Raw genomic sequence first — 56,491 nt, 5'->3', positions numbered from 1 at the left:
ATGCACTGCGTGACGAGTGCTCGCACGCATCCATCCCACTGTCAGAGGGAGACGTCGAGGGCTGCGAGATCGAATGCTGGTTGCACGGCTCGCGCTTCGATGTACGTACTGGCAAGCCCGTCAACCTTCCGGCCACAGAGGCCGTACCCACTTACCCCACTCAGATCGAGGGAGACGCCGTTCTGGTCGATCTCTCCGGCACGAACACAGCACAGGAGCTGAACGCACATGGCAACGCTTGAGATCAAGGACCTTCACGTCTCGGTCAACACCGAAGAAGGCGAAAAGGAGATCCTCAAAGGTGTCGATCTCACCGTCAAGTCCGGAGAGGTCCACGCAATCATGGGCCCCAACGGTTCGGGCAAGTCGACTCTTGCCTACTCGATCGCGGGTCACCCCAAGTACACCGTCACCAAGGGCAGCGTCACGCTCGATGGCGTCGACATCCTCTCGATGAAGGTCGATGAGCGCGCTCGCGCGGGTCTCTTCCTCGCGATGCAGTACCCCGTAGAGGTTCCCGGAGTCTCCGTCGCCAACTTCCTTCGTACGGCGAAGACTGCGATCGACGGCGAGGCTCCCAAGCTCCGCACGTGGATCAAGGACGTCAACGAGGCGCTCGAGCGGGTCACGCTCGACAAGGAGTTCGCTCAGCGCAACGTCAACGAGGGATTCTCCGGCGGCGAGAAGAAGCGCCACGAGATCGCTCAGCTCGAGCTGCTCAACCCGAAGTTCGCCGTCCTCGACGAGACCGACTCAGGCCTCGACATCGACGCGCTGAGGGTCGTCTCCGACGGAGTCAACCGTTACAGCTCGCAGGGCGACCGCGGCGTACTGCTGATCACGCACTACACGCGCATCCTGCAGTACATCAAGCCTGACTTCGTTCACGTTTTCGTCGCCGGCAAGGTTGCCGAGCAGGGTGGGCGCGAGCTCGCTGACCAGCTCGAGGCCAACGGCTACGACAAGTACGTCAAGGCGGCTGCTTCAGCGTGACCGTCGTCGAGAGCTCGACCTACGACATCGCCAGGATCAGGGCGGACTTCCCGATCCTGGAGCGTCGCCTGGCCGGCGACCTGCCGTTGGTCTATCTCGACAGCGCCAACTCGTCGCAGAAGCCCGAGAGCGTCATCCGCGCGATCGACGATCACTATCGGCTGCACAACGCCAACGTTGCGCGCGCGATGCACCAACTGGGTGCTGAGGCAAGCGCGGCGTTCGAGCTGGGTCGCGACAAGGTGGCAGCGTTCATCGGCGCACCGAGCCGTGACGAAGTCATCTTCACGAAGAACGCTTCAGAGGCACTCAACCTCGTTGCCCGCGTGCTGGGCGACTCCGGTCGCATCGGCCAGGACCATGAAATTGTCATCAGCGAGATGGAGCACCACTCCAACATCGTTCCGTGGCAGCAGCTGTCGCAGCGCACAGGTTCATCGCTGCGCTGGTTCGGCGTGACGGACGAGGGTCGCCTGGACCTGGACAACATCGATCAGCTCATCACCGAGCAGACCGCCGTTGTTTCGGTCACCTGGGTGTCCAACATGCTCGGCACGATCAACCCGCTCGATGTGATCATCGCCAAGGCGCATTCGGTTGGCGCACTCGTTGTAGTCGATGCCTCGCAGGCAGTGCCGCAGCTTCCGGTTGACGTCGCAGCCTTGGGCGCCGACTTCGTGGCGTTCACTGGTCACAAGATGGTCGGTCCGACCGGCATCGGTGTCCTCTGGGGTCGCTATGACCTCCTCGCCGAGCTCCCTCCGTTCCTCGGTGGTGGCGAGATGATCGAGACCGTGACGATGGCGTCCTCGACGTACGCTCCGCCGCCCGCTCGCTTCGAGGCCGGCACGCCGCCGATTGCTGAAGCGGTTGGCCTTGGCGCCGCTGCTGACTACCTGACGTCGATCGGCATGGAGAACGTCGCCGCACACGAGCAGGAGATCACCGCGTACGCACTCGGTGCGCTGCAGGAGATCGACGGGCTGAAGGTCGTTGGGCCCAAGACCGCGGAGCAGCGCGGGGGAGCGATCAGTTTCACGCTCGGTGAGATCCACCCGCACGACGTCTCACAGCTTCTGGACTCGAAGGGCGTTGCCGTACGCGCTGGTCACCACTGCGCCAAGCCGGCTCACCTGCGCTTCGGTGTGCAGTCCACAACTCGTGCATCGTTCTACCTCTACACAACGACGCAGGAAATTGATGCGCTGGTTGAGGCGTTGCACCATACGAAGAAGTACTTCTCATGACTGAGGCTATGAACGTCGATTCGCTGTACCAGGAGATCATCCTGGACCACTACAAGCACCCGCATGGCAAAGGACTCCGTGAGCCCTTTGAAGCCGAGGTGCACCACGTCAACCCCACGTGCGGCGACGAGATCACTCTGCGTGTGCACCTCGAGGGCGAGACCGTCGCCGACGTCTCGTACGACTCGGTCGGCTGCTCGATCAGCCAGGCGTCGGCCTCGGTGCTCAACGAACTGATCATCGGCAAGACCGTCACCGAAGGCATGGCCGTACTCGACACCTTCACCGAGCTCATGCAGGGCAAAGGCAAGGTCGAGCCGGACGAAGACGTTCTCGAAGACGGCATCGCCTTTGCCGGAGTCGCGCAGTTCCCGGCACGCGTGAAGTGCGCGCTGCTGTCATGGATGGCCTGGAAAGACGCCGTCGCCCAAGCTCTTGTCACAACCTCAACCCCGGGAGATCCCGCATGACTACCGACCACAGCGACCTGCCCGTCGTCGACACCCAGCCCACTGGCGGAACGACGACCGTCGAGGACGTACTTGAGGCGATGAAGGATGTCGTCGACCCGGAGCTCGGCATCAACGTCGTCGATCTCGGCCTCGTCTACGGTGCCGATGTCGACGAGCACTCCAACACAGTGCTGTCGATGACGCTGACTTCGGCGGCCTGCCCGCTGACTGACGTGATCGAGGACCAGACACGTGCTGCGCTTGACGGTCTCGTGAACGATTTCCGGATCGAATGGGTCTGGATGCCGCCGTGGGGCCCGGACAAGATCACCGACGACGGCCGCGAAATGCTCCGCGCCCTCGGCTTCAACATTGGTTGAGCCGAAGGCGCTCCGCGCCTGAGCGCGAAACCAGGTTGAGTGGAACGCGGCGCAGCCGCCAGGACTATCGAAACCACGTGGGTGGAGCTCTCAGCGTGAGCATCTCGGCGTACGTGGTTTCGATACGGTCCTCGTCCCTCGGACCTACTCAACCACCAAGTTGGTGCGTGTCGAGGGGCACACCCTCGAATGGTCAAGGAGTCACAGCAACGCCCGTAGAATGGATACGTGAATTCAGTTCAGCGGGAATGACGACGGCGCATGACGCCGCCCATTCGCACACCCTGATCCGAAAGTCTCACCATGCTCACCGTCTCCAATGTGGAGCTGCGCTTCGGCGCGCGTGTCCTGATGTCGGACGTCTCGTTCCGCGTCGACAAGGGCGACAAGATCGGCCTCGTCGGACGTAACGGCGCCGGCAAGACCACCCTCACCCGCATGCTGTCCGGCGATGGCCAGCCCGCCGAAGGCTCGATCACGTCGACCGGCAAGGTCGGCTACCTGCCGCAGGATCCCAAGTCAGGCGACCTCGAGACAACCGCACGTGATCGCATCCTCGGCGCTCGCGGTCTGGACACCGCGCTGATCGCCATGCGCAAGGCCGAGCTCGACATGGGCTCGCCCGACCCCGAGATCGCCGAGAAGGCCATGAAGGCCTACACGCGCGCTGACACGGCGTTCGGGGCTGGCGGCGGCTACGCAGCCGAGTCGGAAGCCGCGACGATCGCCCACAACCTCGGGTTGCCTGATCGTGTTCTCGAGCAGCCGCTGTCGACCCTCTCGGGTGGACAGCGTCGACGTATCGAGCTGGCGCGCATCTTGTTCTCCGATGCAGACACCCTGCTCCTCGATGAGCCCACCAACCACCTGGACGCCGACTCCGTCGTCTGGTTGCGCGGATTCCTCAAGACCTTCAGCGGCGGCATCGTGGTCATTAGCCACGACGTCGACCTGATCGAGGAGACCGTCAACAAGGTCCTCTACCTCGACGCCAACCGCGCCACGATCGACATCTACAACATGGGTTGGAAGTCGTACGTCAAGCAGCGCGAGGCAGACGAGCACCGCCGCAAACGTGAGCGGGCCATCGCGGTCAAGAAGGCTGGCGAGCTGACCAGTCAGGCCAACAAGTTCCGCGCCAAGGCGTCAAAGGCTGCGACGGCACAGCAGATGCTCCGTCGCGCTGAGCAGATGGTCGCTGGACTCGAGACCGAGCGCGCCCACGACAAGGTCGCGAACATCAAGTTCCCGAAGCCAGCACCGTGCGGCAAGACACCACTCATGGCGGAGGGTCTCTCGAAGTCGTACGGCTCGCTCGAGATCTTCACCGATGTTGATCTGGCGATCGACAAGGGCAGCCGTGTCGTCATCCTTGGACTCAACGGTGCAGGCAAGACGACGTTGTTGCGCATGCTGGCGGGCACGCTCGAGGCCGACACCGGCGAGATCATGCCGGGTCATGGCCTCAAGATCGGCTACTTCGCCCAGGAGCACGAGACTCTCGACACCTCTCGCACCGTCCTCGAGAACATGCAGTCAGCCGCACCCCAGCTGACTGACACCGAGGCACGCAGCGTCCTGGGTTCATTCCTCTTCAGTGGTGACGACACCTCGAAGCCGGCAGCCGTGCTGTCCGGTGGCGAGAAGACGCGTCTCGCGCTGGCAAGCCTGATCGTCTCAAGCGCCAACGTCCTGTTGCTCGATGAGCCGACCAACAACCTGGATCCGGCGTCACGTGAAGAGGTGCTGCGCGCCATTCGTACGTACGAGGGCGCCATTGTGCTTGTCTCGCACGACGAGGGCGCTGTGATGGCTCTCGAGCCCGACCGCGTGCTGCTGCTGCCTGACGGCGACGAGGACCTGTGGTCCGACGACTACGCCGATCTCGTCAGCTTGGCGTAGCGAACCCGTCGATGCGTGTCGGGTTGCGACGTTCCTTGGCCTCGGCCCAGGCAAACCAGAAGTAGCCGACCGTCGCGAGCAGTGCGAAGAACCACCACTGCAGCGCGTAGAAGAAATGCGGGCCCTGTCCGAGTTCCGGTTTGGGCTCAAGTTCCAGCGCTTGTGTCGCCTTGGGATCCTGCGTGCGCAGGTTGAGGTAGCCGTTGCTGAGCTCGTACGGCACTGACTTCGCCATACCGATGCTGGAGATGGCTCGTACCTGACCATCGACCGGTTCTGTTGCTTGGCCGCCGGCGCCGTTGTTCTGGCGCATCCAGCCCATCACCGTGACCGTCCCAGTCGGTGGCGCGGGTACGTCGGGGTTTGCGACGGTGTTGTCGGTCTCTATCCAGCCGCGATCGACCAGAACTGCGCTGTCGTCGGCAAGCACCAGAGGAGTGACAACGTCGACTCCGGGTGCCCCATCGCGGGTCGTGAACTTCACAGTGACTTGATGGTCAAGGTCGTATGTTCCGGTGGCTGTGACCCGCGTCCACTCCGTCGAGTCATCGACCTTGAAGCCCGGAGGAAGCTCAATCGGCGCAGCTTTGAAGTGCGCGGAGATGACCTTGTTCTGGGCGAGGCGGTGATCAAGACGATCGAACTGCCACAAACCGAGACGTACGCAGATCGCCGAGAGTAGGACGACGAATAGTGCGAAGCCGATCCAGCGACTGCTCAGCAGGAAGCGGAACACACCACGACGGTAGTTGAGCCGCCCCAACTCACCGCCGCTGGGTCACGGCTGAATCGCGACGTTCTCTTTCCAGAACCCACGAGCGTCGAGGAATTTGCGCAGTGTCTGGGAATGCTCGTCACAGGCAAGCCATATCTTGCGGCGGTCAGGCGTATGGAGCTTGGGGTTGTTCCACAGCACTTGGTATGTCGCATCGGCACCGCAACCTTTGGCCGAGCAGACCAGATCTTCAGTCATCGAGCTGAGTGGGCCTTGGGGCTTCGATTGCATTCTCAGGGCCGAACACGGATGGTCCGGCACCGCGCTTGCGTACACCAGCGTTGGCCAGGATCACGGATGTGTAGGGCAACAGCAGCGCACCGGCGAGCAAAACCCAACGGAGCCAGCCGTCAGCGATGATCGCACCGATGAAGCAGGCCGTACGGATGCCCATGGAGATCGCGTAGCGCTTCTCGCGTGCGCCGATGTCGTCGCTGTGCGAAGTGGCTGCGGACGTGATCGAGTAGACCTGCTGCTTGCGAGGCTCGACTGGTTCACGTGTCACACCTCCAGAGTACGTCGCGGCGCGAACGTGCATGATGTCCGTATGAGCAACCGCACCTATCGCATCAGTGAAATCGTCGGCACGTCCACCGAAGGCGTCAGCGAGGCTGTCGACAACGGGATCAAGCGGGCAGGCACCACGCTGCGCCATCTCGACTGGTTCGAGGTCACCAACATCCGTGGACAGATCACCGACACCGAGGTCTCGCACTACCAAGTGACGATGAAGATCGGCTTCCGCCTCGAAGACGACGAGTAACTAGTCGGCTGCGTCCGCGGCTTCCACTTCCTCGCGCGTGATGCCGAGGAGGTAGACGATCGCATCGAGGTACGGCACGTTGACCGACGTACGTGCCTGGTCACGTACGACCGGCTTGGCGTTGAACGCAATGCCAAGTCCTGACGCCGCAAGCATGTCCAGATCGTTCGCACCGTCACCAATCGCGACTGTGTTGCGGACCGGGATGCGGGCCTCGTCAGCAAACCGGCGCAATGCCTCGGCCTTGCCTGCGCGATCGACGACGTCGCCGAGGATGCGGCCCGTGAGCTTCCCGTCGACGACCTCGAGCTCGTTCGCTGCGAAATAGTCGACGCCAAGTTCCTCGGCGATCCGCTCGATGATCTGCGTGAAACCACCGCTGACGAGGGCGAATCGGTAGCCGAGTCGCTTGAGCGTACGGATCATGGTGCGTGCACCCGGTGCGTAGACGAGGGCGTCATAGACCTCGCCGAGCGCAGCCTCATCGACGCCTTCGAGCAGCTTGACCCGTGCCGTGAGCGATTCGCGGAAGTCGATCTCGCCATTCATCGCCGATTCGGTGATCGCGGCGACCTCAGCCTCGAACCCAGCGTGAGCGGCGATCATCTCGATCACTTCGCCCTGGATCAGGGTCGAGTCGACGTCCATCACGACCAGACGCTGTGCGTGGCGCTGGATGCCGTTTTCCTGCACAGCGATGTCGACGCCCTGCTCGAATGCGACGGCGGCGAGGTGGGCCTGCAGTTCGTCGGGGTCCGCTCCCGAGACCTCCATACGAATTGCCGTCACGGGGTAGCGCGCCATACGGACGATGCGGTCGATGTTGCCGCCGTCGTCCTTGATCTGCGCCGCAAGCGCGGCCATCGCTGCGGGCTTGAGCGGTGCGCCAAGAATGACGACCTGCGCACGACCCACGCGACGAGGGCGGTTGTCACCGGTGCCGTACTCGACCGACACGTCGAGTCCGAAGGCGTCACCGACGGCGTGAACCGTGGTTTCGAGACCTTCGCGGTCGTCCGGAATCGTCAGGAGGGCACTGAGAATCAGGCGACCTCGTACGACGAGCTGCTCGATGTCGATGACCTCGACAGCGAACGCGGAGAGGTCTTCAAACAGGCGCGTCGTCACACCGCTCTGGTCTGCACCGATGAGGGTGACCAGAACGGTCGGATCTGTCAGGTGGAGTGCTGGAACATGCTCGGTCATCGAGACCGAGGCTATCGCTCGTAGCCCCGGTGCTCGCGATAGGTTGACTGCACGGCGATCCATGGCGACCAGGAGTGTGCATGCCGGCTGCGTTCGAGCTGTCGAAGGTGACTGTGACGCGCCCGGGCAAGACTCTCCTCGACAAGGTCAGCTGGACCGTCAACGAAGGTGAGCGCTGGGTCATTCTCGGCCCGAACGGCGCAGGCAAGACGACGCTCATGCAGGTCGTCGGCACGACGCTTCACCCAACCTCGGGCAAGGTGCGAGTCCTCGGCCAGAAGCTCGGCCGGGTCGACGTGTTTGAGCTGCGTACGCGCATCGGTCACACCAGCACGACAGTCGCTGACCAGATTCCGCCCGTCGAATCGGTCCGCAACGTCGTGCTCTCGGCCGCGCACGCCGTCACAGGCCGCTGGAACGAGAAGTACGACGAGATCGACATCCGGCGAGCCATACAGATCATGGGGGAGTTGGGTATCTCGGCTCTCGCCACCAGAACGTTCGGCACGCTGTCAGAGGGCGAGAAGAAGCGCGTACTGATCGCCCGCGCGCTGATGACTGACCCCGAGTTGCTGTTGCTCGATGAGCCTGCCGCTGGTCTCGATCTCGGTGCACGTGAAGACCTGATCGCCAGCCTCGAAGTGCTGTCCGTGGCGGAGGATGCTCCTGTCCTCGTGATGGTGTCCCACCACGTCGAGGAGATCCCTGTCGGCTTCACCCACGTTCTGATGCTGCGTGACGGATTGGTCGTGGCTCAGGGGCCAATTGCTTCGACCCTCACGGCTGAGGCACTGGGGAGTACGTTCGGACTACGACTCGAGCTTCAAAATGATGCTGGACGCTACACAGCGCGTCGGGCAGCATACGGACATCGAGCGGACCGCGGAGGAGACACATCATGATCGACTGGATCAGGGACCATGCCGCAGCATCGTGGATCGGAGTGGCCGTTGTCCTGGCGCTCGTCGAGATGATGAGCCTTGATCTCGTGTTGTTGATGTTCGCACTGGGTGCGCTCGCTGCCGCTGTCGCGGCGGGGCTAGGAGCTCCACTCTGGGCAGCCATTTTGGTGTTTGCCCTCGTATCCCTCGGCCTGCTCTTCTTCGTACGCCCGCCAATGGTGGCCCGGCTTCACGCTGGTCCCACGCTGACCACGGGACACGAGTCACTCGTCGGCAAGACGGCCGTCGTAGCGGAGCCTGTCGACAAGCACGGCGGACGGGTGAAGCTGTCCGGAGAGATCTGGTCAGCACGCGCTGATTCTGAGAGCGACTCGTACGAGACCGGTACCGAAGTCCAAGTCACCCGGATCGACGGCGCAACTGCCGTCGTGACAACCAAGGAGTCCTGATGTCTGCAGCACTAGCTGTCCTCGTCGCCCTCGCCGTCCTGGCGATCGCGGTCGTCTCCATGACGGTCAAGATCGTTCCTCAGGCGCGCGCCGGCATCGTCGAGCGGTTCGGCAAGTACCGCACGACCCTTCCCGCGGGCCTCAACATCGTGATGCCGTTCGTCGACAAGGTGCGCTACATGATCGACCTGCGCGAGCAGGTTGTGTCGTTCCCACCGCAGCCGGTCATCACCGAGGACAACCTCGTGGTCTCGATCGACACGGTCATCTACTTCCAGGTCACCGACCCGGTCGCCGCAACGTACGAGATCGCCAACTACATCCAGGCCATTGAGCAGCTCACGATGACCACGCTCCGCAACATCACGGGTGGCATGACGCTCGAGCACGCGCTGACCAGCCGTGACCAGATCAACGCAGGCCTGCGCGGCGAGCTCGACAGCGCGACCGGCAAATGGGGCATTCGCGTCAACCGCGTTGAGCTCAAGGGCATCGACCCACCGCCCACGATCATCGACGCCATGGAGAAGCAGATGCGCGCCGAGCGTGACAAGCGCGCCATGATTCTCACCGCCGAGGGTGACCGCCAGTCCGCGATTCTGATGGCCGAGGGTCAGAAGCAGTCCGCGATCCTGACGGCTGAGGGCAACCGGCAGGCAGCGATCCTGACGGCTCAGGCAGACCGTCAGGCGCAGATCCTGCGCGCTCAGGGTGAGGCACAGGCCATCCAGACCGTCTTCCAGGCAATTCACGACGGCAACCCAGACCAGAAACTGCTGTCGTACCAGTACCTCCAGATGCTGCCGAAGATCGCCGAAGGCGACAACGCGACGACTTGGATCATCCCGGCAGAGCTGACGAAGGCGCTGGGCACGCTCGGCGGCACGTTCGGCAAGATTCCGGTCGATGGCGGCGGCAACAAGACGCGCATCGACTTTGACGCGCCGATCGTCGACGACGCTCCCGTTGAGGGTGCGACGGCTGAGGCAGTCCAGCAGGCACTCGACGCGGCCAAGGCGGCCGAGAGTGCAGCTCCGGTTGCACCGGCCACACCGGTTGCTGAAACCCCGCCTGAGGCCCCACCAGCGGCGCCGAAGAAGTAGCCCGGCGACAATACGACGGTGACTTCGCTGGAACGACTGCGCTTTTGGGGTCCCATCGCGGCAATGCTGTGTGTGGTGGGCTTGATCATTGGCGTCGCCGTGTCGTTCGCCACGGCTGATCCTGAGGTCTTTGAGGACTTCCTGCCGACGGCAGGACCCGAGGATCCAGCTCCGCTTGTCACGTCGGAGCCCGGTCGCGCTGACTCCGAGTGGGTTCTCACGGTGTCAGTCCGTGCCGGCATCCCGGCAATCGCGCTGCAGGCGTACGGCGACGCCACCCTTCAGATCGAGCAAGAGCAGCCCAACTGCAATCTCGGCTGGACCACCATCGCCGCCATTGGCTACATCGAGACGGCTCACGGCACGCACGACGGTGCACAACTGCTGGCCGATGGGCGTACATCGCAGCGGATTCTTGGCCCGGCGCTCAACGGCACCAACGGAACCGACAAGGTTCCCGCCACCGCCGAGACGACGGAGTGGCATGGAGATCCGAAGTGGGATCACGCCGTCGGCCCCATGCAGTTCATCCCGTCGTCGTGGCACACCTGGGGCGCCGATGGCGACGGGGATGGCATCGCTGATCCCAACGACATCGACGATGCTGCACTGACGACGGCGCGCTACCTGTGCGCATCGGGTGCAGACCTGCGAACTCCCGGTGGTTGGTCGCGCGCGGTCTTCTCCTACAACCACTCCGACGACTACGTGCGCAGCATTCTGACTACGGCCAACGCGTACGCCACTCGCGCCGCTGGCTGAGTCAGTGCTGGAACGTGCCGTGGATGATGGCGCGTCCGAGAGTCTTGAACGCCAGGTTGAACCCGACGACGGCGGGGGAGACATTGCCGTTGACGCCGAGGGTTTCCTCGCCAACAGCGTGAACGACGAAGTAGTAGCGGTGGACTTGATCACCCTCCGGGGGAGCAGCGCCCATGAAGTTCTTGCCGCCACCGTCATTCCGTACGTGGAACGCTGCGCCCGGAAGCGAGTCATCCGATGCGCCGGCGCCGGCTGCAAGCTCGGTGACGTCGGCCGGGATGTCGACGGCGACCCAGTGCCAGAATCCCGACACGATCGGTGCGTCAGGATCAAAGCAGGTGACGACATACGACTTAGTGCCCTCGGGAGCGCCGCTCCATGAGAGCTGAGGCGACGTGTCACCGAACTTGTTCACCTGGTCGTCCTTGAGCGGTTGACCGTCGGTGATGTCTGAGCTGGACACGCTGAATGCCGCAGCGGCCGGGAGTAGTGGGTAGGGATCGGGAGTGATGGGTCGATCAAGGCTCATGCTCGTTAGGCTAGCCCGGTGGCCGAGATCGTACGACTGGACGATCTGGACGATCCACGTCTCCGCGACTACGTCGACCTTCGCGATGTCCAGCTTCGACTGCAGTTGGAGTCCGAGCGCGGCCTGTTCCTCGCTGAGGGCGAGAAGGTCGTCCGGCGAGCGATCGAATCTGGTCATCACGCCCGGTCGTTCCTCATGTCTCCGAAGTGGATCGATGCACTCGAAGACGTCCTCGACCAGACGAAAGCGCCGTGCTTTGTCCTCGATGACGTGTCGATCGAGAAGTTGACTGGCTTCCACGTCCATCGCGGTGCCCTCGCTGCATTGGAGCGCCCCGAGCTCCCTGCACCCCAAGACGTACTGGCCAAGGCCCGTCGGGTTGTCGTGGTCGAGGACCTGGCCGACCACACCAACGTCGGTGCGATCTTCCGCAGCGTGGCTGCACTCGGCTTCGACGCCGTCCTGCTGTCGCCTCGATGTGCCGATCCGCTCTACCGACGAGCCATCAAGGTCTCAATGGGCTCAGTGTTCTGGCTGCCGTACGCACGCGTCGACGACTGGTACGGCGCCCCCGACCTCCTGCGCGAAGCTGGCTTCACGACGTACGCCATGACACTCGCGGATGACTCCGTGCCGCTGGATTCGGTGCCACACGACGTCGAACGGCTCGCGTTGATCGTCGGATCCGAGGGTCACGGTCTCAGCACCCGATGGGAGCAAGCCGCTGATCATCGGGTGACGATCCCGATGTCGGCTGACATCGACTCACTCAACGTGGCGTCATCCGTGGCAGTTGCCTGCTGGGAGCTGCGTGAGCGCTAGCGCTCAATCACTGCTTCATCGACCAGGATCGTGACCGGCCAGTCGTCGGGGTAGTTCTCAGCCAGCTCGTTGTGCTGCTTGTGCAGCTTCTTCCGTGCACGATCCGGCACTCGGTCACCAAACACCGTGCCGAACAGGTGGTCGGTCTCGTGCTGCAGGCAGCGAGCCAACAGACCCGTACCGATGAACTCGACTGGTGCTCCGTGCTCGTCGACGCCGGTGACTCGTGCCTGGTCGGGGCGAGCGCAGGACGTGAACGCGCCAGGCAGCGATAGACAGCCCTCGTCCTCGTCTTCAAGATTGCGGTCTTTGCCCTCCGGGAGCATCAAGACCGGATTGCAGACCACGCCGGTGACCGACGCGTGTTCATCGTCCGGGCAGTCGAACACGAACACCTTGAGGTCGACGCCGACCTGGTTGGCAGCAAGACCAACGCCCCTGGCCGCGCGCATCGTCGCCACCATGTCCTTGACCAGTACGGCGAGCTCCTCGTCGAATACGGTCACCTCGGCAAGCTCGCGGTGCATGACAGGTGTGCCCCATCGGGTGATGGGCCGCACGCTGCCGCCGTCGGGCAGAGGTCGAGATTGAGACATGCGCACAAGGTTATCGACAGGGTTCGGTGGCTGCTTGCTGGTCCGGCAATGTGAGTTCGGATACCATGGGTATGCGAAGGTGCAACTCGCAGTTACAGTTTGACTCAGGTGGACAACAGACCGTGTCCAACCATCTCGCTCAAGGAGTACCCGTGGCTAATCGCAGAGATCCCATGGGCATCGGCCTCGCCGTGCTCAACCGGATCGCCAGCTCGCCGATCGTCGACAAGCTCAAGCTTCGTGCGTCGACCGAAAAGGCCGTCTATCGCGGCGCAAAGGGCGGTTTTCGGGTTGCCGGCGCAGCCGGCCGCACCTTCAAGCGCGTCAAGGGCTCAGGCAAGCCGACCCGTCTTTCCAAGACCGGCGACAGCGGCGTATTCGACCTGACTCCCACCGAAGACCAGCAAATGATCGTTGGCGTCATCAAGGAGTTCGCAGCCGAGGTGCTCCGCCCAGGCGCACTCGTCGCCGAGACCTCCAATGACACTCCCAAGGAAGTTCTCGCGCAGACCAGCGAGTTCGGCCTCACGCTGCTCAACATCCCTGAAGCCCTTGGTGGCCTCTCAGAGGACCGTTCAGCCGTCACAGGCGTACTTGTCGCTGAAGCCCTTGCAGAAGGCGATATGGGACAGGCAGTGGCTTGTCTCGCTCCGGCCGCCGTTGCCACAGCGATCTCGCTCTGGGGATCAGATGAGCAGCAGCAGACCTACCTCCCGGCATTCGCCGGAGACGACATCCCGACGTCGGCACTTGCCGTGTCGGAGCCTCGGGTTCTGTTCGATCCCTTCGAGCTTCAGACCAAGGCAGAACGGACCGCCAACGGCCTGCGCATCAACGGCGTGAAGTCAGCAGTCGTACGCGGCGCTGAAGCCGAGCTGTTCGTGGTCGCGGTCGACCTCGATGGATCCCCGACTCTCGTGCTGATCGAGTCCAGCACCAAGGGCGTCTCGATCGAGGCCGACCCGAGCATGGGCCTCCGCGCAGCGGGACTCAGCCGCCTGGTTCTCGAGGACGTCGACGTCGAAGCAGGAGCCGTCCTGGGTGACGGATCCGCTGACGACTACCGCGAGTGCATTCGCCTCTCGCGTCTCGCCTGGTCGGGCCTCGCGCTGGGCACCTCACGCGCAGTCCTCGACTACGTGTCCGACTATGTCAAGACTCGCGAAGCGTTTGGCGAGCCCATTTCTCACCGCCAGGCGGTCGCGTTCATGGTCGCTGACATCGCCATTGAACTCGAAGGCATGCGTCTCACCACCCTGAAGGCCGCATCGCGCGCCGAGCAGGGCATGGACTTCTCCCGTGAGGTTGCGCTGGCGCGGCGACTCACGGCTGAGTACGGCATGAAGATCGGCACCGATGGCGTACAGCTGCTCGGTGGACATGGCTTCGTCAAGGAGCACCCAGTCGAACGCTGGTATCGCGATCTGCGTGCTGTCGGCCTGATGGAAGGAGCAGTCCTCGTCTGAGGGCGGACCACACCATGATCAATCTCGAAACTCCTCGCAAATTCCGCGCATTCGTCCAGCAGGCCAATCAGGTCGCTGACAACTTCCTGCGCTCCAACTCCCGCAAGTACGACCTTGCCGAACACGCGTACCCCAAGGAGCTCGACCTCCTTGCCTCGCTGATCGACGGCATGGGCGACTCGGGCGAAGGCCAGGGTGCTGGTGCCGCAGGCGTACGCCGCGACGACACCGACAGCGACAAGGGCAAGATCAAGAACGGCGCCAACATGTCGTCGGTCCTCTCCGTCATCGAGATGTGCTGGGGCGACGTCGGCCTCCTGCTCTCGATGCCCCGTCAAGGCCTCGGCAACTCCGCGATCGCGTCGGTGGCCGACGACGAGCAGCTGGAGCGCTTCAAGGGCACTTGGGCCGCCATGGCCATCACCGAGCCGAGCTTTGGTTCGGACTCTGCCGCCATTACGACGACAGCGGTCAAGGACGGCGACGCCTACATCCTCAACGGCGAGAAGATCTTCGTCACGTCGGGGGAGCGGGCCGACTCTGTCGTCGTCTGGGCAACTCTCGACAAGAGCCTCGGACGTGCCGCGATCAAGTCGTTCCTCGTGCCGAAGAGCCTGCCGGGTATCCGGGTCGAGCGTCTCGAGCACAAGCTCGGCATTCGCTCGTCTGACACGGCAGTCATCGTGCTCGACAACTGCCGCGTACCGGCGGAGAACCTTCTGGGCAACCCGGAGATCGACACCAAGGGCGGCTTTGCAGGCGCCATGGCGACGTTCGACAACACGCGTCCGCTGGTGGCCGGTATGGCTGTTGGCTGTGCGCGTGCGGCCCTCGAGGACACTCGCAAGCTGCTCGAAGGCGCTGGCGTTGTCATCGACTACGACCGCCCAGTGCAGTCGCAGTCGTACGCCGCCGCAACGTTCATCTCGATGGAGGCTGACTACGAGGCAGCGCTGCTCCTGACACTCGAAGCGGCGTGGCTGGCGGACAACCGCAAGCCCAACTCGATGGAAGCGTCCATGGCGAAGGCCAAGGCGGGCCGTGCTGGTAACCAGATCACGCTGCGTTGCGTCGAGCTGGCCAGCACGCTCGGCTACAGCGAGAACGAACTCGTCGAGAAGTGGGCACGCGACTCCAAGATCCTCGACATCTTCGAAGGCACCCAGCAGATCCAGCAGCTCATCGTGGCTCGCCGTCTGCTCGGCCTGACATCGTCGGAGCTCCGCTAGCCTGCGGGCATGCCACTGATTCATCACCTCGCGCTTGAAGGCGCGTGGACCGAGGCCCGACGTGCCGGCACCTACACGGTGTCGACGTTGGGCCTCGACCTTTCTGACGTCGGGTTCATCCACTGCTCGCGTCCCGAGCAGGTCGATGACGTGTACGACCGCTACTACGCCGACTTCGCCGAACCCGTACTACTGCTCACGATCGACACCGACCTGCTGGTGTCTCCGTGGCAGTACGACGACGTACCGGGGCAGCCGTTGAGCTTCCCGCACATCTACGGTCCGCTCGACCTCGATGCCGTGGTGAAGGTAGAGCCGTTCAGACCGTCAGCATCGACTTGATCGCCGTGCGCTCGTCCATCGCCTGATAGGCCTGCGCGACCTGGTCGAGCGGGACGGTCAGGTCGAAGACCTTGCCCGGCAGGACGGTGCCGTTGAGGACGTCCGGGAGGATGTCGTCGATATAGGCGCGAACGGGAGCGACTCCGCCGGCAATACCAACGTTGCGACTGAACATCGCGGGGATGTTGAGCTGGACATCGTGCGGGACGCCGACATAGCCAACGCGGCCGCCAGGACGTACTGACTGGATCGCCTGCTTCATGCTGTCGGAAGTGCCCACGCACTCGAGTACGTAGTCAGCACCGATGCCATCGAAGATCTCGCGCACAGCCGCTGCGCCCTCCTTGCCGCGTTCGGCGACAACTTCGTCGGCCCCGAACTCGGTGGCCAGGCGCTGGCGGTCCTTATGACGTGACATCGCAATGACCTTGCCAGCGCCGAGGCGCTTGGCCGCGAGGATCGCGCTGAGGCCGACCGCGCCGTCGCCGACTACCGCAACCGTGCTGCCCGCAGTGACTCCCGCAGAGACTGCCGCGTGGTGACCAGTCGGGAACACGTCCGAGAGCGTCAGCAGATGCGGAATGAGCTCCTGGCTCGGCTGGGACGGGGTTGCCACGAGCGTGCCGTCAGCGACAGGTACGCGTACGACCTCGCCCTGCCCGCCATCGACGGGATGACCCTTGTGGTCGGCATATCCCCAGAACCCGCCCTGGACGCACGACGTATGGACTCCACGTACGCATAGCGCGCAGGTGTTGTCGGAGAACATGAACGGGGCGATGACGAAGTCACCAACCTTCACGGTCTGCACACTGGCGCCGACCTGCTCAACGATGCCGACGAACTCGTGGCCGATGCGCTGCGGTTCGTTGACTTCGTTGATGCCGCGATAGGGCCACAGATCAGAGCCGCAGACACAGGAAGCAACCACGCGGACAATGGCGTCACCGTCGTCGTGAAGTTGAGGATCGGAGACATCGTCGAGGCGGATGTCGCGGGCTGCATGGAGGATCGTTGCGCGCATCTGGCCATTGTTACAGCGCACCCATATGAAAGGATCGACGCATGACTGACAAGCCTGAAATTGACTTCATCGAGGGACCCGCGCCCACCGAACTGCAGATCACGGATCTCATCGAAGGTGACGGTGCTGAGGCCGTTCCCGGTGGCATGGTTGACGTCCACTACGTCGGCGTCGAGTTCGACTCCGGTGAGCAGTTCGACGCTTCCTGGGATCGTGGCCAGTCCGCGAACTTCCCGCTGCCGCAGCTGATCCAGGCTTGGCAGATCGGCATCCCGGGCATGAAGGTTGGCGGTCGCCGCCAGCTCGTGTGCCCGCCGGAGCTCGCATACGGCCCCGCAGGTGGCGGACACCGCCTCTCGGGCAAGACGCTCGTCTTCGTGATCGATCTGCTCGGCGTCTAAAGCGCGTCGACCAGCACAGTCACGCGTTTCACCGACACCGGGAACGCGGTTCGTAGGTCCTGAGCGAACAGGCTGACGCGCAGTTCCTCGAGTGCCCAACGGACGTGCTGGACATCTGGCGCGAGCCTGGCCCACACGGACAGATCGTCCGTACGTTCGTGGAACAGCGCTTCAAGCTCCTGTGTGGCAGCCAAGTCGGCTGACGTCTTGCCGGACGTCAGCCGACGACGTGCTGCCTCCAGATAGAGCGGCAACCGTCGAAGCTGGACAACTCCGGTGTCGCGAATGAAGCCCTTGTATATGAGCCACGAGAGCTGCACTCGTACGTCTTCGCCGGCTTCCGACTCGTCTATCTCAACCTCGCCGAGAGCCTTGAGGGCGGCGATCACGCTGTGGACGGCTCGTTCGGTCTCGTCGTAGACATCCGCCCGTATGACTTCGCGCAGTGCGTTGAATGACTCCTCGTCCCAGACGGGCCCTCCATGGCGGGGGATGAGCGACTCGATCGCAGCCAGCCAGCACTCCTCGATCACGGCCGCCGCGTCTGCGTACGGGCCTGTCGAGAGCAGCAGTTTGGAGTGCAAATCAAGCGATCGACCAATCTGGGGGACTGGGGCTGCCAGATGGAACGAGAGCAGCGTGGCCTGTCCTCGGACCATTGCTGCAGCCTGCTCAGCTTCGGAGTCGAGCACTCGAAGGCCGACAGACTTGCCCTCGTCGACGAGAGCGGGGTAGCCCGTGACCTGGCCGGCCGTGATCGAGCGATCGATGTCGCCCACCGTCCAGTCGAGCAGGCCGGCCCGCTCCTCCTGTCGAGCCGCTTTCGTAAGATCCGCACGTACGTAGCTCGAGAGCTCGGTTCGCAGATCGCCGAGATCCTTGCTGCGAGAGAGCTCCTTGCCGTTCTCGAGTACCCGGAACGTCACCCGCAGGTGTCCGGGCAGAGCAGCGAAGTCAAAGTCCTCAGGCTGAACGACAGTCCCGTTGAGTAGCCGCATCTGACGCGCGAGCTCGCTGCTGAGATCGCTGGCGCTGGCATCCATGGCCTCGACCAGCCGCGGAGCAAACTGTCCGGCCGGTACGAATTCGCGTCGCAGTCGCTTGGGCAGTGAGCGGATCAGTTCGGTGACGAGCTCAACCCGGTGACCAGGCACATGCCAGTCGAAGGCGCGGTCATCAACCGTCAGCAGTCGCTCGATCGGGAGGTCGACGGTGACACCGTCGGCCTCCATGCCGGGCTCAAACGCGTAGGAGAGCGGGAATGCCTCGCCGTCGGAGTGCCATTCGCGCGGGTACTCATCGTCGGCGCCGTCAGCGCCGTGGCTGAGCATCGCCGGATCGAAGGTCAGAAGATCCGGATGCTCGACGCGCGTCTTCTTCCACCAGGTGTCGAAGTGCCGGGTCGAAACGACGTCGGTGGGCACCCGTTGGTCGTAGAACGTGTAGAGCGTCTCGTCATCCACCCGGAGGTCACGTCGACGCAGCCGGTCTTCTAGCTCCTCGACCTGGCCCACCATTGCCTGGTTCTTCGCAAAGAAGCGGTGATGCGTACGCCACTCGCCCTGCACCAAGGCATGGCGGATGAACAGGTCGCGGGACACCACGGGGTCGACGCGTCCGTATTGGACGAGCCGGTCGACGATGATTGGGATGCCGTAGAGCAACACCTTCTCGCGAGCCATGACCGATCCACGCTTGGTCGACCAGTGCGGCTCGCTGTATGACCGGTTGACCAGGTGCTCGCCGGCTTCTTCGACCCACTCGGGCTGGATCTTGGCGGCGGTACGACCCCACAGCCGGCTGGTCTCAACCAGCTCGCCGACCATCGCCATACGTGGCGGCTTCTTCGCCAGACCGGAGCCCGGGAAGATCATGAACTTCGCCTGCCGCGCACCGAGGAACTCACGACCGTCCGGCTCGCGGAGTCCCACGTGCGACAGCAGACCGCTAAGCAGTGCCTGGTGAACGAGATCGGGATCGGCATTCGGACTTCCCGCCTTCATGCCCAGGTCCTTGGCGGTGCGTCGCAGCTGGGAGTGAACGTCCTGCCACTCGCGGATGCGCAAGTAGTGCAGGTACTCGTCACGGCACATACGACGGAACGCCGAGCTTGAGAGGTTGTCACGCTGCTCTCGGATGTACTTCCACAGCGTGAGCCACGACAGGAAGTCCGAATCTGGCTCCACGAAGCGCTTGTGCTTCTCGTCGGCAGCCTGTTGGTGCTCGAGCGGGCGTTCACGTGGGTCTTGGATCGACATGGCCGACACGATCACGAGCACGTCAGCCAGGCAGCCGAGCTTGTCGGCTGCGAGCAGCATGCGACCCAGTCGCGGATCGGTTGGCAGAGTCGACATCTTCCGGCCGACCTTGGTGAGACGTTCGGCATGCATCGCACCGAGTTCGTACAGAAGGTTCAGGCCGTCCGTGACGGCGCGCGAGTCCGGCGGATCGAGGAACGGGAAGTCTTTGATGGCACCGAGGTCGAGCGACGCCATCTGCAAGAGCACCGAAGCAAGGTTGGTCCGCTGAATCTCTGGATCGGTGAATTCGGGTCGGCCGTCGAAGTCCTCTTCCGAGTAGAGCCTGATGCAGATGCCGTCCGCGACACGACCGCAGCGACCGGATCGTTGTGCGGCACTGGCCTGAGAGATGGGCTCGATCGGCAGCCGCTGGACCTTGAGGCGCTGACTGAATCGGGAGATGCGAGCAAAGCCGGGATCGATGACATGTCGGATGCCCGGCACGGTCAGCGATGTCTCCGCGACGTTGGTCGCCAGGACGATACGGCGGCCGGGGTGTGAGCTGAAGATCTTCTGCTGGTCGGCAGCGGCGAGTCGACCGAACAGCGGCAGGATCTCGGTACGCGGGTATTTCTTGCCCAGCAGGTAGTCGGCGGCATCGCGGATCTCGCGCTCACCGGACATAAACACGAGGATGTCGCCGTCTCGGGGCAGCTCGGAGATGGCGGCAGCGATGGCATCAAGCTGATCGTCGGCGCCGGTCTCGGCGAGTGGCCTGTAGCGAACTTCGACGGGGTACGTACGACCACTGACCTCGATCACTGGTGCATTGAACATCGCCGCGAACCGGTCGACATCGATGGTCGCCGAGGTGATGACGACCTTCAGATCCGGACGCCGGGGGAGTAGCTGCTTGAGATAGCCGAGCAGGAAGTCGATCGACAGCGACCTCTCGTGCGCCTCATCGATGATGATCGTGTCGTAACGCTTGAGGCTGCGATCGGAATGCACCTCAGCTAGGAGCAGACCGTCAGTGACGAGCCGGATCGCTGTGCCGGCGGATGTCTTGTCGTCGAACCGCACGGCATAACCAACCTCCGCACCGAGCTCGACGTCGCATTCTTCGGCGATGCGCTTGGCAACGGCTCGAGCCGCAATCCGGCGCGGCTGAGTGTGGGCAATGCTGCGTTGTCCCAGCTCGTACGCGATCTTCGGCAGCTGGGTCGTCTTGCCGGAGCCGGTCTCGCCGGCAACCACGATGACCTGGTGGTCGCGCATGGCAGCCGCGATGTCGTCGTGACGAGCGGTGATCGGCAGCGCTTCGTCGTACCGAATCTTCACAGCCAGTCCACGTGTTCCTTGAGGACTGCGTATCCAACGAACACGACGACGTCGAGGATCGTGTGGGCAACGATCAGCGGCAGCACTCGCTTCGTGCGGGTGAACCAGTAGCCAAAGACCAGGCCCATGACGACGTTGCCCAGCGCCTGCCCGAAGCCCTGGTAGAGGTGATAGCTACCGCGGATCAAGGCACTCGTGACGATCGTCGCCCACATGCTCCAGCCGATCTGACGCAGCCGAGTCATGACGAATCCGACCACGACAACCTCTTCGAGGATCGCGTTCTGCAGGGCCGCCAGGATCAGGATCGGGATCGTCCACCAGTACTGGTCAACCGGCGCTGGGATGACCTCCGCCGTAACGCCGAGTTCGCGCCCGGCGGCGTACAGGCCGATACCGGGGAGTCCGATGGCGGCGGCAAGACCCATGCCCCACAGCACGTCGCGCCCCCGACGCGTACCGGTGATGCCGAGGCGACGCAGTGGCGATGGCTTGTCGGGATCGAGGCTCAGCAGGTAGAGCGCGAGTACGACAGGGACGAGCGCAAAGCCGATCCCCAGCACCTGCAGAGTGAAGTCGAGCCACTCACGGTCACTGCGCGACCCGTTGAGAGTCGCCGTTGAATTGCGTACGCCTTTTCCAGTCAGCTGGATGATGAGGCTCAGCAGGGCATAGACGGCCGACTGGCCGAGCGAGAGCCCTAGGACGATCCAGAGTTCAGCGCGGAACCGTGACGTGGTGGGCCGAGTCCCATCCACCGATCAGAGGTCGTTCGTGGCGAACGTGTCGCACGTATTGACGTTGCCGCTCTTGTAGCCCGTGAGGAACCACTTCTGACGCGACTCGCTTGAGCCATGTGTCCAGGACTCTTGGTTGATGTTGCCGCCGCCGAGAGTGCCCTGGATGTGGTCATCGCCGACCGCCGCAGCAGCAGACAGGGCCGATTTGATGTCGTCCTCTGTCAGCGGCTTCAGCAGCGTCACGCCGTTGTCGTCCTTGGTGTTGGCAGCGTGGTTGGCCCACACGCCAGCCATGCAGTCAGCCATCAGCTCAATACGTACGCCGCCGCTCAGCGGGCCGGACTTGCCGTCCTGACCCTTGGCGAGGATGCCGAGGATGTTCTCGACGTGGTGTCCGTACTCGTGTGCCACGACGTACTCCTGCGCGAGCGCGCCATCGTCGGCTCCGAATTTGGAGGTGAGCTCATCAAAGAAGGACGCGTCGATGTAGACCCTCTGGTCGGCCGGGCAGTAGAACGGCCCAGTCGCGCCGGAGGCGGTGCCACATGCGGACTGAGTCTGACCGGAGAAGATCACGGTCTTGGCCTCTTGGTACTGCCGCTGAACGTCGGCCGGCAGCGCGTCGGTCCAGTAAGCCTGGACGCTGTTCACGGTGCCGATGATACGGCAGACATCGTCGCGGTTGGCATCCGCGCCGGTCTTGCACTGATCGAATGTCGCGGTCGACTCTGTGCCTCCGCCAGTCACCTGGCCGGTGTCGAACGGGTTGGACGAACCAGTGAGGTTCTGTCCGAAGATAAGGCCGAGGATCAAGAGGATGATGCCGCCAGCACCGCCGCCAATCGCAGCTCCACTGCGCCCTCCGCCACCGCCGGTGACCTGACTTGTGTCCAGCGAGGCGCCTTCGTTGAAACTCATGGCTGAAAGTGTACGCAGCGCAACCCTCGATCGTCGCCGATAGTCTTCGGCGTGTGACGTCGCCAGAAAGCACCGCGAGCTTCCAGATGCCGGAGGGTTTGTCGGAGGGCGACGCGGTACGTCTCAAGGGTTTGCGCAAGATGCGTGCCCTGGCTCTGTCCCTTTTAGTCCTTGCCGCCGTCATCTACGTCTTCACTCGCAACGAGGACGGATTCGTCGGATATGTGAACGCCGGCGCCGAAGCCGCGATGGTCGGTGCGATCGCCGACTGGTTCGCCGTGACGGCGTTGTTCCGTCACCCGTTGGGTCTACCGATTCCACACACCGCGATCATTCCGAAGCGGAAGGAGTCGCTGGGGGAGAGCCTCCAGGAGTTCGTGGCTGACAACTTCCTACGCGAAGAAGTCATCCGCGAGCGCATCCAGTCGGCCGAAGTCAGTCGTCGCATCGGTGACTGGCTGGTGACGGGGGAGCACAGCCAACGTGTCGTCACTGAAGCATCGCGGATCCTTTCTGATGCGCTGTCGCACATCAAGGAGACCGATGTTGCGGCCATCATCGAAGAGGCGCTCATTCCCCGTATGAAGGAAGAGCACCTCAGCCCGGTAATAGGGCAGTTGCTCGAGGAGGTGCTGCGAGACGACGCGCATCGCGGGCTCGTGGATCTGGTGCTCGACGAGCTCGGCCGTTGGCTCCTGCACAACGACGACGAAGTCTCAGCCTTGATCGAGAACCGAGCGCCCGCGTGGACGCCCCAATGGCTCGACAAGCGCGTTGCCGGCTGGGTGCATGAGCAGGTCGTCGAATGGGTCGCCGAGATCAGCCGTACGCCCGGTCATCCGGCACGCGTAACGCTCGACCGCTGGCTCGTCCAGCTCGCGCACGACCTGCAGCACGATGAAGCGACCATGGAGCGCGCCGAGAACCTCAAGGAACGCATGCTGTCGCAGCCCAGGGTGATCGCCACATCGATCCAGCTGTGGGACGCCCTGCGCCGAGCGTTGATCGGTTCATTGGGAGACGAGAACGGGCTGCTCCGCCGTCGAGCTCGCGAGGAGGTCGACGCCTTTGGGCAGAAACTGATCGACGATCCCGACCTGAGTCGCCGTCTCGACGCGACCATCTCCGACATCGCGGCATACGCAGTCAACAACTACGGGCACGAAGTCGCGACGATCATCTCCGCGACCGTCAATCGATGGGACGGCAAGGAGACTGCTGAGCGCATCGAGCTCCATGTTGGACGCGATCTTCAGTTCATTCGGATCAACGGAACCGTGGTCGGTGGACTCGCCGGCGTCGTGATTCACGCAATTTCTACAATTCTCTGACCTACTTTTGGAGCTCAAAGTGTGGAAAAGATGTGCACAACTGGCGCCATCCTGTGGGTGACATACCGAGGTCTGTGGGCAACCCTGTGTATCGGGAAAAATACCCAAAAAACTTCTAGAAAAGGTATTGCGCACCCTTGGGCCAGGGCATACAAATGACCTACGCACTCCTTCGGGAGAGCAGGAAAGAATCAAAGTTTGAACCCATGGCCAGCGACGCAAGTCAAAGGCAGCAAGCCAGTGATGTGGCAGGCGGGTGATGATCGAGATTCCGGATAGTTCGAGAGCATCACACTCGTACAAGGCGAGGCCCCGGGAACTCATACTTCCCGGGGCCTCAACTAATTTGTGCAGCGCTATTCTGCCAAACTTCCACTTATGACGCACCCACCGGGCCTCGCCTTCTCCACCGTTCGTTGGATTGAGGGCTACGACATCGACGAGGTCAATGCGTTCATCATGAAGATCGAGCCCCTGGTCCTCGAACGCGCACCCGACCGTGACCTTGCTCAGCGGATCACCCGATCACGATTCACACCCGTACGGATTCGGCGCGGCTACGACATGGACGAAGTCGACGCCTACCTCGACAGGCTTCTGGACCTCGCCATCTACGGTCAGCGGTCGACCTAGACCGGATTCGGTTGTCCGCTGGAGGTTTGCTAAAGTTCAGTGCTGCACCGCGCTCCTGGGAGCGAATGTCCGGGTGGCGGAATGGTAGACGCGCTAGCTTGAGGTGCTAGTGCCCTGTAAGGGGCGTGGGGGTTCAAGTCCCCCCTCGGACACGCATGACCCTCACACTCTCGCCGGTGTGGGGGTTTTGTACTTCCCGTGGTCTGGACGCTGGTGTTCATGACCCTCACACGCTGTGTCGGAGTGGGGGTTTTGTACTTCTCACCAAGTCCGCCACGATGAACATCGCGTGCGCCGCACTGGGTGGCGACCTTTGAGAGTGAGAGTTCATGGGCACCAACCAGCGATCGCAGGTCGCCATGACCGACGAGGAAATCCTCGCCTTCCTCCCCACGCAGCGGACCGCGAGCCTCGTCACCCTCGGCGGCACAGGGCACCCGCACGCCGTTGCCATGTGGTTCGCGTTCATTGACGGCGTCATCTGGTTCGAGACAAAGGCCAAGGCCCAGAAGACGGTCAACCTTCTTCGCGATCCGCGAGCAACTGTCCTGATAGACGATGGACTGACGTACGACACTCTCCGCGGCGTCTCGCTCGAGGGCCGATGCGAGGTCATCGAAGATCCTGGAGCACTCTGGGCGGTCGGGGTGAACGTCTGGGAGCGATACACCGGGCCCTACACCGACGAAATGAAGCCGTTCGTCGAGATGATGCTCAACAAGCGGGTCGCGATTCGCTTCGATGTCGAGCGCACGCGTTCGTGGGATCACCGCAAGCTCGGCCTTGACCCCATTCCGCTCGGCGGGACCACCGCCTAGCGCGTGAGTGACAGTTTCGTACGCCTCGCTTCGGACGCGTGGCTACGATCCCTTCCATGGACGTGACGGGCGACGGACTGCCGTGGCCCTCATGGCAGCAAGCGGGGATTGCCTGCCTCGTGAGTGCGGTCATCTGGCTGCTGCTTCGCCGGGCGAAGCCAACCCGCGTTGGAACCGAGCTCCTGCCGGCGTTTTTCGAGTTCGGCTTGATCTCGGGCCTCTACACAATCTGGCGCCTCGCACGGCAGCTGCCGTTCACGCACGAGGCCGGCGCACTCGATCGCGCTCGCCAGATCGATGACCTGCAGCAGTTCCTGCACCTGCCCACTGAGATCTCGATGCAGCACTTCGTGATCGACCACGACTGGCTGGCTCGACTCACCAATGGCTACTACGCGACCCTTCACGTTCCGGGCCTTCTCCTGTTCCTGGTGTGGCTGTTCGTACGACACCGCGACAAGTTCCCGCACTGGCGCAACGGACTGGCACTGGTCACCTTGGGCTGCCTGATCATCCGATTCGTACGCGTCGCGCCACCCCGGTTCATCGAGGAGCTCGGCTTCGTCAATCTGTCGGACCGCTACGGGCTCGGCGTCTACGGGCCTGTGGGTCACGGGATCTCTGACCAGTTCGCAGCCATGCCGTCGATCCATGTTGGATGGGCAGCCGTCGTAGCCTGCGGCATCTTCATGTCGACGAAAAGCAAGTGGCGGTGGCTGTTCGTCCTGCACCTGCCGCTCACGATGTTCGTCGTCGCGGCGACGGGTCACCACTGGTGGCTGGACGGCGTTGTCGCGATCGTTCTGCTCTGGGGTGGCCTTCGGCTCGACACAGCGATACGTCGTCGACGTGCGGCCAAACGCGTACCTGCGCTGGTTCCGGCCGCCTGAAATTCGCTCGCGGTTTGGGAACAGGAACTGTCGGAGCCCGGTTATAGCGTCCAAGATGTTCTTGTTGGACCGCCTAGGAGCTCCTCATGTCTTCAGTCGAACAACCCGGCACCACACCTGATCCGAAGCGCTGGCTTGCGCTGTTCGTGATCATCATCGCCCAGCTGATGATTGTGCTCGATGCGTCGATCGTCAACATCGCCCTTCCTTCGGCTCAGGAAGACCTCGGCATCAGTGACGCCGACCGGCAATGGGTTGTGACGGCCTACACGCTGACGTTCGGCGGCTTCCTGCTGCTTGGCGGACGCATCGCCGACTACATGGGGCGCAAACGAACGTTCATCGTCGGCCTCCTCGGCTTTGCCGCCGCATCGGCTCTGGGTGGCATCGCATCGACCGCAGGGCTGCTCTACGCCGCGCGCGGCCTGCAAGGAACCTTCGCTGCGCTCATGGCCCCTGCTGCGCTCTCGCTGATATCCGTCACGTTCACGGAGACCACGGAGCGGGCCAAGGCGTTCGGCGCGTACGGAGCCGTGTCCGGTGGTGGAGCCGCAATTGGCCTGATCCTGGGCGGCTCGCTGACCGAATACGCCTCATGGCGCTGGTGCTTGGGCGTCAACGTTCCCATTGCCCTCGCCACGGCGGCTGCAGCGGTGCTCTACGTCAAGGAGAGCAAGGCTCACGGCAACACCAAGTACGACATTCCAGGCGCGATCCTGGTGACCCTCGGACTGGTGTCGCTCGTCTATGGCTTCACCGAGGCGGCCAAGCTCAAGTTCCCCGATACCCGAAGCACTGAGGTGCTCGGATGGACCGACTCGTCAACGCTCACCTTCCTAGGTGTTGGTGTCGTGCTGTTGATCGCCTTTGTGCTGTGGGAGCTCCGCACCTCGACTCCATTGCTGCCCATGAAGGTGGCCCTCGATCGCAATCGCGGCGGTTCCTACCTGGTGTTCCTGTTCATCGGTGCCGGCCTGTTCGCGATGTTCCTGTTCCTGACGTTCTACTTCCAGATCACGCTGGGCTACAGCCCCATCAAGGGTGGATTCGCGTTCCTGCCGTTCAGCATCGGCATCATCGGTACCGCCGGTGTGGTCGCCAATTTGCTGCCGAAGATCGGTCCCAAGCCGATCATGGTGGCCGGTCTGATCTCGGCCGTGATCGGCATGCTGATGCTGACCCAGATCGACCTCGACACCAACTACTGGACCTACGTCCTGCCGTCGCTGTTGTTCATGAGCATTGGCATGGCCTGCGTGTTCATCCCAGCGTCGAGCACTGCGCTGATCGGAGTCGGAGAGCACGACGCGGGTGTCGCGAGCGCCTTGCTCAACACCTCACAGCAGGTGGGTGGATCGCTAGGCGTAGCGCTGCTCAACACGCTCTACGCAGGAGCGGTGACCGGATTCCTCGCCGACAATCTCGCCCCGAACGCTGATCCGGCAAAGGTCACCGGCGACGCGCTGATCCACGGCTATCACGTGGCGTTCTTCTGGGGCTCGATGATGTTGGTGGTTGCGCTGGTGTTTGCAGTGGGATTCATCAACGCCAAGAAGGACGACATCCCCAACGAGTCCGGAGTTCCGGCACCGGCCTAAACGGGCAGGAGACGGGTGACGAACTTCGTCAGCTGGTCGACGTTGCACACCTCGTGCATCTCGACGATGTCGGCGTAGGTCGGTGCGATTGAGTCACCGAGTCCCCAGCGCATGGAGTGCTCGGGGTTGAGCCAGAACGTACGGCGAGCGCGCTGGCTGATCTCGTGGAGTGCCTCGAGATTGGGGTCCTGGTTGTTGTTGCGCGCGTCGCCGAGGATCAGCACTGCGGTGCGTGGACCGATCGCCGTCATGTGTTCGGCGTGGAAGTCGGCAAACGCCTCGCCGTAGTCGCTGCTGGTGTGCCACTTCGTGATCCGTGCTTCGCGACCGATACGTGCCGCGAGATCGTCTGAGTCTTCCTTCACCATGTCGGTGACTTCAGCCATGGCGTTGATGAACGCGAACACTCGGATCTTGCTGAACTGGCCGCTCATCGCCTGGACCAGGTGCATCGTGAACTGCGAGAACCCAGATACCGAGCCCGAAACGTCGCACAGAAGCACGAGCTCGGGACGAGCAGGATGCGGTTTGGCGACGACCGGGTGCATTGGTACGCCACCGGTGCCCATCGAGCGGCGCAGGGTCCGACGGATGTCGATACGCCCGCGGTGCGCCTTGCGTCGCCGTGCCGCCAATCGAGTTGCCAGCTTGCGGGCGAGCGGACGTACGGTTCGACCCAGCTCTTCTAGCTGCTGTCGGTTGGCGCTGAGGAAGTCGATCCGGTCGGAACCGACGCGTACGGCGTGCCGAGTCACCACATCGCGACCACGAAGCTCGGCGGTGCGACGACGGGCTTCGCTGGCAACCATTGCGCGGAACCGATCGATGTTCTGCCGCACCTCATCGCGCTCGAGTCGCTCGGTGAAGTCGCCGCCCTGTCCCAGGCCTTGACCGGGACCGCTGCCACCACCCATGCCGCGTTGGCCGATGGCCTGTACGAGCAACGTCTGAGGGCGGAGCCGTTCGAGTGTTTGGTACGCGGACCAGCCGCCGGTCGGTCCGTTCTCACCAACGCGACCAAGCAGGTCCACAGCGATCTCGGCGACTTGTTCGAGGGTCCGCAGATCGTTCTCTGCGAGCGCCATGGCGAGCAGATCCCGGAGGTCATCGATGTCGAAATCCTCATCCATCTCGCGCGCAGCCTGGGATGCTCCCACGCCGGCCGGGAAGTAGAGGTCGAAGGTCATGTCGAACACGTCGCGCTGACCCCCGCGACGCACGAGTGCAGATGCGAGACCCTCGCGCAGGAGCGATCGATCGCTCATACCGAGAACGTCGATGACTGCGGCGGCGTCGACCGTCTCGCTGGTGCCAGCCGGGATGCCCTTGCTCCGAAGCGCGCCAACGAACTCGACGAGCCTCCCGGCGAGGTCCTGGGCGACCGGCGTCTCGGTCATAACGCTCCGAGCACCTCGTCGAGGTTCAGCCGTTCAGTCGCCTTGTCGAGGTCGTCCTGGTGCTTGAGGATCACGCCGAGGCTCTCGCGTACGACATCGTCATCGAGGATGTCGGCACCGAGGGCGACCAGTGTCCGAGCCCAGTCAATCGACTCGGAGACCGATGGGGCCTTGCGCAACGGCATGGCGCGCAGGGCGTTGATGACGCGGATCAGGGAGTCACCGAGGGTGCTGTCGAGCTCAGGCACCTTGAGCCGGATGATCTGCTGCTCGAGCTCCGGATCAGGGAAATCGATGTGCAGGAACAGGCAGCGGCGACGCAGAGCCTCCGACAGCTCGCGAGTGGCGTTGGAGGTGAGTACGACGAATGGGCGATGCTCAGCCTTGATGGTTCCGAGCTCCGGAATGGTCACCTGGAATTCGCCGAGGACCTCGAGCAACAGTCCTTCGATCTCGACGTCGGCCTTGTCGGTCTCGTCGATCAGCAAAACGGTCGGGCCGTCGTTGCGGATTGCCGTCAGCAGCGGGCGGGGGAGCAGGAACTCTTCGCTGAAGATGTCGCTGCGCGCCTCATCCCAGGTCTCTTCACGACCGGCGGTGATGCGCAGAAGCTGTTTGGCGTGGTTCCACTCGTACAGTGCACGCGCCTCGTCGACGCCTTCGTAGCACTGCAGACGTACGAGATCGGCGCCGCAGGCATCAGCAACAGCGCGGGAAAGCTCGGTCTTGCCGACGCCGGCCGGGCCCTCGACAAGCAGCGGCTTGCCGAGCTCGCTCGCGAGGAAAACTGTCGTCGCAACAGCATCCGACGCCAGGTAGTCAGCAGCGGCCAACTTGGCCTTGACGTCGTCGATCGAGGTGAACGGCATGGTGCGCATGCCTACCATCGTGCCGTGGCCGAGATAGAGATTGTTCGCGAGGTACGCCTCAGCGCCGAAGAAGCGTGGCGCAGGGTCACTGACTGGCCTGCTCACGGACGATTCGTGCCGCTGACCAAGGTGACAAGGACTGCAGACGGATTCGTCGCCCGTACCGGCGTTGGACCGATCGGATTCGACGATCCGATGGATGTCGTGACATGGAACGAGCCGTCGTTCTGTCGATTGGAGAAGCGTGGTCGGATCGTCAAAGGATGGGCCGAGCTCTCGGTCGTCCCGAACGGCGAAGGAAGCCGAGTCACGTGGCGTGAGGAGATCAGGGTCACCGGAGTCCCGCGCATATTCGACTGGCTGGTCCGGAGATCGAGCGCAAGGTTGTTCAGCCGGGTGATGGACGGACTGCTCTCATGACGGACGGTCATAGCGACGTACGATCGGCTCATGGGGTACACACCGGAAACTGAAGTACTCGAGATCTGTCGAGACCTGATCAGGATCGACACCTCGAACTTCGGCGATGACTCCGGTCCGGGGGAGCGAAAGGCTGCCGAATACGTCGCCGCCTCCCTCGCTGAAGTGGGGATTGAGTCGGAGATCTTCGAGTCCGAATCCGGCCGCGCCAGCCTTGTCGCGCGCTGGGGCAATCAGGATTCGCCCAAGCCGGGTCTGCTGATTCACGGTCACCTCGATGTCGTACCGGCACAGGCTGACGACTGGTCGGTCGACCCGTTCGCTGCCGAGGTCGTAGACGGCTACTTGTTCGGCCGCGGTGCGGTCGACATGAAGGACTTCGACGCGATGCTGCTGTCGGTCGTTCGTGCGCGCCAACGCGCTGGCGCAATCCCCGACCGCCCCATCACCCTGGTGTTCACAGCCGACGAAGAGGCTGGGGGACTCCTCGGTGCGCACTGGCTCGTCGAAGAGCACCCTGGACTGTTCGAAGGCTGCACCGAGGCAATCGGCGAGGTGGGCGGATTCTCCACCGAGATCGGCGGCCAGCGCCTTTACCTGATCGAGTCCGGCGAAAAGGGCCTCGGCTGGATGCGTTTGCGCTCGCAAGGCACTGCCGGCCATGGCTCGATGCGCAACACCGACAACGCCATCACACACCTCGCCAGCGGCCTCCTCGCCCTCGGCGCTCACGAGTGGCCGGCAGAGCCCGGACCGTCGATGCAGCTCCTTCTGACCAAGGTTCGCGAGCTGACCGGCTCCGACGGCACGCCTGACGAGCTGATTGAGCACTTCGGCCCTGCCGTCCGGATGATCGGCGCCGGGATCCGCAACACAACCAACGCGACGATGCTGCAGGCGGGCTACAAGCACAACGTGATTCCTGGCGAAGCTGTCGCGTACGTTGACGGCCGCTACTTGCCCGGACACGCAGACACGTTCATCCCGACCGTCCAGGGGATTGTGGGTGACTCGATCACGGTCGAGTCCTACATCAACGAAGCCGCACTCGAGTACGCCTTCGAGGGCGATCTGGTCGATGCCATGACGGTCGCACTTCACAGCCAGGATCCCGAGGCGCACATTGCCCCGTTCCTGATGTCAGGAGGAACCGACGCCAAGGCCTGGCACAAGCTCGGCATCACGTCGTACGGGTTCACGCCGCTCCGCCTGCCTGGTGACCTCGACTTCACGGCGCTGTTTCATGGAGTCGACGAGCGGGTGCCAGTGGACGCGCTGGAGTTCGGCTCGAAGGTGTTCGACGAGTTCTTGAACTTGATCTAGAGCGTGCTGCGCATACGCATGATCTTGCGGCGCAGCACGATCGTGCGTTCGCCAGAGCCGTCTTTGCGCAACCGTTCGAGTTCCCAGCCGTGATACTCCGCCGCGTCTGTCAGCAGGCGACACACCGCTTGGCGTGACTGCGTGCGCGGGATTACCAGGTTCCAGAACTCGTACTCGATCATCTGTGCCCTTCCCATCAATCTGACTAGCGAGAGACTCCCGACACGTCGTCGAGTGCCTGAACGATTTCGGGTGGAAGGTCGAGCTCCTCAGAGGCGAGACTTTCCTGCAACTGCGCGGTCGTACGCGCGCCGACAATGGCCGAGGCAACGCCTGGACGGGCCAGCAGCCATGACAGTGAGACGTGCGCGACCGTGACGCCGAGACCCTCCGAGGCACGCGCCGCCGCCTCGACTACTGCTGACTTGGCGGGAGTCAGGTAGCGCGAGACGAAGTCGCCCCACCCTGGATCAGCAGCACGAGAGTCGGCAGGAATGCCAGCGCGGTACTTGCCCGTGAGTACGCCTCGTCCAAGTGGAGACCACGCGAGGACGCCCATGCCGTGATGCTCAGCCGCAGCGAACACCTCGGCCTCGGGTTCGCGGTGTAGCAGCGAGTACTCCATCTGGGTGCTGACGATCGGCAAGCCATCTGGCCGGCTCGCGAGCCACGTATGAGCCAGTGACGTCTGCCAGCCGGTGAAGTTAGAGATACCGACGTACGTGACCTTGCCGCTACGAACGACCTGCTCCAGCGTCGAGAGCGTCTCTTCGATCGGCGTGCGTTCGTCCCAGCGATGGATCTGCCAGAGGTCGAGATGGTCAGTGCCGAGCTGACGAAGTGACAGGTCAAGCTGTTCGAGCAACGTCTTGCGAGATGCGTCACGCTCGACCTCGCCATTGCGATGGACCAGTGCTGCCTTGCCAGCCAGCACGATGCGATCGCGTACGCCTGTCTTGGTCAGCAAGGTGCCGAGGAGTTCTTCGCAGTTGCCGTCGCCATAAATCGGTGCGGTATCAACGAGAGTGCCGCCGGCGTCGAGGAACGTCTTGAGCTGGTCCTCGGCCTCGTAGGCGTCGACCGCTGCACCCCACGACATCGTGCCAAGGGCGAGCCGCGAGACCTCGAGGCCCGAGCGACCAACGCGGCGATACTGCATGCACGCAACGCTAGTCCGGGAGCGCTTGAGTCGCCGGTAGGCTCGCACGGTGGACTTTCTCCGTGCCGTGGTTCTGGGTGTCATTCAGGGCCTGACCGAATTCCTTCCCATCTCCAGCAGCGCACACCTCGCGATCTTCCCGAAGTTCTTTGGCTGGGACGATCCGGGCGCGGCATACACGGCGGTGATCCAGATCGGCACCGAGCTGGCCGTCGTCCTCTACTTCTGGAAGGACATCTGGACCATCGGGTCAGGGTGGGTTCGCGGCGTGTTCTCGCACGTCGCCCGCGAAGCGCCGGAATGGCGGATGGGCTGGTTCATCATCATCGGCTCCATGCCGATCGTCGCCCTTGGCATCGCGCTCCAGGACCTGATTGATCGCGAGTTCCGCAACCTGTGGGTCATCGGCAGCACGTTGGTCGTGCTCGGAATTGTTCTCGGCATCGCTGAGCGCGTCGGGCGCAAGAGCCGCCCGATCGAAAACCTCACGATGCGCCACGCGATCCTGCTCGGCTTCGCCCAGGCTGGCGCGCTCGTGCCGGGTGTGTCTCGCTCGGGAGCCACCATCAGCATGGGGTTGTTCCTCGGCTACGAACGCGCCGCCGCGACTCGCTACGCATTCCTCCTGGCCATCCCAGCAGTGGTCGGAGCGGGCATCTTCAAGCTCAAGGACATCGGTGGCGAGAACGACTACGGCGTCGGCCCGACCATCGTCGGCACCGTTGTCTCGTTCGTGGTCGGCCTCGCGGTCATCCACTGGCTGCTGAAGTACGTGAGCACACGTTCGTACGCGCCGTTCGTCGCCTATCGCATCGCGCTAGGCGCGCTGGTACTCACACTCGTGGCGGCTGGCGTGATCGGCGCCAGCACCACCGTCAGCTAGAGCCAGCCGGAGCGCTTGAAGCGCCAGTAGATGTAGCTGCAGATTCCGGCGATGGCAACGATGACCATCGGGTAGCCGAAGGACCATTCGAGCTCTGGCATGTGAACGAAGTTCATGCCATAGATCCCTGCAATTGCGGTCGGTACGGCGAAGATCGTGGCGCCCGCGGTCAGCTTGCGCATGTCCTCGTTCTGCTGGACGCTCAGCTGCGCCAGGTGGGCGTTGAGCGCATTGTCGAGCAGCTTGTCGATCGACTCGATTGCTTCAGCAGCTCGTGCAAGATGGTCAGCAATATCGCGGAAGTACGGTCGCGCATCCTCAGGCATGGATGTTGTGGCGAAGCGCTCCACCGGATCTCGAAGCGGCATCACGGCCCGCCGGAACTCGAGGGTCTCGCGCTTGAGCCGGTAGATGCGGCTTGAGTCGTTGGAGAACTCGTTCGAGAAGACCGACGTCTCGACTTCCTCAACGTCCTTCTCGAGCTCGGCAGCGACATCTTCGTATCGGTCCACGATTGAGTCCACAACGGCGTGCAGAGCTGCCGTTGGGCCGTGGGAGAGCGGTTCGATCATCGTCTCCGCAGCCTTGCGAGCGTCCTTGAGATCCGGTCCACCGTGTCGCACGGTCAGCAAGAAGTTGGCGCCCATGAAGATGTTGACCTCATGTGTCGTGATGTCGTCGTCGCTGTAGGAGACGGTGCGCAGCGTCATGAAGATGTGATCGGGATAGCGCTCGACCTTGGGCCGCTGGTGCGCTTCAAGCGCATCCTCTACCGCAAGCGGGTGCAGCCCGAGCGTTCCCGCCACGCGTTCCAGCTCGTCAGTCCTGGGGTTGCCGACACCAATCCACAGGAAGTCGTCGTCACCAAGGCCGGCGATGGCGGCTTCCAGCGCGCCAGTGTCGTGCTCGGTCGATTCGCGGACACCGTCTCGGTAGACGGCGCAGTCAATGATCACGTCGTCATTCTGCACCGCCTACCTCAGTCCAGCCGTCGACATGCCGTATGTGTCCTCCCGATACGCTCGACCTATGCGTAGCTGGACGTCACCCGCGGTCCCGTCACTCGGCGATCTCGGGTTCGGGCACGGTCCGGCCGTCCAGGTCCACGACACAGCGAGCAACGGCCTCGCATCGAGTGACCCGGAGGGCAGTGCCCGGCTGTATGTCTGCGGCATCACGCCGTACGACGCCACGCACCTGGGCCACGCTTCGACGTACCTGGCTTTTGATCTGCTGCAACGCGCATGGCTCGATCGTGGGCTCGACGTGACTTACACGCAGAACGTCACGGACGTCGATGACCCACTGCTTGAGAGGGCGACGGCCACCGGCGTTGACTGGGTGGAGCTCGCAGAACGCGAGACCCAGCTGTTCCGTGACGACATGACGGCGCTTCGCATCTTGGCACCCGCTGCATACGTCGGCGCCGTCGAGTCGATCGACCTCGTAGTCGACCTGATCGACAAGCTCGATGAGGCTGGTGCCGTGTATCGAGTCGATGACGACCTCTACTTCGACGTTCACGCGGATGCCGACTTCGGCACGGTCTCGGGCTTCGACGAAGAAACGATGCTGCGGATCTTCCCTGAACGCGGGGGAGACCCTGAGCGCGCTGGCAAGAAGCATCCCCTGGACTGTCTCCTGTGGCTCGCCGAACGTCCGGGCGAACCGTCGTGGGACACCCGCCTCGGCAAAGGTCGTCCCGGCTGGCACATCGAGTGCGCGGCAATTGCTCTGGAGAACCTCGGTACGGCGTTCGACGTACAGGGCGGTGGCTCTGACCTCGTCTTCCCGCACCACGAGATGTCAGCCTCTGAGGCATCAGTTGCCACCCATGAGCCGTTCGCTCGGGCGTACGTCCACGCCGGAATGGTCGGCTTTGAGGGCGAGAAGATGTCGAAGTCCAAGGGCAACCTGGTCCTCGTCTCCAAGCTCCGCGCAGAGGGCCGTGATCCCATGGCCATCCGCCTCGCACTGCTCGCACACCACTACCGGAGTGATTGGGAATGGTTCGGAGGCGAGATCGGCGAAGCCGAAGAGCGACTCACTGCTTGGCGAACCGCCGTCGAGCGCGCCACTGCACCGTCCGGTGAAGCCCTTGTTGCCGAGATCAGGTCAGCGATGACCAACGACCTCGACGCCCCTGCAGCACTTGCGGCTATCGACACCTGGGCTTCAGGATCGGGAGATGACCCGATCGCTGGCAACACCGCTCGAGCGGCAATCGACGCATTGCTCGGCGTGCTGCTCTAAGGGGGAATCCGATGAACTGGCTCTTTGACGGATCCGGAACTGTGATTGTCGGCGTCGTGATCGGTGCAGTCGTTGGTGGATTGCTCGGAGCGCGGCTCACCGCGAAGTTCAGGAAGAAGTAGTAGCCGGTCTGTCGCCATCTTCAAGGCCCGCCGACGCGAGCATGCCGTCCTCAACCTGGAATCTGGCGTCGACGTCTCGCTGAGCCGCCGATGGACGGCCGGGCAGGAACCACGTGACCAACGCCGTCGCGACACCTAGTCCGACGATGAGTAGTGCGGTCGACTTGTACGACTCGAGCGTGGGTTCGCCACCGTCGCCGAGTGCCCGAAGCAAGGTCACTGCGAGACCGCTGCCCAGCGCAAAGCCGAAGAAGCGCGAGACCTGATAGAAGCCCATTGCGCTGCCGGTCTCCTCGGCTGGCACAGCGAGGACGATGAGTCCCGGGAGCGCTGCGAAGGTCGTGCCAATACCGATGCCAACAAGCGCCATACATACGAGTACCTGCCAGAGCGCTGTGGCGGTGAGCCCAAACATCAGAGCGCCCAGCGCGACCGAGATGGCGCCACTCGACATGACAGCACGGATACTGAAGCGCGATTGAAGGCGGGGGAGCGCGAAGCTCATGACCCCACTGAGGACCGACATCGGCACCAGGGTCAGTCCCGCGATGAAGATCGTCTCCCCGAGTCCAAAAGAGTCGAGCTGGACGAACTGCACAATCACGACCATCAAGATGTACATCGTCAGGCCCATTAGAAGGCCTGCGAGGTTGGCCGTGAGCACGGCTCGGTGCCTCAAGAGACGTAGGTCGACGAGCGGATCCCGTGTACGCAACTCGTGAAAGGTCCAGACAGCGAGCAAACCGATACCGGAGGCGAACATCGCCAGCACAGGTGCGGAGGTCCAGCCCCAGTCGACTGCTTTGTCGAGCGGAATCAGAACGAGGACGAGCCCGACGGCCACGATGAATGCCCCGATGACGTCGAGATTCATCGTCCGTCGATCATCATTCGGCGGTGAGATGACCCAGAGCCCCAGAAGCAGCGACACAGCGCCGACTCCGGCACCCAGCCAGTAGGCGGCAGCGACGCCGCCGTGATCAGCAACGAGCCCCGTGATGGGGTAGCCCAGGCCCACGCCGGCCGCGCCCACCACAGACAACCCGGCGATGACGTTGCGCGCCTGAGCCGGGGGCATGTGGTCCCGGGCCGCGGCCATGGTCAACGGCATGATCGCCATGCCGAGTCCTTGCAGAGCGCGACCGAAGATGAGCGGCCCGAGCGATGTGGCAAGTGCCGCCATCACACAGCCGATCACGACTGAGCCGAGACATGCGGCCACAACCAAACGTCGATGCCTTCCGTCGCCCATACGTCCCACCAGCGGCGAGGCTATTGCGGCAACCACGATCGTCGATGTCAACGCCCATTGCGTGCTGGAGATACTCGCGTCGAGATCTTTGGCGATCTGCGGGAGTAGTGGCGCACCGAGACTGCTGATGATCGCGTTGACTGCGCCCACAAACATCAGCGCAGGCACGGACATGCGATCCCGGAACTTGGTCACGTAGCCGCTACTCCGGGTCGTCGGTGCGGCGACGGAGGTAGCGCTCAAACTCTCGCGCGATCGCATCGCCGCTGGCTTCAGGAAGGTCGCTGGTGTCGCGTTCCTGCTCGAGTGCCTCGACGTACTCGGCAATCTCGGCGTCTCGTGAGGCGAGGTCTTCAGCTCCTCGCTGCCAGGCGTCCGTCATCTCAACGAGAACGCCCTGTGGGAGCGGTATGCCGACGGCATCCTCAAGCGAGCCCAGCAGGGCAAGTGTCGCCTTGGGGCACGGCGGCTCAGCCAAATAGTGGGGGACGGCGGCCCAAAGCGAGGCTGTCGCGATCCCCTCACGGGCTGCAGTGTCGTTGAGAACCGTCGTGATGCCGATCGGACCGGTGTAGCGCGACGGCTGCAGCGACATACGTTCCATCAGCGCCTTGTCGGATGTCGATCCGCTGACAGGTACGGGACGCGTGTGCGGAGAGTCCGCGAGGAGAGCGCCCAGCGTGATGAGCTCGGTGACGCCGGCAAGCTTCGCCACGCCGATGACGGTCGAGCAAAACGCTCCCCAGCGGAAGTTCGGTTCAGGAGCGCGCAGCAGCAGAACATCCCGATCGCTGCGTCGCGGACGGGCGTGGAAGATCGACGGTGCTGGCCAGACGATGACGCGTTCGTCGTCCTCGTCAGTAGTCACGTGCGGACGGTGCACCTGGAAGTCGTAGTAGTCCTCCGGGTCGAGCTCGATCAGCAGCTCGGCGTCCCACTCCTCAATGAGGTGATCGACCGCGCCCGAAGCCGCGTCAGCAGCGTCGTTCCAACCCTCGAATGCCGCGACCATCCACGGATTCCTCAGCGGCGGGATGTCGATCGGCTCACTCACACCGCAACCCTACGCGCAGGGGCTACTCATTCTCCGTGCGATACCCGAGGTTCGGCGAGAGCCACTTCTCGGCCTCGTCAACGGACCAGCCCTTGCGCTCGGCGTAGTCCTCGACCTGGTCGCGACCAATGCGGCCAACGACGAAGTACTGAGACTGCGGATGCGAGAAGTAGAGACCGCTGACAGCCGCGCCTGGCCACATCGCCATGCTCTCGGTGAGCTCAATACCGGTGTTGGCCTCGACGTCCAGGAGCTCCCAGATGCGCTGCTTTTCGGTGTGCTCAGGGCAGGCGGGATAGCCCGGTGCCGGGCGAATGCCTTCGTACTTCTCCTTGATGAGTTCCTCGTTGTCGAGAGCCTCGTGAGGAGCGTGAGCCCAGAACTCCTTGCGTACGCGCTCGTGCATACGCTCGGCAAAGGCCTCGGCGAGACGATCGGCCAGGGACTCCAGAAGGATCGCGCTGTAGTCGTCGAGCTCCTTCTTGAACTCCATGATCTTGTCCGTGATGCCAACGCCCGCCGTCACGGCAAACGCGCCAACGTAGTCGCGCAGACCGGTGTCCTTGGGCGCGACGAAGTCTGCGAGCGAACGGTTGGGTACGCCCTCGCGGTGTTCACCCTGCTGGCGCAGCTGGTTGAGGACAGTCAGCACCTCCGTGCGCGATTCGTCGGTGTAGACCTCTATCGCGTCGCCCTCGATCTGGCTGGCCGGGAAGAGGCCGAACACGCCATTGGCGCGAATCCACTTCTCTTCGATCAGCCGGTCGAGCATGGCCTGGCCGTCGTCGTACAACTTGCGAGCGGCTTCACCCGTTGTCGGGCTGTTGAGGATGTCGGGGAACTTGCCCTTCATCTCCCAGGCGTTGAAGAACGGCTGCCAGTCGATGTATTTGCGCAGCTCATCCAGCGAGTAGTCACTGAACGTCTTGACGAACTGGGTTGGAGCTCCCGACACGTGGTAGTCATCCGTGTGCGAGTCACGCGCCTGCTTGGCGAGCATGCGGGGTCGCGGCGGCTGGTAGCCGGTCCAGTCGATCGGGGTCGCGTTCTCGCGAGCAGCTGCAATCGACAGCAGCGAGCGAGCGTCCTGACGCGCGGCATGGCGTTCGCGCAGCGAGTCGTAGTCGGCAGCCGTCTCGGCCAGCAGCTTGGGTCGCTGCTCGTCAGACAACAGCGCGGCGACAACCGGAACCGAGCGCGACGCATCCTTCACCCAGACCACGGGGCCGTGGTACTTCTGGTCGACCTTGACGGCCGTATGTGCTCGCGATGTGGTCGCGCCACCGATGAGCAGCGGGATGTCGAAGCCCTGTCGCTCCATCTCGGAAGCGAGGTTGACCATCTCGTCGAGCGAGGGCGTGATCAGACCCGAGAGGCCGATGACATCAGCGTTCTCGGCCCTGGCTGCATCCAGGATCTTTTGGGCAGGCACCATCACACCGAGGTCGACGACGTCGTAGTTGTTGCACTGCAGGACGACGCCGACGATGTTCTTGCCGATGTCGTGGACATCGCCCTTGACGGTGGCCATCACGACCTTGCCGTTGGTGCGCTCGGCATCGCCAGGCTGCTTCTCGGCCTCGATGAAGGGCAGCAGGTATGCGACAGCCTTCTTCATGACGCGCGCCGACTTCACGACCTGGGGGAGGAACATTTTGCCCTCACCAAAGAGGTCGCCGACGACGTTCATGCCGTCCATCAACGGACCTTCGATGACCTCAATCGGTCGCCCACCGCGGTCGGAAATGATCTGGCGCAGCTCTTCGGTGTCGGACTCGGCGAACTCGTCGATGCCCTTGACCAGCGCGTGCGTGATGCGCTCCTGAACGGGAAGCGAGCGCCATTCCTCGGTCGCCACTTCCTTGACCGATCCGTCGCCAGCGAAGTCAGCGGCAATGTCGAGGAGTCGCTCTGTACTGTCCGGGCGGCGGTTGAGGATGACGTCTTCAATGCGCTCGCGCAGCAGCTCCGGCACTTCGTCATAGACCTCGAGAGCGCCAGCGTTGACGATTCCCATGTCCATGCCGGCGCCGATCGCGTGGTACAGGAACACCGCGTGGATGGCTTCGCGTACGGGGTTGTTGCCGCGGAACGAGAACGAGACGTTCGAGACACCGCCGGACACCTTGGCGCCGGGCAGGTTCTCCTTGATCCAGCGAGTCGCTTCGATGAAGTCGAGGCCGTAGTTGGCGTGCTCCTCGATTCCCGTCGCCACAGCGAACACGTTGGGGTCGAAGATGATGTCCTCGGCGGGGAAGCCGACCTGATCAACCAGGATCCTGTAGGCGCGCTCGCAAATCTGCTTACGACGTTCGAGGTTGTCGGCCTGGCCCTCTTCGTCAAAGGCCATGACGACGGCAGCTGCACCGTACGTACGACACAGCTCAGCCTCACGCACGAACTTCTCCTCGCCTTCCTTCAGCGAGATCGAGTTGACGATCGACTTGCCCTGGACGTTCTTGAGTCCGGCTTCGATGACGTCCCACTTGGAGGAGTCGATCATTGTCGGGACACGACAGATGTCAGGCTCGGTGGCAATCAGCTTGGTGAAGCGATCCATCGCCTCAACGCCGTCGATCATGCCTTCGTCCATGTTGATGTCGATGACCTGTGCGCCTGCCTCAACCTGCTGGCGTGCGACGGCCAGCGCGGTGGAGTAGTCACCGGCCTTGATCAAGTTGCGGAAGCGTGCCGAACCGGTGATGTTGGTGCGCTCGCCGACGTTCACGAACAGGGTGTCTTCGATGATGGAGAACGGCTCGAGGCCTGACAGTCGCAGGGCTTCCTTGGACTCGGGTACCGGACGTGGAGCCTTGCCGTCGACCTGTTTCGCGATCTCCGCGATGTGAGCAGGCGTCGTGCCACAACATCCGCCAACGAGGTTCACGAAGCCCGCATCCGCGAATTCCGCGACGATCGCCGCGGTCTCCTCAGGTGCTTCGTCGTACTCACCGAACGCGTTGGGCAGGCCGGCGTTGGGGTACGCCGACACAAAGGTGTCGGCAACCCGCGACATTTCGGAGATGTACGGGCGCATTTCCTTGGCGCCGAGTGCGCAGTTGAGACCCACAAGCAGTGGCTTCGAGTGGCGTACGGAATGCCAGAACGCTTCGGTGGTCTGGCCCGACAACGTACGTCCAGATGCGTCCGTGATGGTGCCGGAGATGACGATGGGCCAGCGACGGCCGTACTCGGTAAACACCTTCTCGACGGCCGAGATCGCAGCCTTGGCGTTGAGGGTGTCGAAGATCGTCTCAATGAAGATCAGGTCGGATCCACCATCGAGCAGCGCCCGGGTGGCTTCTGCATAGGCATCTACGAGCTGGTCGTACGACACGTTGCGCGCGCTGGGGTCGTTGACGTCCGGGGAGATCGAAGCCGTACGCGTCGTCGGGCCGAGAGCGCCTGCGACATACCGCGGCTTGTCAGGCGTGCCGACCTCATCGCAAATTGCCCGAGCCAGCTTGGCCGACTCGTAGTTGAACTCGTACGAGAACTCCTCCATGCCGTAGTCAGACAGCGACACGGCATTGGCGTTGAACGTGTTGGTCTCGATGATGTCCGCGCCGGCTTCGAGATACTCGCGGTGGATGCCGCCGATGATGTCGGGCGCGGTGAGCGTGAGGAGGTCGTTGTTGCCCTGAACGTCGCTCGGCCAGTCCTTGAACCGCTCGCCGCGGTAGCCGGCCTCGTCGGGACGGTCACGCTGGATCGCGGTACCCATCGCTCCGTCGAGCACCAGAATGCGGCTCTGCAGAAGGGCTGTCAGAGCCTCGGTGGCGTCAGGACGGTGGTGCTGGGTGCTGGACACGAGCACTCCTTGTGGAAGATCGGCAGGAATGCTGGGGATCTCCAGCCGGCGGCGGGCTCGCCTAGGCCTCGGGGGATCCCGAACTGAGCCTCTATTGTGCCACTTCGCGTCAATTGATCGGAGCAGGAGCCAATCCGTGAAACGCGGCGTCGTCGCGTACGTCTACCGTGAACGAGTGACCACCTACGCCGCCGTCCTCTGGGACCTCGACGGAACCATCATCGACAGCGAACCACTCTGGATGGCTGGAGAGCACGAACTAGCTGAGCGCTATGGCAAAACCTGGACGCAGGAGGACGGACTCGCCCTGGTCGGCAACTCCTTGATCGGGTCCGGTGAGTACATCAAGAAGCGCCTCGACGCCGACATGTCACCGGAGGAGATCGTCGACTTCCTGGTCATACGTCTTGCGGCTGCGCTGCGTGAGGAGATCCCTTGGCGCCCCGGCGCGCGCGAATTGATCGATGCCTTGCACGCCGAAGGCACACCCCAAGCACTGGTCACCATGTCCTACGAGTCGATTGCTGAGCCGATCGTGGCCGCGACGCCGTTTGCTGCGGTTGTCACCGGAGACAAGGTGGCTCGAGGCAAGCCCCACCCAGAGCCATACCTCAAGGCCGCCGAGATGCTCGGTGTCGACGCGGCCGACTGTCTGGCCATCGAAGACTCAGGCACGGGAGCAACCTCGGCGAATGCCGCGGGTTGCCGCGTGCTGGTTGTCCCGCACTTCGTCAACGTCCCTGACGCACCGCGACGCACGCAGTTGCCGACGCTTGAGCACGTCGGGCCCGACGCCCTTCGCGCATTGTTCGACTAGGGCCCTGTTCAATTAGGGAACGATCGGCACTTCCGGGAGGATCTCGGGAAATGGCGGGGGAGTGCCGCCCCATTCGGGGCAGATCGCCTGGTGAGAGCACCACTTGCAGAGCCCGCTCTTCTTCGGGCGAAAGTCACGGCGCTCAACAGCCGACGCGATGGCATCCCACAAAGCCAACACCTTGCGCTCCGTGGCGATGAGCTCGTCTTCCTTGGGCTCATAGGTGATGAACGACCCATCGCCGATGTACATGAGCTGCAGCAACGTCGGCAGGATGCCTCGGGTGCGCCAGATGACCAGAGCGTAGAACTTCATCTGGAACAGCGCCTTGTCCTCGTAAAGCGGGTTGGGAGCTTTGCCGGTCTTGTAGTCAACAACGCGGATGCGGCCATCTGGCGCGATGTCGATGCGGTCGACGATTCCGGCAAACGTCAGTCCGGATTCGTGCTCGAAGCTGATCTTCTCTTCACGGGTGTGAGGTCCGAGATATCGCGGGTCTTCCATGCGGAAATAGGTCTCGAGCAACGTGATCGCCGAAGCAAGCCACTCCGTCTCGTCGGCTGCCTGCTCCGACGTGAACAGCTCAGCAAGCCGCGGCTCTTCGGCGCGCAGCTTGTCCCATTCGGTCGGCAGCAGCTTCACCGCTTCGTCGAGGGTGCGGCTCTCTGCGGGCTCAGCCAGCAAATCCTCGAGCACTGCGTGCACCAGCGTGCCTCGCACCATGACCGCGTCGGCTGGCTCAGGCAGGCGATCGATCACGCGAAGTCGATAGCGCAGCGGACAGGTGAGGAAGTCGCCCGCACGACTTGGGGACAGCGAACTGCGAACCGTGACACCGGGTGTCACGTCGTGAAGCTCAAGCTGAGGTCCGTCCATTCCTGCAGGCTAGACCCGGGCACTGACTGAAATCATGAACCACGCGGTGAGGCGATAGGTTGACCCCGTGAGTGAGCGACCCCTTCCCAAACCGGCTGGCACGTGGCGTCTCGGTCGAGTCGGCGGAGTCGACCTGCTGGTGAAGCCATCGATCGTCCTGATGGGTGTCGTCCTCGTCATTCTGTTCGCACCGAGATTCGACGATCGCTCTGACAGCAACCCATATGCGTTGGCAGCCGCGTTCGTCCTCGCGTTGTACGTCTCCGTGTTCGTCCACGAGTTGGCGCACGTATTCGCAGCTCGCCAGTTCGGTATGCGCGTCCAGTCAGTCACCCTGCATCTGCTGGGCGGCGAGACGCTGATCGAGGGCGAGAGTCGCACGCCGTGGCAGGAGCTGTGGATCTCAATCTCCGGCCCGCTCACGTCACTTGGTATCGGCCTCAGCGCGCGATCGCTGTCGGGATCATTCGAGGGCGTGACCTCAGACATCCTGTGGTCCGTCGGCTACGTCAACATCCTCGTCGCCATCTTCAACATGCTGCCAGGCCTGCCTCTCGACGGCGGTCGGGTTTTCCGTGCGCTTGTCTGGCAGGTCACCGGCCGCGAGGAGACCGGCGTACGGATCTCAGCATGGATCGGTCGTGCCGCCGCGATCGGCATCGTCGTCTTCGCCCTGTTGAACCGTGGCGACAGCCAGCTCGGCGTCAACATCGCAATAGCGCTGATCGTGGCCTGGTTCCTGTGGCAGGGAGCTAGCGACGCGCTGCGAAACGCCAGTCGCTCCTCCCGCATCAACATGCTCGTCGCCCGCTCGATCGTGGACACGCAGCAACCGCCCCCCGAAGGAGCTCCCACTCTGTCTGCCGATCTGCATGGCTCTGCACTGCTGCGCGCCATGGCTGCACAACCTGCCGATGTCTACGCCCTGACTGATGTTGACGGCACGGTCATCGGGTCACTCACGGCACGGGCTGTCGATGACGCCTATCGGGCGAGCCGATGAGCGCCGGGATGCGCAGTGGCGCGCTGGTCGAGGGGGAGTGGGTTCGGCTCACGGACCCCAAGGGCCGCAAGCACAACCTCAAGCTCGAAGCTGGCGCACAGTTCTCGACCAAGAAGGGCCAGCTCAATCACGACGACATGATTGGGCACCCCGAAGGCATCGTCATCGAGTCGTCGATGGGTGCCGCCTATCAGGTCTTCCGCCCGCTGCTCTTCGAGTACGTCGTCTCGATGCCGCGCGGTGCGGCGATCATCTATCCCAAAGACGCCGCGCAGATCGTCACGATGGCTGACATCTATCCGGGTGCACGAGTCGTGGAGGCCGGCGCCGGCTCAGGCAGCCTCACCTCCTACCTACTGCGTGCCATCGGTCCGGAAGGAACGCTGGGCTCGTACGAGATCCGCGAAGAGTTCGCCGAGAACGTACGCCGCAACGTCGAGCAGGTCGCCGGAACGGATGTCCCCGGGTGGACCCTGACGGTCGGCGACGTCAAGGAAGCAATCACCGAGACCGAGATCGATCGGCTCATCCTCGACATGGTCGATCCCTGGAGCTGCATCCCTCTCGCAGTCGAGCGACTCGTTCCTGGCGGGATCATCTGCGCATACGTCGCGACGACGACGCAGCTGTCCCTGTTCGTCGAAAGCATCCGCGAGGACGGTGGATTCACCGAGCCTCACGCCTGGGAGACGCTCGAGCGCAACTGGCACCTCGAAGGCCTCTCAGTGCGTCCTGACCACAAGATGAACGGCCACACTGCTTTCCTCGTGACGGCTCGCCGAATGGCACCCGGACAGCAGTCGTTGGAGAAGTCACGACGTCCGGCACCCGGCGCGTACGGCCCCGACTACAAGGGCCCACGACCCTTCGGCTCCGAGGTGCAAGAAGAGTCGTGATCGAAACGACACCTTCCGTGTGTCTGAGATGACACCCACTGACGTGGGGCAGACAGGTAGTGTCGGCCGTACGAGCAGGAGGTGGCTATGACCGAGAACGAGCCCGTCCAGAAGCGTGGTCAGACCAGCGAGACGGACCAGGAGCTTGGCTACTTGCGCGCGGAAGTCGAGCACCTCCGCCGTCGGCTTGGCTCAGAGGGATCCACGGACTCGCGTCTCAGCGAGATCGAGGCCAAGCTCTCGGCCACCAATGCTCAGAACGAGCGACTGACGTCAACGCTGCGCGAAGCACGCGACCAGATCGTCACGCTCAAGGAAGAAGTTGACCGGCTCGCACAGCCGCCGACCGGCTTCGGAACGTTCCTCAAGCGCAACGATGACGACTCGGTCGACGTCTTCACTGGCGGTCGCAAGCTGCGGGTCAACGTCAGCCCGACGGTCGACAAGGACAACCTGCGCAAGGGCCAGGAAGTCATCCTCAACGAAGCGATGAACGTCGTCATGGCTCTCGATTTCGAGCAGACCGGCGAAGTCGTGTCACTCAAGGAGATCCTCGCCGACGGCGAGCGTGCCCTGGTGATGGGCAATGCCGACGAAGAGCGGGTCGTACGTCTAGCTGAGCCGTTGCTCGGTCTCAAGATCCGTCCCGGCGACTCCCTGCTGCTCGACAGCCGCTCCGGCTATGTCTACGAGCGGGTGCCGAAGAGCGAGGTCGAAGAACTCGTCCTCGAAGAGGTTCCGGACATCGACTACGACAGCATCGGTGGACTCAAGCAGCAGATTGAGTCGATCCGTGATGCGGTCGAGATGCCTTACCTGCATCCCGAGCTGTTCATTGAGCACGAGCTCAAGCCGCCCAAGGGCGTGCTGCTCTACGGCCCTCCCGGCTGCGGCAAGACGCTGATCGCCAAGGCGGTCGCGGCGTCGCTCGCCAAGAAGGTCTCCGAGCGCACTGGCGAAGAAGGTCGTTCGTACTTCCTCAACATCAAGGGTCCCGAGCTGCTCAACAAGTACGTCGGAGAGACCGAGCGGCACATCCGTCTGGTGTTCCAACGTGCCCGCGAAAAGGCGAGCGAGGGCACCCCGGTCATCGTGTTCTTCGACGAGATGGACTCACTGTTCCGCACTCGCGGATCTGGTGTCTCCTCCGATGTCGAGAACACGATCGTTCCGCAGTTGCTGAGCGAGATCGACGGCGTCGAAGGACTCGAGAACGTCCTCGTGATCGGTGCTTCCAACCGCGAAGACATGATCGACCCCGCGATCCTGCGTCCCGGTCGTCTCGACGTGAAGATCAAGATCGAGCGGCCCGATGCCGAGTCCGCGCGTGACATCTTCAGCAAGTACCTCACACCCAACCTGCCGCTTCACTCTGAAGACCTGGCGGAATGGAGTGGCGATCGCGCTGCCTGCGTCAACGGGATGATCCAGCGGACCGTCGAGCGGATGTACACCGAGTCCGAGGACAACCAGTTCCTTGAGGTCACCTACGCCAACGGAGACAAGGAAGTCCTCTACTTCAAGGACTTCAACTCCGGCGCCATGATCCAGAACATCGTCGACCGCGCCAAGAAGATGGCGATCAAGGATCTCCTTGAGAGCGGTCAGAAGGGTCTCCGCGTGCAGCACATGCTGCAGGCGTGCCTCGACGAGTTCAAGGAGAACGAGGACCTGCCCAACACGACCAACCCCGACGACTGGGCGCGGATCTCGGGCAAGAAGGGTGAGCGCATCGTGTTCATCCGCACCCTCATCTCGGGCAAGAGTGGCAACGAGCCGGGTCGTTCGATCGACACGGTTGCCAACACCGGCCAGTACCTCTAAACAGTGCTCCCGTACGACCTGCGCCCGGCGGCGTACGACAGCGCCGACGCGCAGGTGCTGACCGATGAGGTTCAGCTGGAGTATGTCCGCCGCTATGGCTCTGAGGGTGGTGACATCAACCCCATCGATGCGGCCGACTTCGTGCCACCGGTCGGACAGTTCTTCGTGGCCTACGTCGACGACGTGCCGGCCGCCATGGGCGGATGGCGACGTCACGGCGACGATGCAGAGATCAGGCGTATGTACGTACGGCCGCAGTTCCAGCGTCGCGGACTGGCACGTGCCGTGCTCGACAACATTGAGAGCACGGCACGCGAGGCAGGCTTCGCCCGGCTGATCCTCGAGACGGGTCTCGAGCAGCCCGAGGCGATCGAGCTCTACCGGTCAGCCGGCTACGCCGACATTCCGGCGTTCGGCTTCTACGCCGAAGAGGAGCTCAGCGTCCACCTCGGCAAGCAGCTGTAGCTATTCGACCTTGTGGCCGCGGCCCTTGACCCGGACGTCGTTCTTGTCGGCCTTGTCCGTGTTCGGAACCGAGATCACAGCGCCACCGTCGGTGTCGAGGATCGTCGCGGTGATGTAGGACGCAGCGTCAGACGACAGGAACAGTGCGCTGTCGGCCACGTCGTCTACGGTTCCCCAGCGACGCAGCGGCATCGACTGACCGATGTGGTCCTTCATCTCCTGCGTCGGCGAGACAACGTTCTCCATGCCCCACGAGCCCTCGATCGGACCGGGGGAGATGCCGTTGACGCGGACGCCCTCGGGACCCCATTCGAGCGCCAACACCTTGATCAGCATGTTGACGCCGGCCTTGGCCGCGCACACGTGCGCCTGGAAGTTGAGCGGACGTACGGCCTCGGGTGCAGTGATCGCGATCATCGAGGCGCCGCGCTTGTTGAGCACGTCATAGCTGGCACGGAACACGTTGAACGTGCCGACCAGGTCAATGTCGACGACAGCCTTGAATCCGTTTGCGGACATCTCGGCAGCCGGGGCATAGAAGTTGCCTGCCTGGCCTGCAACGACGAGGTCGATGTTGCCGAGCTCGGCGGCGGTGGCCTTCATCGCAGCGTCGATCTGGTCGTAGTCGCGGACGTCGCCGGCATAGCCGCGTACTTCGCCACCGATCTGCTTGAGCTCATCCACGGCAGCGTCAACGCGCTCCTGGTTGCGGCTCAATACGGCAACCTTGGCGCCATGCTCGGCGTAACGACGGGCGATCTGCAGGTTCATGCCTCGGGTACCGCCGGCGACGAACGCCACCTTGCCTTCGAGGATCCTGCTTCCAAACGTGTCAGTCATGGGAAAACTAGAACATGTTTCAGTTTCGCTGTCCACCGACACTCCGACATTCGAGCCACGCGCAGTCGGTGCCACCGTGGCCGACCGTAGGGTGGAGGCATGAGTGAGCGAAGCGAGTGAACAATCAAGGGATGTCGTTCCGTCGCCGAAATACCGTGCTCTTTCAAATTGAGGTGACGGAATGACCGTGAGGCGCGTGCAGGGGAGTGAAGTCGAGTACGGCATCGCTGTACAGGGACAGCCGCACGCCAATCCGATGGTGGCGTCGACGCACGTCGTGAACTCGTACGCCGCCGCCCACGGGCTCACACGTCGCGCCCGTTGGGACTTCGAGGAGGAGAACCCGCTGCGCGATGCGCGTGGATTCGACCTGAGCCGCGAGATTGCCGACCCGTCACAACTGACCGACGAGGACATGGGCCTCGCCAACATCATCCTCACCAACGGCGCTCGTCTGTACGTCGATCACGCGCACCCGGAGTACTCCAGCCCCGAAGTCACAAATCCGATGGACGTCGTCATCTGGGAGAAGGCCGGCGAGAACGTCATGCGTCTCGGCGCCGAGCTCGCAGCACAGATCCCCAACACTGCGCCGATCGTGCTCTACAAGAACAACATCGACAACAAGGGCGCTTCGTACGGCTCACACGAGAACTACCTGATGCGACGCGATGTTCCGTTCGAGCAGATCGTTGAGCACCTCACACCGTTCTTCGTGTCACGCCAGGTCTTCACGGGTGCGGGTCGGGTCGGCCAGAAGCAGGACGGGAGCGTCCACGCGTTCCAGGTCAGTCAGCGCGCCGACTACTTCGAGGTCGGTGTCGGTCTCGAGACGACGCTCAAGCGCCCGATCATCAACACCCGCGATGAACCGCACGCCGATCCCAAGAAGTACCGCCGCCTCCACGTGATCATTGGCGATGCCAACTGCTCCGAAACGGCGATCTATCTCAAGCACGGCACCACCTCACTGGTGCTCGCGATGATCGAGGCCGGATTCGTCACGGGCAACCTCTCGCTCGCCGCCCCAATCACGGCGCTGCACGACATCTCGTATGACCCCACCCTGACGCAGAAGGTCGAGCTGGCCGACGGTCGGCAGATGACTGCACTCGAGATTCAGGGCGCTTACCTCGAGCTGGCCAAAGCGTTCGTGGCTCGCGAAGGCTCTGACGAACAGACCGACGACATCCTCGAACGGTGGGAGAGCGTTCTTGTACGTCTGGCTCGCGATCCCATGGAATGCGTCCGCGAGCTCGACTGGGTAGCCAAGCTCGCGCTGCTCGAGCGCTACCGCGAGCGCGACGGACTCGACTGGGACCACGCCAAGCTGCACCTGGTCGACGTGCAGTATCACGACATTCGCCTGCACAAGGGCCTCTATCACCAGCTCGTGCGCACTGGCCGGATGGAGCGACTCATCACCGAGGACCAGATTGCCGCTGCGGTCACCGACCCACCACACGACACGCGCGCGTACTTCCGCGGTATGTGTCTCGCAAAGTTCTCCAAGGACATTGCCGCCGCCTCGTGGGACTCGGTGATCTTTGACCTTCCGGGTCACGACTCACTGCAGCGCATACCGACGATGGAACCTCTGCGCGGTACCGCGGAACACGTCGGGGAGCTGTTCGAGACGAGCAAGACCGCATCGGAGTTGTTTGCGGCAATCACCCGCCGCTAGCGCGAGATCACCCCTCAGCGCTTCCGTGGCGATATAGGGTTAAGGCATGTCTGAGCAGCAGCACAAGAACACGCGCAAGTCGACCGAGCCTGAAGTCACGGCCGAGACGACTGAGGTCGACGTCGAGCAGAAGGTCAAGCTCGATGATGACGTCGACTCGATCCTTGACGAGATCGACGACGTGCTCGAGGAGAACGCCGAGGAGTTCGTTCGCAGCTTCGTCCAGAAGGGCGGGCAGTGATGCTCCCAGACGGCAATCGCCTGTCCGGATCGTCATCCTTCGCTGACTACCTCGCCTCCACTGCACCTGACCTAATGCCTGGAGCCGCTGCGCGCGGCGCCGGTGGCAGCCACGGTGACCTCGCACCTCACGGCACCACCATCGTCGCTACGACCTTTGACGGCGGCGTTGTGATGGCCGGAGACCGCCGCGCCACGATGGGCAGCATGATCGCCCAGCGCGACATCCAAAAAGTCTTTCCTGCGGATGAGTTCTCCTGCATCGGGATCGCCGGCAGCGCCGGTCTGGCAATCGAGCTCGTCAAGCTCTTCCAGGTCGAGCTCGAGCACTACGAAAAGATCGAGGGCATCGTGCTCTCGGCCGACGGCAAGGCCAACCGCCTTGCCGCGCTGATCCGCGGCAACCTCGGTCTGGCCATGCAAGGACTCGCCGTCGTCCCGCTGTTTGCGAGCTTCGACCTTGAGACCTCCGCGGGTCGCATCTTCTCGTACGACGTCACTGGCGGCCGTTACGAAGAACACGCGTTCCACTCGGTGGGCTCAGGCTCGGTTTTCGCCAGGGGAGCGCTCAAGAAGCTCTACAGCCCCGGGATGACCGAGGGTGACTGCGTGACCGCCGCAATCCAGGCGCTCTACGACGCAGCCGACGACGACTCCGCCACTGGCGGTCCCGACCTGACGCGACGCATCTTCCCGGTCGTCGCCGTGGTCACTGCAGATGGATACCGCCGTCTTGCTGACGAGGAAGTCGGCGCGATCGCCGACGATGTCATCGGTGGTCGCCTTGTGCGCCCCGACGGCCCGACCGCACCGCTGAGCTGAGAGGAGAGATTCGATGACACAGCCGTTCTACGTCTCGCCCGAACAGCTCATGAAGGATCGGGCGGACTTCGCCCGCAAGGGAATCTCCCGTGGTCGCAGCGTCGCGATCGTCCAGTACGCCGACGGCATCCTGTTCGTGTCGGAGAACGCTTCCAAGGCGCTCCACAAGATCAGCGAGATCTACGACCGCATCGGCTTCGCCGCAGTGGGCCGCTACAACGAGTTCGAGAACCTTCGCATCGCGGGCGTACGCCTCGCTGACCTGCGCGGCTACTCCTACGACCGTCGCGACGTGACCGGTCGCGGACTCGCCAACGCCTACGCGCAGACACTCGGCACAATCTTCTCCTCCGGCGGCGAGAAGCCATACGAGGTCGAGATCTTCGTGGCCGAGGTTGGTGACAGTGCCGAAGAAGACCAGATCTATCGACTGACCTACGACGGCTCAGTTGCCGACGTACAGGGATTCGGCGTGATGGGCGGGCAGAGCGAGCAGGTCGAGGAGCAACTCGGCGCTCACTACAAGCCTGGCTTGACCCTCCCGAAGGCGATCAAGATCGCGGTCACGGCGTTGGGTCACGACGTCGAGCCGGCTCGTACGGTCGAGGCCTCGGCACTCGAAATCGCAGTACTCACGCGTGCCCGCTCGCAGCCTCGGAAGTTCCGTCGCGTCAGCGAAGCGGACGTTGTCGCCGCGTTGGGCTCCTGACAAACCACTGAGGTCTTGTCCGTATCGGCGCCGTGTTGTCCCGCGGTGTCAGGCGGGCGTGACTAGGCTGAGCCTATGGATCGACGGATCTTTGGCATCGAGAACGAGTACGGCGTCACGTGCTCGTTCAAGGGCCAGCGCCGTCTGTCGCCCGACGAAGTAGCTCGCTACCTGTTCCGCCGGGTTGTCTCGTGGGGACGCAGCAGCAATGTGTTTCTTCGAAATGGAGCACGCCTCTACCTCGACGTCGGCAGCCATCCCGAGTACGCCACGCCTGAATGTGATGACCTGGTTGACCTCGTCACGCATGACCGTGCGGGGGAGCGGATCCTCGAGGGCCTGATGATCGACGCCCAGCAGCGGCTCGCCGATGACGGCGTTGAGGGTGACATCTACCTGTTCAAGAACAACACCGACTCGGCCGGCAACTCGTACGGATGCCACGAGAACTACCTCGTGAGCAGGGCGGGGGAGTTCAGCCGCCTTGCCGACGTGCTCATACCGTTCCTCGTCTCACGCCAGATCATCTGCGGTGCCGGCAAGATCCAGCAGACTCCGCGCGGCACGATCTTCTCGGTCAGTCAGCGCGCCGAGCACATCTGGGAAGGCGTCTCCAGCGCCACGACGCGTTCGCGGCCCATCATCAACACCCGCGACGAGCCACACGCCGATGCCGAGCGCTTCCGCCGGCTACACGTCATCGTGGGCGACTCCAACATGAGCGAGACGACGACCCTGCTCAAGGTCGCCACCACCGATCTCGTCCTGCGGATGATCGAAGGCGGAGTGTCGATGCGCGACATGACGCTCGACAACCCCATTCGCGCCATCCGCGAGATCTCGCACGACATGACCGGCCGCAAGAAGGTTCAGCTCGCGAACGGTCGCGAACTGTCGGCCCTGGAGATCCAGGCCGAGTACTTCGGCAAGGCTGCCGAGTTTGTCGACCGCCACGGTCTGCATACGCCGACCATCACCCGCACCCTCGACCTGTGGGAGCGCACACTCAAGGCCGTCGAGTCCGAAGATCTCTCGCTCGTTGAGCGCGAGATCGACTGGGTGATCAAGTACAAGTTGCTGGACCGCTACCGCTCGGTGCACGGGCTCAGCTGGGGCGATCCGCGCATTGCCCAACTCGACCTCGCCTATCACGACATCCGACGCGACCGGGGCATCTTCTATCTCCTCGAGAAGAAGGGAGCCGTTGCACGAGTCACGAACGATCTGGACGTCTTCGCCGCCAAGTCGATCCCGCCGCAGACAACGCGCGCCCGCCTGCGTGGTGACTTCATCAAGCGTGCTCAGGAACGCCGCCGAGACTTCACGGTTGACTGGGTGCACCTCAAGCTCAACGACCAGGCACAGCGCACTGTGCTCTGCAAGGACCCATTCCGATCTCACGACGAGCGCGTGCAGAGGCTCATCGACGGTATGTGACGCTCAGTGCCTTGGGCGCTGTCGATACGATGGGCCACGGCCTGTCCACCGATCCAAAGGTTTCTTTCGTGCGCCGTCTCCTCGTGGCAACTGTTGCCGCCACCAGCTTGGTTCTTGCCGGATGCGGCTCCGACGGCTCTGCCGGCGGACTTGGCGACATCAAGGTCAGCACGGACTCCAAGCCCAAGGTCACCGTCGCTAAGGACTTCAAGGCCACCAAGACCACCTCGAAGGTGCTCACGGCAGGCAGCGGCCCCGCGGTCGAAGAGGGCGACGCCGTCAAGGTCAACTACGTCGCGATCAATGGACGTACGGGCAAGGAGTTCGACAACTCCTTCACCAGCGACAAGCCGCTGACTCTCACGCTTTCCGAGACATCAATCCTGCCTGGCTTCGTCAAGGGCCTGAAGGGCAAGAAGGTCGGTAGCCGCGTACTCGTCGCGATCCCGCCCAAGGACGGCTTCGGTCAGGCGCAGGCTGAGCTCGGAATGAAGAAGGACGACACCATGGTGTTCCTCTTCGACATCATCGCGAAAGTCCCCGAGATCGCGAGCGGCAAGGCCAAGGCACTGCCCAAGGACCTGCCCAAGTTGATCCTCGACTCGAACAAGCAGCCCTCCAAGTTCAAGAAGACCGCTGCGACTACGCCGAAGGCTGACCGGCCGAGCGCGCACGTTGCGATCCAGGGCACCGGCCCAGCGATCAAGCTCGGTCAGACGCTCAGCGTCCACTACCTCGGTCAGATCTACCCGGCCGGCAAGACCTTCGATTCATCGTGGGCCCGCAAGGCTCCGTCCTCGTTCACCCTCGCTGAAGGCCAGCTCATCAAGTGCTGGACTGACCTCCTGGTGGGCCAGAAGGTCGGCAGTCGAGTGATTCTCGTGTGCCCGGCCAACGTCGCGTATGGCAAGGAAGGAAGCGGCGAGGACATCAAGGGTGGCGACACGCTGATCTTCTCGATCGACTTGCTCGACGCTTCCTGACATCCTCCTCTCATGGCCGAGCGCAAGACCGAGAGGTTGATGAACCTCATCTTCGCTCTACTGGTGAGCAAGCAGTTCCTCACCAAGGTGCAGATCAGGGATGCCATTGCTGACTATCGCGATGCCCCGAGCAGCGATGCATTTGACCGGATGTTCGAGCGGGACAAGGAAGAACTCCGGGAACTCGGCATTCCCGTCGAGACTGGCGGCAACGATGTCTACTTCGAGGACGAGGTTGGCTACCGCATTCGCCGAGACGAAGCGGAACTGCCTGATCTCGAGCTGACCCGCGAGGAAGCCGCAGTCATCGGACTCGCGACACAGGTCTGGGAGCACGCCGGTCTCGCCAACGATTCGACCACCGCGCTGATGAAGCTCAAGGCGATTGGTGTCGACGTCGACACATCGGTACTCCGCATGGCCGAGCCCAAGCTCTCGACCAACGAACCGTCGTTCGACGCCATGTGGGACGCCGTCACGCGCCGGATCCCCGTGTCGTTTGTGTACGCGCGCCCGGCCCGTGAAGCCATGGAGCGCCACCTGCAGCCGTGGGGGATCATCTCCTGGCGCGACCGCTGGTACGTAGGCGGTTACGACCTCGATCGCGAAGGGCCGCGAATCTTCCGGCTCTCTCGCGTGATCGGCGACGTCAAGACAACAGGATCGCCCGGATCGTACGAAGTACCCGAGGGCACGGACATGAAGGATCTCGCGCGCGGGCTCTTCCCAACCCCTCCTGATGAGGCTGCGGTCCTGCGGATCCGCAAGGGACGTGGGCTTTCGCTCCGTCGCCTTGCTGAACAGGTGACGTCGATCAACGAGGATCTCGACGAGGTCGCCATCCGCTACTCCTCCGACTGGGAGCTTGCCTCCGAAGTCGCGTCGTATGGCCCCGACGTCGTCGTGATCTCGCCCGCGTCCGTACGCGATGCCGTCGTCAAACGTCTGCAGGCCGCCGCCAGCGGGACGGTGTCAGCATGACTAGGTCTCGGTCGCAGGTTGTACGCATGCTCGCCCTGGTGCCCTACCTGCAGTCACATGGCGGCATCCCAGTCAACGACGTCGCCGCTGAGTTCGGCGTGAAGCCCAAGCAGATCCGCGACGACCTGCGCCTGCTCATGTACACAGGCGTTGGCGAATACCCCGGCGAGCTCATCGACTTTGACCTGACAGCGCTCGAGGACGACGGTGTCGTCTCGATCCGCGACGCGGAGTTCATGAGTCGCCCATTGCGCATCAGCACGAGCGAGGGAGTTGCGCTTATCGTCGCGCTTCGTACGCTCCGCGCATCGGCCAGTGGTGAGGAGCTCACGGTGATCGACAGCGCGCTGTCGAAGCTCGAGGCCGCGGTTGGCGACACCGTGACCGCACCCGTCGACGTGGTGCTCGACGAGGTGGATCCAGCAACTCACGCGACGATCGTTCAGGCGCTCGCCTCCGGCAAGCGACTTGAGTTGACGTATGCCACGGCCTCGCGCGACGAGCAGACTGACCGGCACG

General features: G+C 63.2%; 58 protein-coding genes and 1 tRNA gene (2 of these 59 running past the window's edge). 39 read left to right on the top strand and 20 right to left on the bottom strand.

What is annotated here, in order from left to right; genetic code table 11:
* The 6 genes from J2X11_RS09315 to J2X11_RS09290 all read left to right on the top strand — a co-directional run.
* On the top strand, positions 1-242 hold the 3' portion of the coding sequence (locus tag J2X11_RS09315) for a non-heme iron oxygenase ferredoxin subunit (RefSeq protein WP_309969860.1). 109 nt of this gene lie to the left of the window's left edge; the window shows 242 of its 351 coding nt (coding positions 110-351); the start codon falls outside the window, past its left edge; the stop codon is at positions 240-242.
* A complete protein-coding gene (gene sufC / locus J2X11_RS09310; RefSeq protein WP_309969857.1) occupies positions 229-993 on the top strand; it encodes a Fe-S cluster assembly ATPase SufC in 765 nt (254 codons plus the stop codon). The genes J2X11_RS09315 and sufC overlap by 14 nt, the downstream gene beginning before the upstream one ends.
* The gene (locus tag J2X11_RS09305; protein ID WP_309969854.1) at positions 990-2,240 is read left to right on the top strand and encodes a cysteine desulfurase; all 1,251 of its coding nucleotides are present in this window, start codon (positions 990-992) and stop codon (positions 2,238-2,240) included. The genes sufC and J2X11_RS09305 overlap by 4 nt, the downstream gene beginning before the upstream one ends.
* An 8-nt stretch (positions 2,241-2,248) precedes the next feature.
* Positions 2,249-2,710, top strand: coding sequence for a Fe-S cluster assembly sulfur transfer protein SufU (gene sufU / locus J2X11_RS09300; RefSeq protein ID WP_309972322.1), 462 nt, complete (start codon positions 2,249-2,251; stop codon positions 2,708-2,710).
* Positions 2,707-3,072, top strand: a complete 366-nt coding sequence (locus J2X11_RS09295) for a metal-sulfur cluster assembly factor (RefSeq protein ID WP_309969851.1) — start codon at positions 2,707-2,709, stop codon at positions 3,070-3,072. Before sufU ends, J2X11_RS09295 begins: the two co-directional genes overlap by 4 nt.
* Positions 3,073-3,375: 303 nt before the next feature.
* Entirely contained in the window at positions 3,376-4,974 is a 1,599-nt protein-coding gene (locus J2X11_RS09290) for an ABC-F family ATP-binding cassette domain-containing protein (protein WP_309969848.1), read from the top strand.
* Here the strand turns inward: J2X11_RS09290 and J2X11_RS09285 are convergent.
* Genes J2X11_RS09285 through J2X11_RS09275 form a run of 3 tightly spaced genes read right to left on the bottom strand, consistent with a single transcriptional unit; the run spans position 4,961 to position 6,254 of the window.
* Positions 4,961-5,710 carry an SURF1 family cytochrome oxidase biogenesis protein gene (locus J2X11_RS09285; RefSeq protein WP_309969844.1) on the bottom strand — a complete coding sequence of 250 codons (750 nt, stop codon included), beginning with the start codon at positions 5,708-5,710 and terminating at the stop codon, positions 4,961-4,963. The two genes, J2X11_RS09290 and J2X11_RS09285, sit on opposite strands and share 14 nt — an antisense overlap.
* Positions 5,711-5,752: 42 nt before the next feature.
* The gene (locus J2X11_RS09280; protein WP_309969841.1) at positions 5,753-5,947 is read right to left on the bottom strand and encodes an acetone carboxylase; all 195 of its coding nucleotides are present in this window, start codon (positions 5,945-5,947) and stop codon (positions 5,753-5,755) included.
* A complete protein-coding gene (locus J2X11_RS09275) occupies positions 5,940-6,254 on the bottom strand; it encodes a DUF3099 domain-containing protein (RefSeq protein ID WP_309969838.1) in 315 nt (104 codons plus the stop codon). The genes J2X11_RS09280 and J2X11_RS09275 overlap by 8 nt, the downstream gene beginning before the upstream one ends.
* Positions 6,255-6,296: 42 nt before the next feature.
* Between J2X11_RS09275 and J2X11_RS09270 the strand changes: the two genes are divergently transcribed.
* Complete coding sequence (locus tag J2X11_RS09270; RefSeq protein ID WP_309969835.1) at positions 6,297-6,512, top strand: dodecin; 216 nt, start codon at positions 6,297-6,299, stop codon at positions 6,510-6,512.
* On the opposite strand, the gene serB is transcribed toward J2X11_RS09270, so the two are convergent.
* Complete coding sequence (gene serB, locus J2X11_RS09265; protein ID WP_309969832.1) at positions 6,513-7,718, bottom strand: phosphoserine phosphatase SerB; 1,206 nt, start codon at positions 7,716-7,718, stop codon at positions 6,513-6,515.
* A gap of 80 nt (positions 7,719-7,798) precedes the next feature.
* On the opposite strand from serB, the gene J2X11_RS09260 reads away from it, so the two are divergent.
* From J2X11_RS09260 to J2X11_RS09245, 4 genes are read left to right on the top strand one after another with little or no spacing between them, the layout of a single operon-like run.
* Positions 7,799-8,620: an ABC transporter ATP-binding protein gene (locus tag J2X11_RS09260; protein ID WP_309969829.1), complete on the top strand. Its 822-nt coding sequence runs from the start codon at positions 7,799-7,801 to the stop codon at positions 8,618-8,620.
* A complete protein-coding gene (locus J2X11_RS09255; protein WP_309969826.1) occupies positions 8,617-9,069 on the top strand; it encodes an NfeD family protein in 453 nt (150 codons plus the stop codon). The genes J2X11_RS09260 and J2X11_RS09255 overlap by 4 nt, the downstream gene beginning before the upstream one ends.
* Positions 9,069-10,172, top strand: a complete 1,104-nt coding sequence (locus tag J2X11_RS09250) for an SPFH domain-containing protein (protein WP_309969823.1) — start codon at positions 9,069-9,071, stop codon at positions 10,170-10,172. The genes J2X11_RS09255 and J2X11_RS09250 overlap by 1 nt, the downstream gene beginning before the upstream one ends.
* Positions 10,173-10,190: 18 nt before the next feature.
* On the top strand, positions 10,191-10,934 hold the full coding sequence (locus J2X11_RS09245; protein ID WP_309969820.1) for a lytic transglycosylase domain-containing protein: 744 nt from the start codon (positions 10,191-10,193) through the stop codon (positions 10,932-10,934).
* Between the two features lies 1 nt (position 10,935).
* Here J2X11_RS09245 and J2X11_RS09240 read toward each other — a convergent pair whose 3' ends face one another.
* Positions 10,936-11,463, bottom strand: a complete 528-nt coding sequence (locus tag J2X11_RS09240; protein WP_309969817.1) for a YbhB/YbcL family Raf kinase inhibitor-like protein — start codon at positions 11,461-11,463, stop codon at positions 10,936-10,938.
* 18 nt (positions 11,464-11,481) lie between these two features.
* Here J2X11_RS09240 and J2X11_RS09235 point away from each other — a divergent pair, with 18 nt between their 5' ends.
* A complete protein-coding gene (locus J2X11_RS09235) occupies positions 11,482-12,285 on the top strand; it encodes a TrmH family RNA methyltransferase (RefSeq protein ID WP_309969813.1) in 804 nt (267 codons plus the stop codon).
* On the opposite strand, the gene def is transcribed toward J2X11_RS09235, so the two are convergent.
* Positions 12,282-12,881, bottom strand: coding sequence for a peptide deformylase (def, locus tag J2X11_RS09230; protein ID WP_309969810.1), 600 nt, complete (start codon positions 12,879-12,881; stop codon positions 12,282-12,284). The two genes, J2X11_RS09235 and def, sit on opposite strands and share 4 nt — an antisense overlap.
* A gap of 152 nt (positions 12,882-13,033) precedes the next feature.
* Between def and J2X11_RS09225 the strand changes: the two genes are divergently transcribed.
* Genes J2X11_RS09225 through J2X11_RS09215 form a run of 3 tightly spaced genes read left to right on the top strand, consistent with a single transcriptional unit; the run spans position 13,034 to position 15,918 of the window.
* A complete protein-coding gene (locus tag J2X11_RS09225; protein WP_309969808.1) occupies positions 13,034-14,347 on the top strand; it encodes an acyl-CoA dehydrogenase family protein in 1,314 nt (437 codons plus the stop codon).
* A 14-nt stretch (positions 14,348-14,361) separates the two neighbouring features.
* A complete protein-coding gene (locus tag J2X11_RS09220) occupies positions 14,362-15,576 on the top strand; it encodes an acyl-CoA dehydrogenase family protein (RefSeq protein WP_309969805.1) in 1,215 nt (404 codons plus the stop codon).
* A 9-nt stretch (positions 15,577-15,585) separates the two neighbouring features.
* Positions 15,586-15,918: a DUF952 domain-containing protein gene (locus tag J2X11_RS09215; RefSeq protein ID WP_309969802.1), complete on the top strand. Its 333-nt coding sequence runs from the start codon at positions 15,586-15,588 to the stop codon at positions 15,916-15,918.
* Here the strand turns inward: J2X11_RS09215 and J2X11_RS09210 are convergent.
* Positions 15,896-16,942, bottom strand: coding sequence for a zinc-dependent alcohol dehydrogenase family protein (locus J2X11_RS09210; RefSeq protein WP_309969799.1), 1,047 nt, complete (start codon positions 16,940-16,942; stop codon positions 15,896-15,898). The two genes, J2X11_RS09215 and J2X11_RS09210, sit on opposite strands and share 23 nt — an antisense overlap.
* 41 nt (positions 16,943-16,983) lie before the next feature.
* Here J2X11_RS09210 and J2X11_RS09205 point away from each other — a divergent pair, with 41 nt between their 5' ends.
* Positions 16,984-17,343, top strand: coding sequence for an FKBP-type peptidyl-prolyl cis-trans isomerase (locus J2X11_RS09205; protein WP_309969797.1), 360 nt, complete (start codon positions 16,984-16,986; stop codon positions 17,341-17,343).
* Here J2X11_RS09205 and hrpA read toward each other — a convergent pair.
* The 3 genes from hrpA to ypfJ are packed head-to-tail and all read right to left on the bottom strand — an operon-like array spanning position 17,340 to position 22,582.
* Positions 17,340-20,924 carry an ATP-dependent RNA helicase HrpA gene (gene hrpA / locus J2X11_RS09200; RefSeq protein ID WP_309969794.1) on the bottom strand — a complete coding sequence of 1,195 codons (3,585 nt, stop codon included), beginning with the start codon at positions 20,922-20,924 and terminating at the stop codon, positions 17,340-17,342. The two genes, J2X11_RS09205 and hrpA, sit on opposite strands and share 4 nt — an antisense overlap.
* Positions 20,921-21,682 carry a CPBP family intramembrane glutamic endopeptidase gene (locus J2X11_RS09195; RefSeq protein ID WP_309969791.1) on the bottom strand — a complete coding sequence of 254 codons (762 nt, stop codon included), beginning with the start codon at positions 21,680-21,682 and terminating at the stop codon, positions 20,921-20,923. The genes hrpA and J2X11_RS09195 overlap by 4 nt, the downstream gene beginning before the upstream one ends.
* A 3-nt stretch (positions 21,683-21,685) precedes the next feature.
* Positions 21,686-22,582: a KPN_02809 family neutral zinc metallopeptidase gene (ypfJ, locus tag J2X11_RS09190; protein ID WP_309969788.1), complete on the bottom strand. Its 897-nt coding sequence runs from the start codon at positions 22,580-22,582 to the stop codon at positions 21,686-21,688.
* Between the two features lie 53 nt (positions 22,583-22,635).
* Here ypfJ and J2X11_RS09185 point away from each other — a divergent pair, with 53 nt between their 5' ends.
* The 6 genes from J2X11_RS09185 to J2X11_RS09160 all read left to right on the top strand — a co-directional run bounded on the left by J2X11_RS09185 (position 22,636) and on the right by J2X11_RS09160 (position 27,852).
* Positions 22,636-23,913 (top strand): DUF445 domain-containing protein, encoded by a 1,278-nt coding sequence (locus J2X11_RS09185; RefSeq protein ID WP_309969785.1) that lies wholly within the window; start codon positions 22,636-22,638, stop codon positions 23,911-23,913.
* 378 nt (positions 23,914-24,291) lie between these two features.
* Positions 24,292-24,546: a DivIVA domain-containing protein gene (locus J2X11_RS09180; RefSeq protein WP_309969783.1), complete on the top strand. Its 255-nt coding sequence runs from the start codon at positions 24,292-24,294 to the stop codon at positions 24,544-24,546.
* 67 nt (positions 24,547-24,613) lie between these two features.
* A tRNA-Leu gene (locus tag J2X11_RS09175) sits at positions 24,614-24,698 on the top strand.
* Between the two features lie 177 nt (positions 24,699-24,875).
* Complete coding sequence (locus J2X11_RS09170; RefSeq protein ID WP_309969781.1) at positions 24,876-25,364, top strand: pyridoxamine 5'-phosphate oxidase family protein; 489 nt, start codon at positions 24,876-24,878, stop codon at positions 25,362-25,364.
* 56 nt (positions 25,365-25,420) lie between these two features.
* Positions 25,421-26,254 (top strand): phosphatase PAP2 family protein, encoded by an 834-nt coding sequence (locus J2X11_RS09165; RefSeq protein WP_309969779.1) that lies wholly within the window; start codon positions 25,421-25,423, stop codon positions 26,252-26,254.
* A gap of 86 nt (positions 26,255-26,340) precedes the next feature.
* Positions 26,341-27,852: an MFS transporter gene (locus tag J2X11_RS09160; RefSeq protein ID WP_309969775.1), complete on the top strand. Its 1,512-nt coding sequence runs from the start codon at positions 26,341-26,343 to the stop codon at positions 27,850-27,852.
* Here J2X11_RS09160 and J2X11_RS09155 read toward each other — a convergent pair.
* Positions 27,849-29,249 carry a vWA domain-containing protein gene (locus tag J2X11_RS09155; RefSeq protein ID WP_309969773.1) on the bottom strand — a complete coding sequence of 467 codons (1,401 nt, stop codon included), beginning with the start codon at positions 29,247-29,249 and terminating at the stop codon, positions 27,849-27,851. The genes J2X11_RS09160 and J2X11_RS09155 overlap by 4 nt on opposite strands.
* A complete protein-coding gene (locus J2X11_RS09150; RefSeq protein WP_309969771.1) occupies positions 29,246-30,127 on the bottom strand; it encodes an AAA family ATPase in 882 nt (293 codons plus the stop codon). The genes J2X11_RS09155 and J2X11_RS09150 overlap by 4 nt, the downstream gene beginning before the upstream one ends.
* Positions 30,128-30,142: 15 nt before the next feature.
* Between J2X11_RS09150 and J2X11_RS09145 the strand changes: the two genes are divergently transcribed.
* Both J2X11_RS09145 and J2X11_RS09140 read left to right on the top strand, forming a co-directional pair.
* Positions 30,143-30,538, top strand: coding sequence for an SRPBCC family protein (locus J2X11_RS09145; protein ID WP_309969768.1), 396 nt, complete (start codon positions 30,143-30,145; stop codon positions 30,536-30,538).
* Between the two features lie 30 nt (positions 30,539-30,568).
* Complete coding sequence (locus J2X11_RS09140) at positions 30,569-31,861, top strand: M20/M25/M40 family metallo-hydrolase (protein WP_309969765.1); 1,293 nt, start codon at positions 30,569-30,571, stop codon at positions 31,859-31,861.
* On the opposite strand, the gene J2X11_RS09135 is transcribed toward J2X11_RS09140, so the two are convergent.
* Both J2X11_RS09135 and J2X11_RS09130 read right to left on the bottom strand, forming a co-directional pair.
* On the bottom strand, positions 31,858-32,043 hold the full coding sequence (locus J2X11_RS09135; protein ID WP_309969762.1) for a DUF5703 family protein: 186 nt from the start codon (positions 32,041-32,043) through the stop codon (positions 31,858-31,860). The genes J2X11_RS09140 and J2X11_RS09135 overlap by 4 nt on opposite strands.
* A gap of 23 nt (positions 32,044-32,066) precedes the next feature.
* Complete coding sequence (locus J2X11_RS09130) at positions 32,067-33,020, bottom strand: aldo/keto reductase (protein WP_309969759.1); 954 nt, start codon at positions 33,018-33,020, stop codon at positions 32,067-32,069.
* Between the two features lie 49 nt (positions 33,021-33,069).
* Here J2X11_RS09130 and J2X11_RS09125 point away from each other — a divergent pair, with 49 nt between their 5' ends.
* Positions 33,070-33,903, top strand: a complete 834-nt coding sequence (locus tag J2X11_RS09125) for an undecaprenyl-diphosphate phosphatase (RefSeq protein WP_309969756.1) — start codon at positions 33,070-33,072, stop codon at positions 33,901-33,903.
* Here J2X11_RS09125 and corA read toward each other — a convergent pair.
* Complete coding sequence (gene corA / locus J2X11_RS09120) at positions 33,900-34,859, bottom strand: magnesium/cobalt transporter CorA (RefSeq protein WP_309969753.1); 960 nt, start codon at positions 34,857-34,859, stop codon at positions 33,900-33,902. The genes J2X11_RS09125 and corA overlap by 4 nt on opposite strands.
* Positions 34,860-34,932: 73 nt before the next feature.
* On the opposite strand from corA, the gene mshC reads away from it, so the two are divergent.
* Entirely contained in the window at positions 34,933-36,156 is a 1,224-nt protein-coding gene (gene mshC, locus J2X11_RS09115) for a cysteine--1-D-myo-inosityl 2-amino-2-deoxy-alpha-D-glucopyranoside ligase (RefSeq protein ID WP_309969750.1), read from the top strand.
* Between the two features lie 108 nt (positions 36,157-36,264).
* Here mshC and J2X11_RS09110 read toward each other — a convergent pair whose 3' ends face one another.
* The 3 genes from J2X11_RS09110 to metH are packed head-to-tail and all read right to left on the bottom strand — an operon-like array spanning position 36,265 to position 42,395.
* The gene (locus tag J2X11_RS09110) at positions 36,265-37,725 is read right to left on the bottom strand and encodes an MFS transporter (protein WP_309969746.1); all 1,461 of its coding nucleotides are present in this window, start codon (positions 37,723-37,725) and stop codon (positions 36,265-36,267) included.
* 7 nt (positions 37,726-37,732) lie between these two features.
* A complete protein-coding gene (locus J2X11_RS09105) occupies positions 37,733-38,584 on the bottom strand; it encodes a PAC2 family protein (RefSeq protein WP_309969743.1) in 852 nt (283 codons plus the stop codon).
* Between the two features lie 22 nt (positions 38,585-38,606).
* Complete coding sequence (gene metH / locus J2X11_RS09100) at positions 38,607-42,395, bottom strand: methionine synthase (RefSeq protein ID WP_309969740.1); 3,789 nt, start codon at positions 42,393-42,395, stop codon at positions 38,607-38,609.
* 136 nt (positions 42,396-42,531) lie between these two features.
* Here metH and J2X11_RS09095 point away from each other — a divergent pair, with 136 nt between their 5' ends.
* Positions 42,532-43,212, top strand: a complete 681-nt coding sequence (locus tag J2X11_RS09095; RefSeq protein ID WP_309969736.1) for an HAD family hydrolase — start codon at positions 42,532-42,534, stop codon at positions 43,210-43,212.
* Positions 43,213-43,224: 12 nt separating this feature from the next.
* On the opposite strand, the gene J2X11_RS09090 is transcribed toward J2X11_RS09095, so the two are convergent.
* Positions 43,225-44,088, bottom strand: coding sequence for a RecB family exonuclease (locus tag J2X11_RS09090; protein ID WP_309969734.1), 864 nt, complete (start codon positions 44,086-44,088; stop codon positions 43,225-43,227).
* A gap of 67 nt (positions 44,089-44,155) precedes the next feature.
* On the opposite strand from J2X11_RS09090, the gene J2X11_RS09085 reads away from it, so the two are divergent.
* From J2X11_RS09085 to J2X11_RS09070, 4 genes are all read left to right on the top strand, one after another.
* The gene (locus J2X11_RS09085; RefSeq protein ID WP_309969731.1) at positions 44,156-45,091 is read left to right on the top strand and encodes a site-2 protease family protein; all 936 of its coding nucleotides are present in this window, start codon (positions 44,156-44,158) and stop codon (positions 45,089-45,091) included.
* Complete coding sequence (locus J2X11_RS09080) at positions 45,088-45,987, top strand: tRNA (adenine-N1)-methyltransferase (protein ID WP_309969728.1); 900 nt, start codon at positions 45,088-45,090, stop codon at positions 45,985-45,987. Before J2X11_RS09085 ends, J2X11_RS09080 begins: the two co-directional genes overlap by 4 nt.
* A gap of 87 nt (positions 45,988-46,074) precedes the next feature.
* Positions 46,075-47,811: a proteasome ATPase gene (gene arc, locus J2X11_RS09075; protein WP_309969725.1), complete on the top strand. Its 1,737-nt coding sequence runs from the start codon at positions 46,075-46,077 to the stop codon at positions 47,809-47,811.
* A 3-nt stretch (positions 47,812-47,814) separates the two neighbouring features.
* Positions 47,815-48,276 carry a GNAT family N-acetyltransferase gene (locus J2X11_RS09070; protein WP_309969722.1) on the top strand — a complete coding sequence of 154 codons (462 nt, stop codon included), beginning with the start codon at positions 47,815-47,817 and terminating at the stop codon, positions 48,274-48,276.
* Here the strand turns inward: J2X11_RS09070 and J2X11_RS09065 are convergent, their stop codons facing one another.
* Positions 48,277-49,116 carry an SDR family oxidoreductase gene (locus J2X11_RS09065; RefSeq protein WP_309969720.1) on the bottom strand — a complete coding sequence of 280 codons (840 nt, stop codon included), beginning with the start codon at positions 49,114-49,116 and terminating at the stop codon, positions 48,277-48,279. It lies immediately after the preceding gene.
* 181 nt (positions 49,117-49,297) lie between these two features.
* On the opposite strand from J2X11_RS09065, the gene dop reads away from it, so the two are divergent.
* The 8 genes from dop to J2X11_RS09025 form a co-directional block, all read left to right on the top strand.
* Complete coding sequence (gene dop, locus J2X11_RS09060) at positions 49,298-50,800, top strand: depupylase/deamidase Dop (RefSeq protein ID WP_309969717.1); 1,503 nt, start codon at positions 49,298-49,300, stop codon at positions 50,798-50,800.
* A gap of 46 nt (positions 50,801-50,846) precedes the next feature.
* Positions 50,847-51,041: a ubiquitin-like protein Pup gene (locus J2X11_RS09055; protein WP_309969714.1), complete on the top strand. Its 195-nt coding sequence runs from the start codon at positions 50,847-50,849 to the stop codon at positions 51,039-51,041.
* A complete protein-coding gene (prcB, locus tag J2X11_RS09050) occupies positions 51,041-51,862 on the top strand; it encodes a proteasome subunit beta (RefSeq protein WP_309972321.1) in 822 nt (273 codons plus the stop codon). Before J2X11_RS09055 ends, prcB begins: the two co-directional genes overlap by 1 nt.
* Before the next feature lie 13 nt (positions 51,863-51,875).
* Positions 51,876-52,571 (top strand): proteasome subunit alpha, encoded by a 696-nt coding sequence (gene prcA, locus J2X11_RS09045; RefSeq protein ID WP_309969709.1) that lies wholly within the window; start codon positions 51,876-51,878, stop codon positions 52,569-52,571.
* A gap of 75 nt (positions 52,572-52,646) precedes the next feature.
* On the top strand, positions 52,647-54,008 hold the full coding sequence (pafA, locus tag J2X11_RS09040) for a Pup--protein ligase (protein WP_309969705.1): 1,362 nt from the start codon (positions 52,647-52,649) through the stop codon (positions 54,006-54,008).
* A 68-nt stretch (positions 54,009-54,076) separates the two neighbouring features.
* Entirely contained in the window at positions 54,077-54,991 is a 915-nt protein-coding gene (locus J2X11_RS09035; RefSeq protein WP_309969702.1) for an FKBP-type peptidyl-prolyl cis-trans isomerase, read from the top strand.
* A gap of 12 nt (positions 54,992-55,003) precedes the next feature.
* Entirely contained in the window at positions 55,004-55,972 is a 969-nt protein-coding gene (locus tag J2X11_RS09030) for a helix-turn-helix transcriptional regulator (RefSeq protein WP_309969699.1), read from the top strand.
* A protein-coding gene (locus J2X11_RS09025) for a helix-turn-helix transcriptional regulator (RefSeq protein ID WP_309969696.1) crosses the window boundary here: on the top strand, positions 55,969-56,491 show its 5' portion. Its footprint extends 437 nt past the window's final position; only the first 523 of its 960 coding nucleotides appear in the window; its start codon is at positions 55,969-55,971; its stop codon lies off the right edge, out of view. Before J2X11_RS09030 ends, J2X11_RS09025 begins: the two co-directional genes overlap by 4 nt.

The sequence above is a fragment of the Aeromicrobium panaciterrae genome, from assembly GCF_031457275.1.
GTDB classification, from domain to species: domain Bacteria; phylum Actinomycetota; class Actinomycetes; order Propionibacteriales; family Nocardioidaceae; genus Aeromicrobium; species Aeromicrobium panaciterrae_A.
Note: the sequence above shows the minus strand (reverse complement) of the source record. Positions and strands in the feature narration are given on the sequence as shown.

What these genes read in the sequence shown, in the direction of transcription:
- J2X11_RS09215 (WP_309969802.1), top strand. Translation starts at nt 15,586, where the DNA reads ATGCCACTGATTCATCACCTCGCGCTTGAAGGCGCGTGGACCGAGGCC.
- J2X11_RS09165 (WP_309969779.1), top strand. Translation starts at nt 25,421, where the DNA reads ATGGACGTGACGGGCGACGGACTGCCGTGGCCCTCATGGCAGCAAGCG.
- J2X11_RS09030 (WP_309969699.1), top strand. Translation starts at nt 55,004, where the DNA reads ATGGCCGAGCGCAAGACCGAGAGGTTGATGAACCTCATCTTCGCTCTA.
- dop (WP_309969717.1), top strand. Translation starts at nt 49,298, where the DNA reads ATGACCGTGAGGCGCGTGCAGGGGAGTGAAGTCGAGTACGGCATCGCT.
- J2X11_RS09260 (WP_309969829.1), top strand. Translation starts at nt 7,799, where the DNA reads ATGCCGGCTGCGTTCGAGCTGTCGAAGGTGACTGTGACGCGCCCGGGC.
- J2X11_RS09150 (WP_309969771.1), bottom strand. Translation starts at nt 30,127, where the DNA reads ATGCGCACCATGCCGTTCACCTCGATCGACGACGTCAAGGCCAAGTTG.
- J2X11_RS09255 (WP_309969826.1), top strand. Translation starts at nt 8,617, where the DNA reads ATGATCGACTGGATCAGGGACCATGCCGCAGCATCGTGGATCGGAGTG.
- serB (WP_309969832.1), bottom strand. Translation starts at nt 7,718, where the DNA reads ATGACCGAGCATGTTCCAGCACTCCACCTGACAGATCCGACCGTTCTG.
- J2X11_RS09130 (WP_309969759.1), bottom strand. Translation starts at nt 33,020, where the DNA reads ATGCAGTATCGCCGCGTTGGTCGCTCGGGCCTCGAGGTCTCGCGGCTC.
- J2X11_RS09220 (WP_309969805.1), top strand. Translation starts at nt 14,362, where the DNA reads ATGATCAATCTCGAAACTCCTCGCAAATTCCGCGCATTCGTCCAGCAG.
- J2X11_RS09090 (WP_309969734.1), bottom strand. Translation starts at nt 44,088, where the DNA reads ATGGACGGACCTCAGCTTGAGCTTCACGACGTGACACCCGGTGTCACG.
- J2X11_RS09180 (WP_309969783.1), top strand. Translation starts at nt 24,292, where the DNA reads ATGACGCACCCACCGGGCCTCGCCTTCTCCACCGTTCGTTGGATTGAG.
- prcB (WP_309972321.1), top strand. Translation starts at nt 51,041, where the DNA reads ATGCTCCCAGACGGCAATCGCCTGTCCGGATCGTCATCCTTCGCTGAC.
- J2X11_RS09140 (WP_309969765.1), top strand. Translation starts at nt 30,569, where the DNA reads ATGGGGTACACACCGGAAACTGAAGTACTCGAGATCTGTCGAGACCTG.
- mshC (WP_309969750.1), top strand. Translation starts at nt 34,933, where the DNA reads ATGCGTAGCTGGACGTCACCCGCGGTCCCGTCACTCGGCGATCTCGGG.
- pafA (WP_309969705.1), top strand. Translation starts at nt 52,647, where the DNA reads ATGGATCGACGGATCTTTGGCATCGAGAACGAGTACGGCGTCACGTGC.
- J2X11_RS09280 (WP_309969841.1), bottom strand. Translation starts at nt 5,947, where the DNA reads ATGACTGAAGATCTGGTCTGCTCGGCCAAAGGTTGCGGTGCCGATGCG.
- J2X11_RS09055 (WP_309969714.1), top strand. Translation starts at nt 50,847, where the DNA reads ATGTCTGAGCAGCAGCACAAGAACACGCGCAAGTCGACCGAGCCTGAA.
- def (WP_309969810.1), bottom strand. Translation starts at nt 12,881, where the DNA reads ATGTCTCAATCTCGACCTCTGCCCGACGGCGGCAGCGTGCGGCCCATC.
- J2X11_RS09160 (WP_309969775.1), top strand. Translation starts at nt 26,341, where the DNA reads ATGTCTTCAGTCGAACAACCCGGCACCACACCTGATCCGAAGCGCTGG.
- J2X11_RS09295 (WP_309969851.1), top strand. Translation starts at nt 2,707, where the DNA reads ATGACTACCGACCACAGCGACCTGCCCGTCGTCGACACCCAGCCCACT.
- J2X11_RS09065 (WP_309969720.1), bottom strand. Translation starts at nt 49,116, where the DNA reads ATGACTGACACGTTTGGAAGCAGGATCCTCGAAGGCAAGGTGGCGTTC.
- J2X11_RS09155 (WP_309969773.1), bottom strand. Translation starts at nt 29,249, where the DNA reads ATGACCGAGACGCCGGTCGCCCAGGACCTCGCCGGGAGGCTCGTCGAG.
- J2X11_RS09210 (WP_309969799.1), bottom strand. Translation starts at nt 16,942, where the DNA reads ATGCGCGCAACGATCCTCCATGCAGCCCGCGACATCCGCCTCGACGAT.
- J2X11_RS09290 (WP_309969848.1), top strand. Translation starts at nt 3,376, where the DNA reads ATGCTCACCGTCTCCAATGTGGAGCTGCGCTTCGGCGCGCGTGTCCTG.
- prcA (WP_309969709.1), top strand. Translation starts at nt 51,876, where the DNA reads ATGACACAGCCGTTCTACGTCTCGCCCGAACAGCTCATGAAGGATCGG.
- J2X11_RS09240 (WP_309969817.1), bottom strand. Translation starts at nt 11,463, where the DNA reads ATGAGCCTTGATCGACCCATCACTCCCGATCCCTACCCACTACTCCCG.
- J2X11_RS09135 (WP_309969762.1), bottom strand. Translation starts at nt 32,043, where the DNA reads ATGATCGAGTACGAGTTCTGGAACCTGGTAATCCCGCGCACGCAGTCA.
- J2X11_RS09250 (WP_309969823.1), top strand. Translation starts at nt 9,069, where the DNA reads ATGTCTGCAGCACTAGCTGTCCTCGTCGCCCTCGCCGTCCTGGCGATC.
- J2X11_RS09205 (WP_309969797.1), top strand. Translation starts at nt 16,984, where the DNA reads ATGACTGACAAGCCTGAAATTGACTTCATCGAGGGACCCGCGCCCACC.
- sufC (WP_309969857.1), top strand. Translation starts at nt 229, where the DNA reads ATGGCAACGCTTGAGATCAAGGACCTTCACGTCTCGGTCAACACCGAA.
- J2X11_RS09080 (WP_309969728.1), top strand. Translation starts at nt 45,088, where the DNA reads ATGAGCGCCGGGATGCGCAGTGGCGCGCTGGTCGAGGGGGAGTGGGTT.
- sufU (WP_309972322.1), top strand. Translation starts at nt 2,249, where the DNA reads ATGAACGTCGATTCGCTGTACCAGGAGATCATCCTGGACCACTACAAG.
- arc (WP_309969725.1), top strand. Translation starts at nt 46,075, where the DNA reads ATGACCGAGAACGAGCCCGTCCAGAAGCGTGGTCAGACCAGCGAGACG.
- J2X11_RS09170 (WP_309969781.1), top strand. Translation starts at nt 24,876, where the DNA reads ATGGGCACCAACCAGCGATCGCAGGTCGCCATGACCGACGAGGAAATC.
- ypfJ (WP_309969788.1), bottom strand. Translation starts at nt 22,582, where the DNA reads ATGAGTTTCAACGAAGGCGCCTCGCTGGACACAAGTCAGGTCACCGGC.
- J2X11_RS09270 (WP_309969835.1), top strand. Translation starts at nt 6,297, where the DNA reads ATGAGCAACCGCACCTATCGCATCAGTGAAATCGTCGGCACGTCCACC.